General features: G+C 71.3%; 47 protein-coding genes. 30 read left to right on the top strand and 17 right to left on the bottom strand.

Annotation, left to right across the window (positions count from 1 at the left end; translation table 11 throughout):
• The first annotated feature begins 290 nt into the window (after nt 1-290).
• From rpsB to E1286_RS16175, 5 genes are all read left to right on the top strand, one after another.
• Complete coding sequence (gene rpsB / locus E1286_RS16195; RefSeq protein ID WP_132613288.1) at nt 291-1250, top strand: 30S ribosomal protein S2; 960 nt, start codon at nt 291-293, stop codon at nt 1248-1250.
• Nucleotides 1251-2569: 1319 nt separating this feature from the next.
• Nucleotides 2570-3403 carry a translation elongation factor Ts gene (gene tsf, locus E1286_RS16190; RefSeq protein ID WP_132613286.1) on the top strand — a complete coding sequence of 278 codons (834 nt, stop codon included), beginning with the start codon at nt 2570-2572 and terminating at the stop codon, nt 3401-3403.
• A gap of 146 nt (nt 3404-3549) precedes the next feature.
• Nucleotides 3550-4248: a UMP kinase gene (gene pyrH, locus E1286_RS16185; protein ID WP_223190007.1), complete on the top strand. Its 699-nt coding sequence runs from the start codon at nt 3550-3552 to the stop codon at nt 4246-4248.
• Nucleotides 4249-4291: 43 nt separating this feature from the next.
• Nucleotides 4292-4849 (top strand): ribosome recycling factor, encoded by a 558-nt coding sequence (frr, locus tag E1286_RS16180; protein WP_132613282.1) that lies wholly within the window; start codon nt 4292-4294, stop codon nt 4847-4849.
• A gap of 103 nt (nt 4850-4952) precedes the next feature.
• Nucleotides 4953-5792 carry a phosphatidate cytidylyltransferase gene (locus E1286_RS16175; protein WP_246074898.1) on the top strand — a complete coding sequence of 280 codons (840 nt, stop codon included), beginning with the start codon at nt 4953-4955 and terminating at the stop codon, nt 5790-5792.
• 8 nt (nt 5793-5800) lie between these two features.
• On the opposite strand, the gene E1286_RS16170 is transcribed toward E1286_RS16175, so the two are convergent.
• On the bottom strand, nt 5801-6817 hold the full coding sequence (locus E1286_RS16170; RefSeq protein WP_132613280.1) for a suppressor of fused domain protein: 1017 nt from the start codon (nt 6815-6817) through the stop codon (nt 5801-5803).
• Between the two features lie 119 nt (nt 6818-6936).
• Between E1286_RS16170 and rlmN the strand changes: the two genes are divergently transcribed.
• From rlmN to E1286_RS16150, 4 genes are all read left to right on the top strand, one after another.
• Nucleotides 6937-8037, top strand: coding sequence for a dual-specificity RNA methyltransferase RlmN (gene rlmN / locus E1286_RS16165; RefSeq protein ID WP_132613278.1), 1101 nt, complete (start codon nt 6937-6939; stop codon nt 8035-8037).
• 133 nt (nt 8038-8170) lie between these two features.
• The gene (locus E1286_RS16160) at nt 8171-8539 is read left to right on the top strand and encodes an MFS transporter (protein WP_132613276.1); all 369 of its coding nucleotides are present in this window, start codon (nt 8171-8173) and stop codon (nt 8537-8539) included.
• Between the two features lie 61 nt (nt 8540-8600).
• On the top strand, nt 8601-9071 hold the full coding sequence (locus E1286_RS16155) for an MFS transporter (RefSeq protein WP_132613274.1): 471 nt from the start codon (nt 8601-8603) through the stop codon (nt 9069-9071).
• Nucleotides 9071-9436, top strand: coding sequence for a MerR family DNA-binding transcriptional regulator (locus tag E1286_RS16150; protein WP_132613272.1), 366 nt, complete (start codon nt 9071-9073; stop codon nt 9434-9436). The genes E1286_RS16155 and E1286_RS16150 overlap by 1 nt, the downstream gene beginning before the upstream one ends.
• 21 nt (nt 9437-9457) lie before the next feature.
• On the opposite strand, the gene E1286_RS16145 is transcribed toward E1286_RS16150, so the two are convergent.
• Nucleotides 9458-10126 (bottom strand): hypothetical protein, encoded by a 669-nt coding sequence (locus E1286_RS16145; RefSeq protein WP_132613270.1) that lies wholly within the window; start codon nt 10124-10126, stop codon nt 9458-9460.
• Nucleotides 10123-10899, bottom strand: coding sequence for an ABC transporter ATP-binding protein (locus tag E1286_RS16140; protein WP_132613268.1), 777 nt, complete (start codon nt 10897-10899; stop codon nt 10123-10125). The genes E1286_RS16145 and E1286_RS16140 overlap by 4 nt, the downstream gene beginning before the upstream one ends.
• Before the next feature lie 90 nt (nt 10900-10989).
• On the opposite strand from E1286_RS16140, the gene E1286_RS16135 reads away from it, so the two are divergent.
• Complete coding sequence (locus tag E1286_RS16135) at nt 10990-11595, top strand: DivIVA domain-containing protein (RefSeq protein ID WP_132613266.1); 606 nt, start codon at nt 10990-10992, stop codon at nt 11593-11595.
• Here E1286_RS16135 and E1286_RS16130 read toward each other — a convergent pair.
• The 6 genes from E1286_RS16130 to iolC are packed head-to-tail and all read right to left on the bottom strand — an operon-like array spanning nt 11573 to nt 17873.
• Nucleotides 11573-12241 carry an HAD family hydrolase gene (locus E1286_RS16130; RefSeq protein WP_223190005.1) on the bottom strand — a complete coding sequence of 223 codons (669 nt, stop codon included), beginning with the start codon at nt 12239-12241 and terminating at the stop codon, nt 11573-11575. The two genes, E1286_RS16135 and E1286_RS16130, sit on opposite strands and share 23 nt — an antisense overlap.
• Before the next feature lie 57 nt (nt 12242-12298).
• Nucleotides 12299-13282, bottom strand: a complete 984-nt coding sequence (locus tag E1286_RS16125) for an AI-2E family transporter (RefSeq protein WP_132613262.1) — start codon at nt 13280-13282, stop codon at nt 12299-12301.
• A gap of 52 nt (nt 13283-13334) precedes the next feature.
• A complete protein-coding gene (iolD, locus tag E1286_RS16120; protein WP_132613260.1) occupies nt 13335-15197 on the bottom strand; it encodes a 3D-(3,5/4)-trihydroxycyclohexane-1,2-dione acylhydrolase (decyclizing) in 1863 nt (620 codons plus the stop codon).
• Nucleotides 15194-16033, bottom strand: a complete 840-nt coding sequence (gene iolB, locus E1286_RS16115; protein ID WP_132613258.1) for a 5-deoxy-glucuronate isomerase — start codon at nt 16031-16033, stop codon at nt 15194-15196. The genes iolD and iolB overlap by 4 nt, the downstream gene beginning before the upstream one ends.
• Nucleotides 16030-16914 (bottom strand): Cgl0159 family (beta/alpha)8-fold protein, encoded by an 885-nt coding sequence (locus tag E1286_RS16110; RefSeq protein ID WP_132613296.1) that lies wholly within the window; start codon nt 16912-16914, stop codon nt 16030-16032. Before E1286_RS16110 ends, iolB begins: the two co-directional genes overlap by 4 nt.
• A 17-nt stretch (nt 16915-16931) precedes the next feature.
• Nucleotides 16932-17873, bottom strand: a complete 942-nt coding sequence (gene iolC, locus E1286_RS16105; RefSeq protein ID WP_132613256.1) for a 5-dehydro-2-deoxygluconokinase — start codon at nt 17871-17873, stop codon at nt 16932-16934.
• Nucleotides 17874-18125: 252 nt separating this feature from the next.
• On the opposite strand from iolC, the gene E1286_RS16100 reads away from it, so the two are divergent.
• From E1286_RS16100 to E1286_RS16060, 9 genes are read left to right on the top strand one after another with little or no spacing between them, the layout of a single operon-like run.
• The gene (locus tag E1286_RS16100) at nt 18126-19517 is read left to right on the top strand and encodes an extracellular solute-binding protein (protein WP_223190003.1); all 1392 of its coding nucleotides are present in this window, start codon (nt 18126-18128) and stop codon (nt 19515-19517) included.
• Nucleotides 19489-20421 carry a carbohydrate ABC transporter permease gene (locus E1286_RS16095; RefSeq protein WP_132613294.1) on the top strand — a complete coding sequence of 311 codons (933 nt, stop codon included), beginning with the start codon at nt 19489-19491 and terminating at the stop codon, nt 20419-20421. The genes E1286_RS16100 and E1286_RS16095 overlap by 29 nt, the downstream gene beginning before the upstream one ends.
• Complete coding sequence (locus E1286_RS16090; protein WP_132613254.1) at nt 20418-21236, top strand: carbohydrate ABC transporter permease; 819 nt, start codon at nt 20418-20420, stop codon at nt 21234-21236. Before E1286_RS16095 ends, E1286_RS16090 begins: the two co-directional genes overlap by 4 nt.
• Complete coding sequence (locus tag E1286_RS16085) at nt 21236-22300, top strand: ABC transporter ATP-binding protein (protein WP_132613252.1); 1065 nt, start codon at nt 21236-21238, stop codon at nt 22298-22300. Before E1286_RS16090 ends, E1286_RS16085 begins: the two co-directional genes overlap by 1 nt.
• On the top strand, nt 22297-23475 hold the full coding sequence (locus tag E1286_RS16080) for a CehA/McbA family metallohydrolase (protein ID WP_132613250.1): 1179 nt from the start codon (nt 22297-22299) through the stop codon (nt 23473-23475). Before E1286_RS16085 ends, E1286_RS16080 begins: the two co-directional genes overlap by 4 nt.
• Nucleotides 23466-24353, top strand: coding sequence for a TIM barrel protein (locus E1286_RS16075; protein ID WP_132613248.1), 888 nt, complete (start codon nt 23466-23468; stop codon nt 24351-24353). The genes E1286_RS16080 and E1286_RS16075 overlap by 10 nt, the downstream gene beginning before the upstream one ends.
• Nucleotides 24350-25429, top strand: coding sequence for a Gfo/Idh/MocA family protein (locus tag E1286_RS16070; RefSeq protein WP_132613246.1), 1080 nt, complete (start codon nt 24350-24352; stop codon nt 25427-25429). Before E1286_RS16075 ends, E1286_RS16070 begins: the two co-directional genes overlap by 4 nt.
• The gene (locus E1286_RS16065) at nt 25426-28143 is read left to right on the top strand and encodes a glycoside hydrolase family 38 N-terminal domain-containing protein (RefSeq protein ID WP_132613244.1); all 2718 of its coding nucleotides are present in this window, start codon (nt 25426-25428) and stop codon (nt 28141-28143) included. The genes E1286_RS16070 and E1286_RS16065 overlap by 4 nt, the downstream gene beginning before the upstream one ends.
• A 35-nt stretch (nt 28144-28178) precedes the next feature.
• A complete protein-coding gene (locus E1286_RS16060; RefSeq protein WP_132613242.1) occupies nt 28179-29087 on the top strand; it encodes an RpnC/YadD family protein in 909 nt (302 codons plus the stop codon).
• On the opposite strand, the gene E1286_RS16055 is transcribed toward E1286_RS16060, so the two are convergent.
• The gene (locus E1286_RS16055; RefSeq protein ID WP_132613240.1) at nt 29067-30527 is read right to left on the bottom strand and encodes a PucR family transcriptional regulator; all 1461 of its coding nucleotides are present in this window, start codon (nt 30525-30527) and stop codon (nt 29067-29069) included. The genes E1286_RS16060 and E1286_RS16055 overlap by 21 nt on opposite strands.
• Nucleotides 30528-30578: 51 nt before the next feature.
• On the opposite strand from E1286_RS16055, the gene speB reads away from it, so the two are divergent.
• The 3 genes from speB to E1286_RS16040 are packed head-to-tail and all read left to right on the top strand — an operon-like array spanning nt 30579 to nt 33705.
• Nucleotides 30579-31535: an agmatinase gene (gene speB / locus E1286_RS16050; protein WP_246074897.1), complete on the top strand. Its 957-nt coding sequence runs from the start codon at nt 30579-30581 to the stop codon at nt 31533-31535.
• Nucleotides 31532-33061: a purine-cytosine permease family protein gene (locus E1286_RS16045; protein WP_132613238.1), complete on the top strand. Its 1530-nt coding sequence runs from the start codon at nt 31532-31534 to the stop codon at nt 33059-33061. Before speB ends, E1286_RS16045 begins: the two co-directional genes overlap by 4 nt.
• Nucleotides 33061-33705, top strand: a complete 645-nt coding sequence (locus E1286_RS16040) for a cyclase family protein (protein ID WP_132613236.1) — start codon at nt 33061-33063, stop codon at nt 33703-33705. The genes E1286_RS16045 and E1286_RS16040 overlap by 1 nt, the downstream gene beginning before the upstream one ends.
• Here E1286_RS16040 and E1286_RS16035 read toward each other — a convergent pair.
• Entirely contained in the window at nt 33702-34193 is a 492-nt protein-coding gene (locus tag E1286_RS16035) for an Lrp/AsnC family transcriptional regulator (RefSeq protein WP_132613234.1), read from the bottom strand. The genes E1286_RS16040 and E1286_RS16035 overlap by 4 nt on opposite strands.
• Before the next feature lie 256 nt (nt 34194-34449).
• Between E1286_RS16035 and E1286_RS16030 the strand changes: the two genes are divergently transcribed.
• From E1286_RS16030 to E1286_RS15995, 8 genes are all read left to right on the top strand, one after another.
• The gene (locus E1286_RS16030; protein ID WP_132613232.1) at nt 34450-35883 is read left to right on the top strand and encodes a gamma-aminobutyraldehyde dehydrogenase; all 1434 of its coding nucleotides are present in this window, start codon (nt 34450-34452) and stop codon (nt 35881-35883) included.
• A 17-nt stretch (nt 35884-35900) separates the two neighbouring features.
• The gene (locus E1286_RS16025; RefSeq protein ID WP_132613230.1) at nt 35901-36977 is read left to right on the top strand and encodes an ABC transporter ATP-binding protein; all 1077 of its coding nucleotides are present in this window, start codon (nt 35901-35903) and stop codon (nt 36975-36977) included.
• A gap of 30 nt (nt 36978-37007) precedes the next feature.
• Complete coding sequence (locus E1286_RS16020; protein WP_132613228.1) at nt 37008-38201, top strand: polyamine ABC transporter substrate-binding protein; 1194 nt, start codon at nt 37008-37010, stop codon at nt 38199-38201.
• 2 nt (nt 38202-38203) lie between these two features.
• Nucleotides 38204-39055 carry an ABC transporter permease gene (locus tag E1286_RS16015; protein WP_111182287.1) on the top strand — a complete coding sequence of 284 codons (852 nt, stop codon included), beginning with the start codon at nt 38204-38206 and terminating at the stop codon, nt 39053-39055.
• The gene (locus tag E1286_RS16010) at nt 39052-39840 is read left to right on the top strand and encodes an ABC transporter permease (RefSeq protein ID WP_132613226.1); all 789 of its coding nucleotides are present in this window, start codon (nt 39052-39054) and stop codon (nt 39838-39840) included. The genes E1286_RS16015 and E1286_RS16010 overlap by 4 nt, the downstream gene beginning before the upstream one ends.
• 39 nt (nt 39841-39879) lie before the next feature.
• A complete protein-coding gene (locus E1286_RS16005) occupies nt 39880-41274 on the top strand; it encodes an NAD(P)/FAD-dependent oxidoreductase (protein WP_132613224.1) in 1395 nt (464 codons plus the stop codon).
• 25 nt (nt 41275-41299) lie between these two features.
• Nucleotides 41300-42172: an alpha/beta hydrolase gene (locus E1286_RS16000; RefSeq protein WP_223189999.1), complete on the top strand. Its 873-nt coding sequence runs from the start codon at nt 41300-41302 to the stop codon at nt 42170-42172.
• 111 nt (nt 42173-42283) lie between these two features.
• The gene (locus E1286_RS15995) at nt 42284-43183 is read left to right on the top strand and encodes a serine hydrolase (protein ID WP_246074899.1); all 900 of its coding nucleotides are present in this window, start codon (nt 42284-42286) and stop codon (nt 43181-43183) included.
• Between the two features lie 123 nt (nt 43184-43306).
• On the opposite strand, the gene E1286_RS15990 is transcribed toward E1286_RS15995, so the two are convergent.
• The 6 genes from E1286_RS15990 to E1286_RS15965 form a co-directional block, all read right to left on the bottom strand.
• Nucleotides 43307-44818, bottom strand: a complete 1512-nt coding sequence (locus E1286_RS15990) for a DHA2 family efflux MFS transporter permease subunit (RefSeq protein ID WP_132613218.1) — start codon at nt 44816-44818, stop codon at nt 43307-43309.
• A gap of 35 nt (nt 44819-44853) precedes the next feature.
• Nucleotides 44854-47673 (bottom strand): AfsR/SARP family transcriptional regulator, encoded by a 2820-nt coding sequence (locus tag E1286_RS15985; protein ID WP_132613216.1) that lies wholly within the window; start codon nt 47671-47673, stop codon nt 44854-44856.
• 7 nt (nt 47674-47680) lie between these two features.
• On the bottom strand, nt 47681-48421 hold the full coding sequence (locus tag E1286_RS15980) for an isocitrate lyase/PEP mutase family protein (protein ID WP_132613214.1): 741 nt from the start codon (nt 48419-48421) through the stop codon (nt 47681-47683).
• On the bottom strand, nt 48418-49236 hold the full coding sequence (locus E1286_RS15975; protein WP_132613212.1) for a cytochrome P450: 819 nt from the start codon (nt 49234-49236) through the stop codon (nt 48418-48420). Before E1286_RS15975 ends, E1286_RS15980 begins: the two co-directional genes overlap by 4 nt.
• Before the next feature lie 45 nt (nt 49237-49281).
• Entirely contained in the window at nt 49282-49950 is a 669-nt protein-coding gene (locus E1286_RS15970; protein ID WP_132613210.1) for a DUF998 domain-containing protein, read from the bottom strand.
• The coding region (locus E1286_RS15965) for a glycosyltransferase (RefSeq protein ID WP_132613208.1) at nt 49947-51083 on the bottom strand (1137 nt) is incomplete at its 5' end. The genes E1286_RS15970 and E1286_RS15965, both read right to left, overlap by 4 nt.

The following is a 51083-nucleotide window of genomic DNA, read 5'->3' as shown; positions in this document are numbered from 1 at the left end:
GGGTGATGGGAGGAGGCGGTTGATGCGGTGGGATGGGAAAGGATGCGGGAGAAGGGCGGGATGTCCGTTTGACCGCAGACGGTCAGCCTGGGGTGGTGTGGGAGGTAGACTTTCCGATGGCCTGTGACACAGGCCGACTTCGCATGCCCCATTGCGGACCGCGCCATCGGTCCGGGCCTAGTGCCCGGCTGGAGCGGGTTCGGGGCATCAGGGCGGCAGACGACGCGCTGCCGCGGCACAACCGAGAACCGCGCCCCTCCGCAGGGCGCCCAGACCTGGAGGACCAGAACATGGCCCCCGTCGTCACCATGCGACAGCTGCTCGAGAGCGGCGTTCACTTCGGTCACCAGACCCGGCGCTGGAACCCGAAGATGAAGCGCTTCATCTTCACCGAGCGCAACGGCATTTACATCATCGACCTGCAGAAGTCTCTGTCGTACATCGACCGCGCCTACGACTTCGTGAAGGAGACGGTCGCCCACGGCGGCACGATCCTCTTCATCGGCACCAAGAAGCAGGCGCAGGAGGCCATCTCCGAGCAGGCGGCCAGGGTCGGCATGCCGTACGTCAACCAGCGCTGGCTGGGTGGCATGCTCACCAACTTCTCGACCGTGCACAAGCGGCTGCAGCGCCTGAAGGAGCTCGAGGAGCTCGACTTCGACAACGTCGCGGCCTCGGGGCTCACCAAGAAGGAGCTCCTCATGCGGCGCCGCGAGAAGGACAAGCTCGAGCGCACGCTCGGCGGCATCCGTGACATGGGCCGCGTGCCCAGCGCGGTGTGGGTCGTCGACACCAAGAAGGAGCACATCGCGATCAGCGAGGCCAAGAAGCTTGGCATCCCTGTCGTCGCGATCCTCGACACCAACTGCGACCCTGACGAGGTCGACTACCCGATCCCGGGCAACGACGACGCCATCCGCGCCGTCGGCCTGCTGACCAGGGTCGTCGCCGACGGTGTCGCGGCCGGTCTGATGGCTCGCTCCGGCGCCGCCCGCGGTGACGAGAAGCCGGCCGCCGCCGAGCCGCTGGCCGAGTGGGAGCGCGAGCTCATCGAGCAGGGCACCGGCGAGCGCCCGGCCGAGGAGGCCGCAGCGGCTCCCGAGGCCGCCGCTCCCGAGGCTGAGGCTCCCGAGGCTGCCGCTCCGGAGGCTGCCGCTCCCGAAGCCGCCGCCGAGGAGGGTGCCACCGCTGAGGAGGCCACCCCGGCCGAGGCCCCCGCTGCCGAGGGCGAGAACGAGCAGCAGGCCTGACGCTTTCTCGGTTAGGCGCGGGCCTGGCCGTCTTACGGCCCGGCAAGGCGTTCTTGCCAAGCGAGCAGCAACGAAACGTGACAGCTGAATAAGGCGAAACCACCGGTGGCCGTAGGCCCTGGAGGGGTTGGTCAGGCAAGGTGCGTACGGGTTCGGCAATGGCTGAGCCGGGACGCGGCACGCCGGGCGGGCGACTTCGGGGCTGAGGCCGTAAGCCAGGTCAGGGCGGATACCGCGGCGAGTTCGTCGTGGTGACGTCCTGGCGGGCGGGCACGACTGGACATGGGCCACGATGCTGAGGGTCTGGCTGTCAGGCCAGGTCGCCTGAAGCGTCGGGCCTGGGTGACAGGTGCTGCGGGACCTTGGCGAATGGCTGAGGTGCCGCAGGGCTTGGATCTGGGCCTGCGGACGTCCCGATGGTCGACGTGAGACGCGGATGGTCGAGGAAGGACTCCTGGCGTGGTAGCCGGGGGCTGGATTCGGTCGCTCGTGCGGAGCGTGCCGTACTGAGGTAGGGCGAGGTGGCCGTTGAGGCGTACTGAGCCATGCTGGGCTGAGACGGTCGCCGTCCCGATGAGGACGGTCGCCGACGAGGCGCGGTGCGGAGATCGAACCGGTACCGGTCTGCGGGCGGGTGGCTCTGCGGCGCGGCGATTGCCGAGCTCACGGGCCGTCCGACCGGCGGCGGTAGGACCCGGTGCTCTGGGATGAGGCTGAGCCGGGCACTGTGCCCGGACGAGGCCGAGGCCGGAGACGCCGCCTGTGCGGATGCTGCGCTCGGGTGAAGCCGGGACGGAGCCGCGTGCGGTGCCCAGGGAGGTCGGATGGCTGAGCCGGGCGGTGCTCGTGCAGGGTCGGGCGGCTGAGCCTCGGAGCGTGGTGCCGGGGCGGGGTCGGACGGCTCTGGCTCGAGTGGCATGCTCGCTCGGGAAGGCCGGTTGACCGAGCTGCGGTGTGATGTCTGGTGAAGCCTGGTACGGCTGAACCGGGTGTCATGGCCGGGCGCGGTCGGTCCACGACTTCCGAGTGGCTGAGCCCGAGTGTCACGCGGCTTCGGGCGGTTTCTGCGGCTGGGACGGTGAGGGCTGAGGTTGGCTGGAGCGAGGGCGTGAGCTGAACGTGAGGCTGGGCAGTATGCCCAGCGAGGCAAGCGAAGCAGCAAAGTCGGGCCGACCCGGGCCGGTGGAAGACCCGGGCCCCGAGCGAGACAAGGCGCCTGTACGGCACGCGCCCGCCGTACGAACCCCGGGTGGTGGCCGGATTCCGGCGCCCACCCGATCCACGATGACGACGACGAAATCCCACAAGGAAAAAGAGCAATGGCTTCCGTGAACATGGCCGACGTCAAGCGGCTTCGCGAGATCACCGCTGCCGGCATGATGGACTGCAAGAAGGCGCTGGAGGAGTCCGAAGGCGACTTCGACCGGGCCATCGAGATCCTGCGCCTCAAGGGTGCCAAGGACGTGGGCAAGCGCGAGGCACGCACCGCCTCCAACGGCCTCGTCGCGCTGAAGCAGGACGGCGACTCTTCCGCCGCGCTGCTCGAGCTCAACTGCGAGACCGACTTCGTGGCCAAGGGCGAGCGCTTCCAGGAGCTCGCGGGCCAGGTCGTGGCGCACGTCCTCGAGACCAAGCCGGCCGACGTGGCGACGCTGCTCGAGTCCTCCTTCGACGGCAAGACCGTCAAGGAGCACCTCGACGTCGCCAACGCCGCGCTGGGTGAGAAGATCGAGATCCGGCGGTTCGTGGTGCTGGAGGGCGGCTACATCGGCGCCTACATGCACAAGACCGACCCCGCGCTGCCGCCCGCGGTCGGCGTGCTGGTCCAGCTCGACAAGCCGAACGCCGAGGTCGCCAAGGACATCGCGCAGCACGCCGCCGCGATGGCCCCGCAGTACCTCAAGCCGGAGTCCGTGCCCACCGAGGTCGTCGAGAAGGAGCGCAAGCTCTTCGAGGAGATGACCCGCGAGGAGGGCAAGCCGGAGGCCGCCATCGGCAAGATCGTCGAGGGTCGCGTGAACGGCTGGTACAAGGACTTCACGCTGCTGCAGCAGGCCTTCGTCAAGGACAACAAGAAGAGCGTGGGCAAGTACGCCTCGGAGAACGGTGTCGAGGTCCTCGCTTTTGTCCGCTTCAAGGTTGGTCAGGCTTAGGCTTAGGCAAGCTGCCAGCTCTAACGATCCACCGAATGAAGGAGGCCGCCGCCGTGCAGGACCACCGGGAGTCAGCCCACGAATCCACGCGGACGGCGGCTTCCTCATCGCAACACCAGCACATCCCGCTCAGGTGGAAGCGGGTCATGTTGAAGCTGTCAGGAGAGGCGTTCGCCGGTAGCGAGCCGCTGGGCATCGATCCGGGAGTCGTCGATCATCTGGCCGACTCGATCGCCGAGGCGGTCAAGGAGGGCGTGCAGGTCGCGGTCGTGGTCGGCGGCGGCAACATGTTCCGCGGCGCCACCCTGTCGCAAGGGGGCATCGACCGCGCCAGGGCCGACTACATGGGCATGCTGGGCACGGTCATCAACTGCCTGGCCCTGCAGGACTTCCTCGAACGGCGGGGCGTGGAGACGCGCGTGCAGACCGCCATCACGATGCAGCAGGTGGCCGAGCCGTTCCTGCCGCGCCGCGCGATCCGGCACCTGGAGAAGGGCCGTGTGGTCATCTTCGGCGCGGGGCTCGGCTCGCCGTTCTTCTCCACCGACACCGCGGCCTCCCAGCGCGCCCTGGAGATCGGCGCCGAAGCGCTGCTCAAGGGCACCCAGGTCGACGGCATCTACGACTCCGATCCACGGAAGAATCCCGACGCGGTCAGGTTCGACCATCTCGACTACGGCGAGGTACTGCTGCGTGACCTCGCGGTCATGGACGCCACCGCGATCAGCCTGTGCAAGGACAACGATCTGCCGATCGTGGTCTTCGACCTCATGGGCGAGGGCAACATCCTGCGAGCGGTACGCGGTGAGAAAATCGGCACGCTGGTGAGTCCCGCAGGCAAATGACGGAGCGAGCCCGATACCGCCAGCTAGAAGACAGGGAGCCGCTGTGATCGACGAAACCCTCCTCGAAGCCGAGGAAAAGATGGACAAGGCCGTATCGGTCGCGAAGGAGGACTTCGCGAGCATCCGTACGGGCCGGGTCACCCCCTCGATGTTCAACAAGATCAATGCTGAGTACTACGGCACGCCGACGCCGATTCAGCAGCTGGCGTCGTTCCACGTGCCCGAGGCGCGCATGGTCCTCATCCAGCCCTACGACAAGAGCTCCATGGGTGCGATCGAGAAGGCCATCCGCGACTCCGACCTCGGCGTCAACCCGACCGACGACGGCCAGGTGATCCGCGTGTCGTTCCCGGAGCTGTCCGAGGAGCGCCGCAAGGAGTACATCAAGGTCGCCAGGACCAAGGGCGAGCACGCCAAGGTGTCCATTCGCAACATCCGCCGCTCCGCCAAGGAGACCCTCGACAAGATGGTCAAGGACGGCGAGGCGGGCGAGGACGAGGTCAGGCGGGCCGAGAAGGAGCTCGACGACCTCACCCAGAAGCACGTCGCCAAGATCGATGAGCTGCTCAAGCACAAGGAAGCCGAGCTGCTCGAGGTCTGAGCGGCGCCGCAACGGAGGGCCGCGTCCGACGGCCTCAGGCAGCGGGTCAGCATCTACGGCCCTCGCCCCCCGCGGCGGGGGCCGTGGCACATGGAGAATCGCAGTGGAAGAACGTACGGCTGGCACCAGTTCGAACGGCGGCAGCCGTACCGGAAGGAACCTGCCGGCCGCGATCGCGGTCGGTCTGGTGCTGGGCGCGCTGGTCCTCGGCACGCTCTACACCGTCAAAGAGCTGTTCCTCCTGGTGCTCGTGGGAGCAGTGGGCGTAGGGGTCCTGGAGCTGGTCAAGGCCTTCGACACCCGGGACATCAAGGTGCCGGCCGTGCCGGTGCTGGCGGCGCTGGTGGTGATGCAGGCGGCCGCGTACTGGCTCGGTCCCGTCTGGTTACTCGCGACGTTCGCCGCGTTCGCGTTGGTGCTGCTGGTCTGGCGAATGTTCAGCGCCGGCACGGACGGATACGTGCGCGACGCCTCGGCGTCGGTGTTCATCCTGTTCTATCCCGCGATGCTCAGCACGTTCGCGGCGTTGCTGCTCAAGGCTCCCGACGGCGACCACCGGGTGCTCGTGTTCATCGCGGTCACCGTGGCCAGCGACATCGGCGGCTATGTCGCGGGTGTGCTGTTCGGGCGGCACCCGATGAGCGTGATCAGCCCCCGCAAGACGTGGGAGGGGTTCACCGGGTCGGTCGTCGGCTCCACGGTGGTCGGCGCGTGGCTGGTGACGTGGCTGCTGGGCGGTGAGATCTGGCAGGGTGCGCTGATCGGCGCGCTGGCGGCGGCGCTGGCGACGGTCGGCGACCTGGTGGAGTCGATGATCAAGCGCGACCTCGGCATCAAGGACCTCGGCACGATCCTCCCCGGACACGGCGGCCTGATGGACCGGCTCGACTCGCTGGTGACGACGTTGGTGCCCGTCTGGGTGCTGATGACGCTGTTCTTGTGAAATCAGTGTCACTGGGCCTCCAGGGCCTGGGTGGTGACGGGGGACAGCCAGAGCCACCGTACGAGCTCCCCACCGAACGCGAATCCTGACATGTCGGGCATGTGGGGTGGGTTGGCCTGCATGAGGACCCCCGAATACTGCGGGCCCAGCGGGAACGTGGACGGCTCGTGATACCACTTCGCGGTGTGCCCGTTGCCGAGCCACGTGACCGAGTGCCATGGATACTGCGCCAGCCACACCAGCAGCAGCGCCGCGTCGCGCGGGTCGTCCCGGGTGGCCACGGCCAGCTCGATCCTGGCGTACGCGCCGGGTTTGTCGATCCACTGCTCCACCGTCGGCATGCGCTGGCAGCTCATCCCCACCGTGGACAGCACGGTGAACCCGCGCTCGCCGTGCGGCGGGCGTTCGGTGATCCCCACGGTCGGCAGGCGGTCGCCGCTGGCGTCCCAGTAGCGGCCGGCCGGGCCCAGCACCCCGTCGAGATGCCCCATCACGAACTGCTGGAACGACGGCCACGACCCCTCGCCGTGCCGCCAGCGCCAGTAGGATGCGGCGTTCTCGATACGGGGTTGTAACCCTTCCAGCGCCTCCGACAACGCCCAGGCGAACGGCGTCTCACCCACCGCGTCCCGCGCGTAGCCGGGCATGCCCCTGCGCATGTCGGCCCAGCCCGGAATGACGGCCAGCAGGTCGTCGTCCTCGTAGAGGGCCACGCCGTCGCCCTCCTCGAACCACAGCGGGCTGAGCTGCCCGAGCGGCCGGCGGCCCTCGGGGTGCAGGGTGTTGGGCCGGGGCATCAGTGGGGGCCGGCCGGCGTTGATCCGCCGCAGATCGACCACGGGCGGTGCCGGACGGTGGTTGGCCAGCCAGACCGCGCCGTGCACCGTGCCGTCGGGAGAGCACAGGTAAGCTACCGAGGAGTCCTCGTCCCGCTCGACCACGAGCGTCCGGCTGCCGTACGGACTGCCGGAGGCGAGGACGACCTCGGTGCCACCCTCGCCGGATGCCGACCGGAAAATCGCCATACGAGATGACTGTAGATCGGCGGGAGACCCGGACGCGAGCCGTAACGTGACCAGGAATTCCACCTCCGATCCGAACGTTCACTACCCTGGTCGACAACCCCTCACGCAAAGGCAGCAACGTGTCCCAGCCTCCAGGTCAGCTCACCTTCGTCGCGCCCCGGCGAGCCAAGCCCGCACGGCACCTGGCCGACCTGTCGATGGCCGACCGGCGGGCGGCGGTGGCCGAGCTGGGCGAGAAGGCGTTCCGTGCCGACCAGCTCTCGCGCCACTACTTCGAGCGGCTCACCACCGACGTGTCCGCGATGACCGACCTGCCCGCGGGCTCCCGCGAGAAGCTCGCGGCGCTGCTGCCGAGCCTGCTCACGCCGGTCCGCGAGCTGACCACCGACGGCGGCACCACCCGTAAGACGTTGTGGCGGCTGTTCGACGGGGCGCTGGTCGAGTCGGTGCTCATGCGCTACCCCGACCGGGTGACGATGTGCGTGTCGTCGCAGGCCGGCTGCGGCATGAACTGCCCGTTCTGCGCCACCGGCCAGGCCGGGCTGACCCGCAACATGTCGACCGCGGAGATCGTCGAGCAGGTCGTCGCGGGGGCGCGTGCGCTGGCGGCCGGTGAGGTGCCGGGCGGGCCGGGCCGGGTGAGCAACGTCGTGTTCATGGGCATGGGCGAGCCGCTGGCCAACTACAAGCAGGTGATCGGCGCCGTCCGCCGCCTGGTGGAGCCCGCGCCCCACGGGCTCGGCATCTCGGCGCGCGGCGTCACGGTCTCCACGGTCGGGCTGGTGCCCGCGATCGGCAAGCTCGCCGACGAAGGGCTGCCGGTGACGCTGGCGCTGTCGCTGCACGCCCCCGACGACGAGCTGCGCGACACGCTCGTGCCGATCAACACGCGCTGGAAGGTGGCCGAGGTCCTCGACGCCGCCTGGGCGTACGCGGCCAGGACGAAGCGCCGGGTCTCCATCGAGTACGCGCTGATCAAGGACGTCAACGACCACGAGTGGCGGGCCGACCTGCTCGGCAAGCTGGTCAAGAACAAGCTCGTGCACGTCAACCTCATCCCGCTCAACCCGACGCCCGGCTCGAAGTGGACAGCGTCGCGGCCGGAGGACGAGCGGGCGTTCGTGCGGCGGCTGGAGTTCCACGGGGTTCCGGTGACGGTGCGCGACACGCGCGGTCGCGAGATCGACGGCGCCTGCGGCCAGCTCGCCGCCGCCGAGTGATCCACGGGGCGCCGGCCTCGCCGTGTCATGGAAGCCCTCGGGTTTGACCTTGACGCTAACGTCAAGCTCCTAGCGTCGCGGCAGGAAGACCCGACCGGCTCCTGCGGGCACGGAGGCGAGGGGCGGTTCGCCCCTGCCGCTGTGGCTGCTGAGCCTCTTCCTCCTGGCGTTCTCCTTCGGCACCGACGACCTGATCATCGCGGGCGTCCTCCCGGACATCTCCCGGGATCTGGATGTCTCGGTCGCGATGAGCGGCCGGCTGGTCACCGTCTTCGCGCTGACGTTCGCGCTGGGGGCGCCGGTCGCCGCCTTCCTGACCGCCCGGCTGCCCCGGCGGCAGGTGCTCATCGGGGCGGCTGCCGTGTTCGTCCTCGCCAACGTCCTGGCCGCCCTGTCCCCTTCGTACGGTCTGCTGCTGGCGGCCCGGATCCTTTCGGGGCTGGCCGCCGCGACCGCCTCACCCGCGGCCTTCGCCGTCGCGGCAGCGGCGCGGGCGGGATGATGTCCTACGTCTACATCACAGAGATCGTCGGCCGGATCGGCGGCATCCGGGGGGCTCCGCCGTGGCCCCGCTGATCACCGTTGTGGGGCTGGCCGGGATCGTCGGCGCGTTCGTCGGCGGCCGGCTGGTGGACGCGGTGGGCGCACCCCGCGCGCTGATGGTGTTCCTGTGCGGTGTACTCGCCGCGCCTGTCCTCATGGTCATCCTGGGCGTCTCAGGAGGGCCGTACCCCATCGCCGTCGTCGCGCTGGTTCTGGTGCTGTACGGCCTGGCGACCTGGGGCATCGCGCCGGCCACCCAGGCATGGTTGCTCGAACGAGGAGACGGCCCCGGTGCGGCGAACGAGCTGATCGCCCTGAACAACAGCGCCATGTTCCTCGGCTTCTCACTCGCCGGCGGGATCGGCGGTCTGGTGCTGGAGACGAGCGGCGCGCCGGCCGTGCCCGCGGCCGCGGCGGGATGCGTGCTGGTCTCCCTGGTGTTGTTCTGGGCGGCGTTCACATCCGACCGGCGGAGAAGAGTGCGCGGGTGATGCGGATCGGCGAGCCGGCACACCGTGCGGGGGTGTCCCCGCGTGCTCTGCGCTACTACGAGGAGCAGGGCCTGATCACGGCGGAGCGCGACCACAACGGCTACCGGGTCTACGACGGTGACGCCGTCCTCCTCGTGCGCGACATCGCCCGCCTCCTGCACGCGGGGCTGAGCTCGGAGGACGTGCTGCGGTTCGTCGACTGCCTGGGCCAGGGGGAGCCGGATCCGCCGAGGGACTGCGTGGCCCTGCTCCGGACCTTCTCCGAGCGCCTCGGTGCGCTCGACGAACGCATCGCCGCCCTGACCGGCGCGCGCGAACGCCTCGCAGCCGAGACCGACCGTCTGGCCAAGCTGCTGGAGGGCTGACCGTCCACGGGACGGGACGCCCTACGCTCGGCGGCGCAGGTGTACGTACGCGGCCAGGCCGGCGGTGCACCAGGCCAGTGAGATCGCGGCGAGTTCGGGGAGCCTCTCGACGAGGTCTCCGGCGTTGGCGGCCTTCATCCAGGCGAGCAGGGGCACCGTCAGCCAATAGAGGGACGACGCGCTGACCAGCAGCATCGCCATGAACCCGAGCAGCAGGGCCATGATCGAGACGGCCGGTGACGGCAGGACGGCGCGGCTGGTGAGCGCGCCCAGCGCGGTACCGGCCAGGGCGGCGAGCACGTACAGGAGCGCCGCGGCCGCCAGCGCCGCCGGGGGAGGCGACACGGAGACGCCCAGCAGCAGCGCCCAGGCGAGGACGAGTGCGGCGAGCACCGCACACGCTGCGAACGCCGCCAGCAGGCCCGCGGCGACCTCCCTGCCCCGTCCGCCGACCTGGATCGCGGAGAGCTCGCGCTGCCGGTCCGGCTCGGTGTCCAACAGGCTTCTGGCCGCCCAGGCGAGGATCGGGACGATCAGTACGGCTCCGTCGGCCAGCACGGCGGTCTCCACGCCCCTCGGGGCCCGGCTGCCGTAGACGATCGCCAGCATGGCGAGAGCGAGCAGGAGCGCCTGGTAGACGCGGTGGGATCGGACGTAGGCGGCCAGGCGGAACGCGGCCAGGGCGATCAATGGCTCTCCTCGATCTCGCGGGCCAGGTACCCCTCGTCCCGCATCCTGGCCAGGAAACGCGGCAGGTCGCAGGCGGGAAGCGTGACGGCCACGGTGACCTGCCCGGCCGCCTCGGGGGTGCCGGGCCGCTGGGGCGTTCCGGCGGTGATGGCGGGCGTGGCCGGCAGGGTGAGGGGTGAGGGGGATTCGTGGAGGTGGCCGTTCTGGAGGGTCCAGTGGCGTAGGGCGGGGAGGTCGCGCAGGCCGGACTGGTGGTCGGCGGCGATGACGATGGCGCCGCGTTCCGCCAGTTCGGCGGCGATCGCGGGCAGCGCCTCGCGGGTGTCGGCGTCGAGGCCGGCGAACGGCTCGTCCAGGATGAGCAGCCCCGGCCCGGCCATCAGCGCCTGCACCAGCCCCACCTTGTGCGCGCTGCCCTTCGACAGGTCGCGCAGGGCGGTGTGGAGAAGGGGACCGAGGCCGAGACGTTCGGCCCAGGGCTCCCACCGGGCATCGCCGCGTACGCGGGACATGTGCCGCAGATAGGTCGTGACCGTGAACGGCTGGGCGGTGGGGAAGCGGTCGGGGGCGAAGCCGACGACCGCCGGCCGGTCGGCGATCACCCCCGAGGACGGCCGGGCGAGCCCCGCGAGGAGGCGGAGCAGCGTGGACTTGCCCGCCCCGTTCGCCCCGGTCAGCTCGACCACGTCGCCGGCGGACAGCCGGGCGTCGGCGTGGGAAATGACGAGGCGGTCACGTTTTCGGTAACGAAAAGAGACTCTGGTCAGCTGCATGATCCCGTCACGCTATATGTCGGAGCGCATGGGGGTGATAAAAGGTCCGACAATAGAGAGGCCCCCAGCACAGCTCAAGAGGAGTGAGGCTTGAACCGCTTTCCGCGCGTCATGGGCATGCGTTCAGGCTATGACCCCGTTGAAGTCGACGCCCTGATCGGGCGGATCGAATCGACCCTGGGCCGAGGCTCGCACGTCCTGCAGCCGGTCACCGCCGACGAGGTACGCAGGGCGACGTTCCGCGCCAAGCGCGGCGGCTACCAGGAGACCGCGGTCGACTTCGCCCTGGAGGCGTTCGTCGTCGCCCTGGAGACGCAGGCCAGGCGGCCGGTACGGCTGGCCATGGCCGAGCCCACCGGCGAGCTGCTCCGCGAGGAGTGGTTCGAGACGCAGGCCGCCCGCGTCGAACGGGTCGCCTTCCGCCCCGGCCGCATGGGCACCGGCTACAACGAGGACGAGGTCGACGCCTTCCTGGACCGGATCGTGGCCACGCTGCGCGGCACGACAGCGTACCCGGTGACGGCGCAGCAGGTGCGGGAGGCGAAGTTCTCGACCGTGTTGTTCCGCCCCGGTTACCTGATCGCGGACGTCGACTCGTTCCTGGCCGGCATCGTCGACGTGCTGCAGCAGCGGCTCGACGACCAGAACGCGCCCCCCACGAGCAGCGCGTGGTTCAGGCGGGAGCCCCAGGGCTGAGGGCCGCCTCGACGGCGGTGAGCAGGCCGCGCAGGTCGGGCAGAACGCCCTGGACGACCTGCGCGTCGGCCGGCCGTTCGCCGAGGCGGTTGATCCACACGCGGGGCAGCCCCAGCCGGTGCGCGGGCACCATGTCGTGGAAGTAGCTCTGCGCCACGTGCACCCAGGCCGCCGGCTCGTACGTGCTGCGGAACAGCTCGAAGTGCGCGTCCGCCGGTTTGTACGCCCCCGCGTCCTCGGCCGTCACCACCGCGTCGAACGGCACGGGCAGCCGCCGCCGCGTCCCGGCGACGAGGTCGCGGTCGCAGTTGGTCAGCAGCGCGAGCCGCCACCCGGCCTCGCGCAGCGCCGACAGCTCGGCGCCGACCTCGGGGAACACCGGCCAGTACGGCAACGTCGCGGCCAGCACGCCGGCGTCGTCGGGGTGCAGGCGCACCTGCTCCTCGGCGCACGCCCTGCGCAGGGCCTCGGCCAGGACGTCGCGGTAGCGCATGCCCGGCGACTCGGCCTCCACGGCGGGCTCGTGCCGGTTGTACGCCTCCAGCAGCCGCGCCCCCTGCCCGGGGGAGACCAGCTCGGCGCTGGTGCGGATGCCGTGCCGCCAGTCGACCAGAGTGCCGTAACAGTCGAATGTAACCCATCGCATACCACCCATGATGACGGCTGTGAAGATCAACGTGCGGCCGGCGACCTCCCCGGTGGATCACGCGTGGCGACGGCTGTGCACGAGGGCGACGATGACGGAGGTCACCGGGGCCGCCAGGAACGCGCCGGTGATCCCGGCGACCACGCTGCCCAGCGTGATCGCCACCAGGATGACCGCGCCGGGCAGGTCGAGTGCCTTGCCGTAGATCTGCGGCGCCAGCACGTGCCCCTCGATCTGCTGCACCGCGACGGTCACCGCGACCACGATGAGCGCCACCAGCCACCCCTTGGCCACAAGCGCGACCACCGCGGCCAGCAGCCCGGCCAGCAGCGCCCCCACCACCGGCAGGAACGCCCCCACGAACGTCAGCACGGCCAGCGGCAGCGCGATCGGCACGCCGAGGATCCACAGCGCGATCCCGATGAAGAACCCGTCGACCAGGCCGACGAGCGCCACCCCGCGGATGTAGCGCCCGATCACGGTGAAGATCAGGTGGCCGGTCTCGGCCAGGCGGGTCCTGGCCCGGACGGGGGCCAGGTCGAGCAGCCAGTGGAAGAGCCGGTCGCCGCCGTGCACGAAGTACACCGACAGGATGAGCGCGAGGATCGCGCCGACCACGACCTCGCCGACCGTCCTGACGCCGGCCAGCGCGCCGGTGGTGATCTCCCCGCCCTGCGCGGAGAAGTAGTCCCTGGCCTGCTCCAGGAGGCGCCGGTCGTCGATCCCGAGCCGTTCCGTGAGGTCGTGCAGGTCGTCGAGCACCTGGCCGAGGCTCGCCCGCAGCTCGGTGACACTGTCGACGGTGGGCGGCACGAGCAGCGCGATCAGCCCGCCGGCCAGCAGCAGGCCGCCGACGAAGACCATCGTGGTGGCCGTCGCGCTGTTCAGGCCGCGCCGCCTGAGCCAGCGCGCCGGGGGCAGCAGCAGCGCCGTGAGGAAGACGCCGATGATGATCGACATGGCGACCGTACGGATGTGGTAGAGGCAGAACAGGACCACCGCGGTCACCGCGAACCACCCGAGCAGCCGCCACGGCCCCATCCCCGACCCCCCTATAACGCCTGGTCAGGGGCGTTCCCCAGGGGGGCCGTGCTCACACGGGCGGCGTCAGGTGAGGGTGCTGGGCGCGCTTGTTCGCGGTGTACTCCTCCAGGGCCGCCCCCGTGGCGCTCGTGGTCGCGACCTGTGCCACCGGCACGTCCCACCACGCCTCGGACGACGGCACGTCGTCGGCCAGGCGGTCGGTGCGGACGTAGACCACCGTGGTCTCGGCGGCCGAGCGGGCCGCGTCGAGCGCCTTGCGCAGGTCGGCGACGGACTCGGGCCGCAGCACCGTGGCGCCCAGGCTGGCCGCGTTGGCCGCCAGGTCCACCGGCAGCGGGCCGCCGTCGAAACCGCCGCCGCCGCGGTAGGCGTACGCGGTGCCGAGACGTTCGGCGCCGACGCTCTCCGACAGGCGGCCGATGGAGGCGAACCCGGAGTTGTCCACCAGGACCACGACCAGCTTGACGCCCTCGGAGACGGCCGTGACGAGCTCCTGGGCCATCATCAGGTAGGAGCCGTCGCCCACCAGCACGAACACCTCGCGCTCCGGGGCGGCCATTTTCACGCCCAGCCCGCCGGCGACCTCGTAGCCCATGCAGGAGTAGCCGTACTCGACGTGGTAGCAGCCGGGGCCGCTGGGGCGCCAGAGCTTGTGCAGGTCGCCGGGCATCGACCCGGCCGCGCACACCACCACGCCGTCGTCGCCGGCCGCGGCGTTCACCGCGCCGATCACCGCCGCCTGCGAGATCGGGGAGCCCTCCAGCCCGTACGCCGCGTCGACCGCCGCGTCCCAGGCCCGGACGAGCCCGGCGGTCCGCTCGCGGTAGGCGGCGGGGGTGCCCCAGCCCTCGCACGCCTCGGCCAGCTCGGCCAGGCCCTCGCGGGCGTCGGCGACCAGCTGCAGGCCGGACAGCTTGGCCGCGTCGAAGCCGGTGACGTTGAGGTTCACGAAACGGGCGTCGGGCGCGAAGATCGTGCGCGAGGCGGTGGTGAAGTCGCTGTAGCGGGTGCCGACGCCGATGACCACGTCGGCCTCGCGGGCCAGCGCGTTGGCGGCGGTGGTGCCCGTGGCGCCGACGGCGCCGACAGCGAGCGGGTGCCCGTGGGGGAGCGCGCCCTTGCCCGCGTGCGTCTCGGCGACCGGGACGCCGTACCGCTCGGCGAAGGCGCGCAGCTCCTCGGCGGCCTCGCTGTAGATCACGCCGCCCCCGGCCACGATCAGCGGGCGGGCGGACGACGTGATCAGCTCGGCGGCGCGGGCGAGCGCCGACCGTTCCGGGCGCGGACGCGGGATGTGCCAGACGCGGCGGGCGAACAGCTCGTCGGGCCAGTCGTACGCCTCGGCCTGCACGTCCTGCGGCAGCGCCAGCGTCACCGCGCCGGTCTCGGCCGGGTCGGTGAGCACCCGCATGGCCGCGAGCAGCGCCGGCGGCAGCTGCTCGGGACGGTTGATGCGGTCCCAGAACCGGGAGACGGGCCGCAGGCAGTCGTTGACCGAGACGTCGTAGGAGCGCGGGTCCTCCAGCTCCTGCAGCACCGGGCTCGCCACGCGGGTGGCGAAGATGTCGCCCGGCAGCAGCAACACGGGCAGCCGGTTGATGGTGGCCGCCGCCGCGCCCGTGACCATGTTGGTGGCGCCGGGACCGATCGAGCTGGTGCAGGCCAGCGTCGCCAGCCGGTTGCTCGCCCGGGCGTAGCCGGCCGCGGTGTGCACCATCGCCTGCTCGTTGCGGCTCAGGTGGTACGGCAGGTCGCCGGCGGCGGTGGCCAGCGCCTGCCCGACGCCGGCGACGTTGCCGTGGCCGAAGATGCCGGTGCAGCCGGCGAAGAACCTGCGCTCCACCCCGTCGCGCTCGCTCCACTGCGCGGCCAGGAAGCGCACGACGGCCTGGGCGACGGTCAGCCGGGTCATGAGATCCTCCCGAACGGCAGTCTGGGGTCGATGAGCTGGTCATCCCACGTGGCGCGGATCCAGGCGTGGCGCGGGTCGTCGCAGAACGCCATCGACCGCTCCGCCGCGGGGCCCGCCAGGACGTTCAGGTAGTACAGGTCGTAGCCGGGGGCCGCCATGGAAGGGCCGTGGTAGCCGTACGGCACGAGCACGACGTCACCGGAGGAGACCTCGGCGAGGGTGTCGATCCTGCCCCGCTCGGAGGAGTAGACGCGCTGGTAGCCGACGCCCTGGTCGGCGACCTCGAAGTAGTAGATCTCCTCCAGCACCGCCTCGCCCGGGTTCGGGGTGTCGTGCTTGTGCGGCGGATAGGACGACCAGTTGCCGCCGGGCGTGAGCACCTCGACGGCCACGAGCTTGTCGCAGTCGAAGACGCCGGGGGCGCAGAAGTTGTTGACCTGGCGGCTGGCCTGGCCCGCGCCTCTGAGCTCGACCGGCACCTCGGCGGCGGCGACGTAGCGGGGCGGCAGAGCGCGGGAGGCGCGGGCCGAGGGCAGGGCGATGCGGCCCGCGCCCTCCAGCGTCACCCGCGTGCCGATCGGCACGTACACGAAGTCGGACGGCCCGTCGAACACCGACGGCCGCCCGGCCAGCGGGAACGTCTCGCCCGGCAGGGTCACCGTGCACGAGCCCGCCAGCGGCAGGACGAGCGTCTCCTCCTCGCCCGTGTCGAACGTCACCGGGGCGTCGGTCAGGTCCACGACCCGCAGCCCCGAGTACGTCCACCCGGCCACGGACGGGGTGATCTCCACCGACCAGGGGTCGGCGGCGGCCTTGCCGTACGGCAGGTAGGTCATCGTCGCGCCTTTCGCACCAGCGCCGCGGCTCCGTCCACGGCGGTCGCCACATCGTCGTCGGGAGGATAGAGCAGGGCGCGCCCGACGACGAGGCCGCGCACCCCGGGAAGGCCGAGCGCGCGGTGCCAGTCGGCGAAGGCGGCGTCGATGTCGGGCGGGTCGCCCCCGAGGAGCAGTGCGGGCAGCGTGGTCGCGGCCATCACCCGCTCCATCTCGGCCACCGCCGGGATCTTGAGCCAGGTGTAGGCCGAGGTCACGCCGAGCGCCTGGGCGATGCTGATCGCCCGGATCACGGCCTCGGGCGACAGATCGTTGCGCACGGCCCCCGTCTCCGTACGCGTCGACCAGAACGGCTCCACCATGGCGACCAGGCGCCGGCGGGCCAGGTCGGTGACCGCGTGGGCGCACGACTCCAGCGTGGCCACGCTCGCGTGGTCGGCCGGGTCGATGCGGCAGAGCATCTTGCCGCCGTCGAGCCGCATCGCGTCGATCGCGGCGGCGTCGAAGCCGGTGAAGCGGTCGTCCAGCTCGAACACCGAGCCCTGCAGGCCGCCGCGGTTCATGGAGCCGAAGGCCAGCTTGTCCTCCAGCGCGCCCAGCAGCAGCAGGTCCTCCAGGACGTCGGGAGCGGCCAGGATGCCGTCGACGCCGGGTCTGGCCAGCGCCACCTGGAGGCGGTCGAGCAGGTCGGCGCGGCTGGCCATGGCCAGCGGCCGGTCGCGGACGCCGAGGGAGCCGCGGGCCGGGTGGTCGGCGGCGATGATGAGCATCCGTTCGCCGTCGCCCGGCAGGTCGCGCCGCCGCCGGCGGGCCGCCGCCTCGGCGATCTGTCCGGGCATCGTGGCGCGGATGTGGGTGAGCCGCTGGTAACCCGCGCCCATGGACAGCGTGATGTCGCTCAAGAAGCCACCCCGTTCAGCAGGTCCTCCACCTCGGAGGTCGTCGGCATGGCGTCGGCGCAGGCCAGGCGGGCCGCCACGAAGGCCCCGGCGGCGTTGGCGAAGCGCAGCGTGCGCTCCAGCGGCCAGCCGCGCAGCAGCCCGAGGCACAGGGCGCCGCCGAACGCGTCGCCCGCCCCGATGCCGTTGACGACCTTCACCTCCATCGGCTCGACCCGCGCCCGCTCGTCGTCGGCGGTGCGCGCGAAGACGCCGTCCGGGCCCATCTTCACGATCGCGACGCGTACGCCGGCGTCGAGCATGGCCTGGGCGGCGGCCTCGGGGTCGCGGACGCCGACGGCCGTCTCGACCTCGTCGAGATTGCCGACCGCGACGGTCGCGTGCGGGAGCGCCCTGCGCGCCGCCTGCCTGGCCGCCTCGCGCGACTCCCACAGGGCCTCGCGGTAGTCGAGGTCGAACACCGTCCAGCCGCCGGTGCGGGCCTCCAGCGCGGCGTGGTGGGCGGCCGCGCTCGGCTCGCGGCTGAGCCCGGTCAGCGAGAACCAGAACAGGCCCGTCTCGGCGATCGCCCGGAGGTCGAGCATGGACGGGGTGATGCGCAGGTCCGGCGGGTGCTCGCCGCGGTAGAAGTAGATCGGGAAGTGGTCGGGCGGGAAGATCTCGCAGAAGGTCACGGGCGTGGCCGGGCCCTCGATGGTGCTCACGAAGACGTCGTCCACGCCGAAGCCGCGGATCGCCCGGCGTACGTACTCGCCGAACGGGTCCGCCCCCACGGCGGTGATCACGGCGGAGCGCAGCCCGTGGCGCGCCGCGGCGACGGCGACGTTGGTGGGGCTGCCACCGAGGAACTTCCCGAAGGTCTCGACGTCGGCCAGCCCGACGCCGGTCTGCAACGGATAGACGTCGACGCCGCAGCGACCGAACGTGATCAGGTCGTACAAAGCACCTCCTGGAACGGAGCCTACCTTCGACACTATGGCATATTGTCATGACATTCTGATGTCCGCTATGTTGCGCTGTGTGCCCCTCCCTCGGCTCGGTCCGCCCGGCGCACCCCGCCGGACGGTGAGGTTGATCCTCGAAGACGCAGCATGCGGGCACATTCCTGTATTTGGCCAGACCTTTACGTCATCTAGATGTCATGACATATTGGCCACTGGCCGCCTCCTTTCCAGACGCGTCGGAGGGTTTGCATGGCATTGCGGAAACGGTCGATGGGTGTGGTCGCGGTCATCACCGCGGCCGGTCTGGGGCTCGCCGCCTGCGGGCAGTCATCCGGCGGGGAAGGTGACGCCATCGAACTCACCATCACCCAGAACTCCATCCAGGGCGGGAAGAACGCGAAGACGGCCGAGCACATCGCCGACTGGGTGATTCCCCAGTTCGAGGCGGCGCAGAAGGCCAAGGGCAAGAACGTCACGGTCAAGTTCGTCCCCAGCGGCGTCGACGACGAACAGTACAAGACAAAGCTCTCGCTCGACCTCAAGTCGGGCAAGGGTGCGGACGTGATCGACATCGACGGCATCTGGGCCGGCGAGTTCGCCGAGGCCGGCTACATCAAGCCGCTGTCGGAGGTCGTCGGGCCCGAGGCCGACAGCTGGGACGGGTGGGCGCAGATCCCCGAGGCCGTGCAGCAGATGGCCGCCTTCAACGACAAGAAGTACGCGCTCCCGGTCGGCACCGACGGCCGCGTCCTGTACTTCAACAAGACGCTCTTCCAGCAGGCCGGCCTGCCCGCCGACTGGCAGCCCACCAGCTGGCAGGAGATCCTCGACGCCGGCGCCAAGCTGAAGTCGTCCGGCGTGCCCGTGCCGATCCAGATCAACGCCGGCACCGCGATGGGCGAGGCCACCTCGATGCAGGGCGTGCTGCCGCTGCTCGCGGGCGCGGGCGGAGAGGTGCAGCAGGACGGCAAGTGGACCGGCGCCTCCCAGCCGCTCAAGGACGCCCTCGGCCTCTACCAGAAGATCTACGGCGGCGGCCTCGGCGACCCCAGGCTCCAGCAGGAGGCCAAGGGCCGCGACAAGTCGTTCCAGCAGTTCGCCGAGGGCAAGATCGGCATCCTGATGGAGGGCGACTACTTCTGGCGCGGCGTGGTCAACCCCAAGGAGGGCGTCGCCCCCATGGACGACCGCGACCAGGCCGTCGGGTACGCCATGATCCCCGCGATCGAGCCCGGCAAGGGCCTGCGCGGCCAGGACTTCGTCAGCATGTCGGGCGGCGCCCTGCGCACCGTCAACCCCAACAGCAAGCACCCGAAGGAGGCCTTCGAGCTGCTGGCCTTCACGCTCTCGCCGGAGGCGCTGAAGGAGGAGACCAAGGACGGCAACGTGCGCATCACCCCGCGCACCGACGTCAACAAGGAGATCCTCGCCGGGGAGCCGCTGCTGACGTACATCTCGGAGAAGGTGCTGCCGGTGACGGCCTACCGGCCGCCGGTCGCCGTCTACCCGCAGGTGTCGGTGGCGCTGCAGGAGGCCACCGCCGCGGTCGTCGGCGGCACGGCCCCCGACCAGGCGGCGGCCGACTACCAGAAGAAGCTTGAGGGAATCGTCGGTGGCGCAGGCAATATCACCACCCCCTGAGGTCGTCAGGGAAGACGGGCCCGCCCGCGGCGACAGCACCGACGCGGCGGGCCTCGGACGGGTGCGGGCCGCGGTCTTCGTGGCCCCCGCCCTGCTGCTGATCGCGGTCTTCCTCGTCTTCCCCGCCCTGTGGGTGCTCTATCTCGGGCTCACCAACTACCGGCTCACCGGCGTCGCCGCCGCCGAGCCGCAGTTCGTCGGCCTGGACAACTTCATCGCAGCGGTCACCACCCCCGCGTTCTGGAACTCGACCTGGCTGACCGTCGAGTTCGTGCTCGGCTCGGCCGTCATCGGGCAGGCCGTGCTCGGCTTCACCATCGCCTGGCTGATGCGCGACCGGCGCGGCACGCTCAAGCGGGCGGTCGAGGGCCTGGTCATCCTGGCCTGGATCCTGCCGAGCGCGATCGTGGCGTTCCTGTGGGTGGCGCTGCTCGACCGCGACAGCGGCACGCTCAACGCGATGCTCGGCATCCCCGGCTTCGCGTGGCTCCTCGACCACCCGATGTTGTCGATCATCATCTTCAACGTCTGGCGCGGCACCGCCTTCTCGATGATGTTGTACGGCGCCGCGCTCGGCAACGTGCCGCCCTCCCACCTGGAGAGCGCCCGCCTGGCCGGGGCCTCCAGCTGGCAGCAGCTGCGCGACGTCGTCTTCCCGCACATCAGGGGCCACATCCTGACGAACCTGCTGCTGATCAGCCTGTGGACGTTCAACGACTTCGGCCCGTTCCTGCTCACCGCGGGCGGCCCCGACGGCAGGTCCGAGGTGCTGGCCGTGCACGTCTACAAGGTCGCGCTGCAGGCGGGTGAGCTGGGCCACGGAGCCGCCGTCTCCACGGTCATCCTGCTGATCAACCTGGTCGTGGCGGTGTTCTACCTGCGGCTGCTGCGGAGCAAGAAATGACGCGTTTCGTGTTGGGCCGGATCGGGTTCTACACCCTGGTCGCCGTGCTGCTGGCGTTCTTCACCATCCCGTTGTTGTGGCTGGTGACGGCGCCGTTCACCTCGGACCCGACGTACGAGGTGAAGGTGCCGGACTTCACGCTGGACAACTTCCGGGCGGTTCTGGAGCACCCGTACGCGCTGCCGTCGTTGTGGAACTCCGTCGTGCTGTCGGTCGGCTCCGCCGTGCTCGTCGTCGTCATGGCGGCGCTGGCCGCCTACGCCCTGAGCCGGGTGCGGCTGCCCGGGCGCGACGCGCTGCTGTACGCGCTGCTGCTGCTGTCGTCCATCATCACCGGGACCGCGGCGATGGTGCCGCTCTTCCAGCTCGCGGTCGAGCTGAACCTCATCGACTCCCAGCTCGGGCTGATCCTCATCCTGACCGGCGGCCTGCTGCCCGCGGCGATCTTCATGCTCAAGGACTTCATGGACTCCACGCCGAAGTCGTACGAGGAGTCGGCGCGGGTCTTCGGGGCCTCGCCGCTGCAGATCGTCCGGCACGTGGTCGTGCCGCTCGTGCGGCCTGGGCTGGCGACCATCGCGGTGTGGGCCGTGGCCAACGTGTGGGGGAACTTCCTCATGCCGTACCTGTTGCTGAGCGACGTGGAGAAGCAGCCGGCGGCGGTGATCACGTACACGCTGTACACCGAGGGCGGGCAGGCCAACCTCAGCATGCTCTCGACGTTCGGGCTGCTCTATTCGATCCCGGTCGTGCTCATGTATCTGTTCGTCAGCAAAAAGTATGGCTTCCGCTTCCATGGAGGGATCAAGCGCTGATGGCCGCCATCGAACTACGGGGGCTGACCAAGGTCTACCCCGGCGGGGTGAAAGCGCTCGACGCGCTCGACCTGGCCATCCCCGACGGCGAGTTCTTCGCCCTGCTGGGGCCGTCCGGCTGCGGGAAGACCACGCTGCTGCGCACGATCGCGGGGCTGGAGACCGCCACCGGCGGCGCCGTGGTCATCGGCGACCGGGACGTCACCGGCCTGCAGCCGGGCGCCAGGGACGTCGCGATGGTGTTCCAGGACTACGCACTCTTCCCGCACATGGACGTCACGGACAACATTGCCTATCCGCTGCGGATCAAGAAGGTCGCCAAGGCCGCCCGCCACGAGAAGGCCGCCGAGGTCGGCGCGCGGCTGGGCCTCGACCACCTCATGGACCGGCGGCCCGGCCAGCTCTCCGGCGGCCAGCAGCAGCGCGTCGCGCTGGCCCGGGTGATGGCCACGCAGGCGCAGGCGTACCTGTTCGACGAGCCGCTGTCCAACCTGGACGCGCGGCTGCGGCTGGAGGCGCGGACGTTCCTCAAGAAGCTCCAGCGCGAGCTGGGCGTCACCACCGTCTTCGTCACCCACGACCAGGCCGAGGCCCTCGCCATGGCCGACCGCATGGCCGTCATGGAGGCCGGGCACATCCGGCAGATCGGCACGCCCTCCGAGGTGTTCCAGCGGCCGGCCAACACGTTCGTCGCCTCCTTCATCGGTTCGACGCCGATGAACCTGCTCGACGGCGTCGCCCGCGGTGACACCCTGGAGGTGGCGGGCTGCAAGATCCGGGTCCCGGTCTCGGCAGAGGGGCGCGTCCCCGACGGGACCGCCATCGTGTACGGCGTTCGGCCCGAGTACATGACGTACTCGGCGGAGCCCGCTGACGGCGCGTTCGGCGGGAAGGTGGCCATCGTGGAGAATCTCGGCGCGTCCCACCTGGTGACCCTCGACGTCGGCGACGTGATCGTGCAGGCCGTCGTCCCCGAGGGCAGCGAGCCCGCGGTCGGCGACGACGGCTACGCCCTGCCCCGGCGCGACCGGGCCCTCGTCTACCGGGACGGAGAGCTGGTGTGAGAGGCCGCTGGACGCTGGACGACCGGCTGGAGCGGATGCTGCGGGAGGTGCCGTTCGAGGTGCCCGCGGGCACGGCGGCGGTCACCGTGCGGCTGTCGTACGACCGGTCGCAGGGTGTGATCGACCTCGGGTGCGGCTCGCCGCGCGGATTCCGCGGCTGGTCGGGCGGCGCGCGCGACGAGTACACGATCACGGAGGACTGGGCGACGCCCGGTTACCTGCCCGGCGCGCCCGAGACCGGCACCTGGCAGGTGTGGCTGCGGCTGCACCGCATCCCGCCGCAGGGCCTGGACTACACGCTCGACGTGACGTTCGAGACCGCCGTGCCGCCCCAGCCGGTCGCCGCGGAGCCGCCGCACGGCGAGCGCCCGCCCCGGCGCGACATCCCCGACGTCGACGGCCTGCGCTGGTACGCCGGCGACTTCCACGCCCACACCCTGCACAGCGACGGCACGCTCACCATCGCCGAGCTGGCCGAGCTGGCCCACGGGCGCGGGCTGGACTTCCTGGCGGTCACCGACCACAACACCGTCAGCCACCATCCCTGGCTGGGCAAGATCGACCGGGAGATCACCCTCGTCCCCGGCCAGGAGGTCACCACCGACCGCGGCCACGCGAACGTCTTCGGCGACGTCGGCTGGGTCGACTTCCGCCAGCCGGTCGACTCCTGGGTCGAGCACGCCGAACGCGCGGGCGGGATCATCTCGATCAACCACCCGCTGGGCGGTGACTGTGCCTGGCTGCAGCCGGTGACCCGCCGGCCCCGCGTCGCCGAGGTGTGGCACTCCGGCTGGTGGGACCGCCGCTGGGGCGCCCCGCTGGCCTGGGCCGACGCCTGGCGCGACGACGTGATCGCCATCGGCGGCAGCGACTTCCACCGCGAGGGCTCCGACGGGCTGCCCGGCGCGCCCACGACGTGGGTGCTGGCCGAGGACGCGGGCGGGGTGCTGGACGGCGTACGCGCCGGGCGCACCGCCGTCTCGGCGGGCCCCGACGCGCCGCTGTTGCTGCGGCTGGGCGACGAACTGCTCGCCCTCGACGCCGACGGTCTGGTCCTGGTACGCCCCGACGGCGCCCGGCAGGTCGTCCGCGGCGAACGGGTGCTGCTGAGCGCCATCGAAGGACCGCACCGGTTGGAAACCTACGAGAACGAGGTGATCGCCCTATGCGCGTGAGGAAAGTCGCCAACGCGCCCGTGAGTTTCGGCGTGTTCGAGCTGAGCGACGCTCCGCCTCCGCTGACCGCCGACGAGATGGTGCGCGCCCTGACCGAGGCCGGCTACGAGGGCATCGACCTGGGCCCCGTCGGCTACCTGGGCACCCCCGACGACCTGGCCGAACGCCTGGGCGGTCTGTGGCTGGCCGGCGGCTGGGCCGACCTGCGCTACAGCGACGCCGAGGAGTTCCGTCGCGGGCTGCCCGCCCTCGACGCCACGCTCGACGTCTTCGCCGCCGCGCCGGTCGGGCCGCTCCCGCCGCGCCCCACGCTCGGCGAGTCGGGCGTGCCGGAGCGCTTCGCCCGCCCCGGCGGGAACGCTCCCGGCCTGCCCGCCTCCGAGTGGCCCGGGTACGCCGCCCGGGTCCAGGAGGCCGTCGACCGGTGCCGCGCGCGCGGGTTCGAGCCCGTCTTCCACCACCACCTGGGCACGTACGTCGAGACGCCCGACGAGGTCGAGCGCCTGCTGGAGCTGACCGACGTGCAGCTCTGCCTCGACACCGGACACCTGCTGCTGGCCGGGGGAGACCCGGTGACCGCGCTGCGCGCCTGGGCCGGGCGGATCGGGCACGTGCACGTCAAGGACGGCGACACGAAGATCCTCGCCCAGGCCCTGGCCGAGGGCGTGGACCTGCGCGAGCTGATGGGCCGGGGCGGCTTCGCCCCGCTGGGCGAGGGCGAGCTGGACCTGCCCGCCGTGGTCCGGGCGCTCGACGAGATCGACTACTCGGGCTGGGTCATCGTCGAGCAGGACACTCTGCCGGGGCGGCGCACCGTCGCCCAGAACATCGCCGACCAGGCCGCCAACCGCCGGATGCTGAAGGATCTGGGACTTTGAGAATCGCGCTTGTCGGGTGCGGGGCCGTCACGCAGGCGGTCTACGTGCCCTTGTTGTCGCGGCGGCGCGACCTGTTCGAGGTCGTCGCCGTCTGTGACCTGTCGCGCACCCTCGCCGACGCCGTCGGCGACCGGCTGGGGGCGGCGCGGCGCCACACCTCGGTGGGGGAGATGCTCGACGAGGGCGGTTTCGAGGCCGTCGTCGTGCTGGCCTCCGGCTCCCACGGCGAGACCGTGCGCCGGGCCCTCGTCGGCGGTTACGCCGTACTGTGCGAGAAACCGCTCGCCCTGACCCGGGCGGAGGTGGCGGAGCTGCCCGAGGGGCGGCTGATGGTCGGTTACATGAAGCAGTACGACCCCGCGGTGCGGCGGGCCGAGGAGTTGCTGGCCGAGCTGGGTGGGCCCGGGGTCATCCGGTCGGTCGAGGTGACCGTGCTGCATCCGAGCGGGGAGTCGCAGCTGGCGTTCGCGAACCTGACGCAGGCGCGCGACGTGGACGCCGGGCTGCTGGCCTCGCTGCGCGCGGCCGAGGGGGAGCTGGTGTCGCGGGCGCTGGGGGAGTCGGCGCCGGAGCCGGTCAGGAATTTGTACGGCGTGGCGCTCGGCTCGATTTGCCACGATTTGTCGCTCATGAGGCGCTTTACCGGATCTCCGCAGGAAATTTCGTACGTTGAAACTTGGGGGGACGCGCCCGGGTCCGTCGAGATCTCCGGGCCGCTGCCCGTCCGCGGCCGGTTCTCCATCCGCTGGCACTACCTGGAGGACTACCCGGCCTACCGCGAGACCGTGGCCATCCACCACGACAAGGGCACGCTGGAGCTGGTCTTCCCGGCCCCGTACCTGATGAACGCCCCCACCGTCCTCACCGTGGTCTCCGGGAGCGAGAGCCGCACGGAGTACCGCGACGTTACCGAGGCGTTCGAGGTGCAGCTGGCCGCCTTCCATGCTTACGTGAACGAGAGCAAGCCGCCGCTCACGGAGGCGACCGGCGCGCTGGAGGACATCGTGACGGCCCAGCGCATCGCCGCCCGTTTTGCCGTTCAGCACGATCTGCCCATCGGAGGGGAGTCCGCGTGAGCTCGGAGATCGTCGTCGTCCCGCACACGCACTGGGACCGCGAGTGGTACGAGCCGTTCCAGCGTTTCCGGCTGCGCCTGGTGGCCCTGCTGGACGAGGTGCTCGACACCATGGAACGCGAGCCCGCCTACCACTTCACCCTCGACGGCCAGCTCGCCTGCGTGGACGACTACCTGGAGGTGCGTCCCGAGAACCGCGACCGCATCGCCGCGCTCGTCGAATCGGGGCGCCTCGCGGTCGGGCCGTGGCAGATCCTGCTGGACGAGTTCCTCTGCTCCGGCGAGAACATCGTCCGTAACCTGGAGCTCGGCATGTCCCGCGCGGACAAGCTGGGCGGGGCCATGCCGGTCGGCTACCTGCCCGACATGTTCGGCCACGCCGCTCAGATGCCGCAGATCCTGCGCAAGGCCGGTCTGCTGCACGCCTGCGTCTACCGCGGGGTGCCGTCCTCGGTCGTCACCGACGCCTTCGCCTGGGTGGCGCCCGACGGGACGGCGCTGCGCACCCAGTACCTCCCGGCGGGCGGCTACGGCAACGGCGCCCACCTGTTCTCCGACTCCGAGGGCCTGGAGGGGCGGGCCACCACGTTCGTCGAGACCATGCGTCGTTGGCACGGGCCCGAGGGGTCGCTGCTCGCGATGTACGGCACCGACCACTCCGCCCCCGTGCGCGGGTTGCCGGAGATGGTGGCGGCGATCGGCGCGCGCATGGACACCTTGTCCGGATATATCGGCACCTATTCCGGGGACGCGGACGGCCTGCCGCGCGTCGAGGGCGAGCTGCGCTCCCACGCCCGCGCCAACATCCTGCCCGGCGTCATCTCGATCCGCCCGCATGTGAAGCAAGCCATGGGCCGCGCCGAGCGGATGGTCGAGCGCTACGCCGAGCCGCTGGCCGCTCTCTGGGGCGGCGACTGGCCGGGCCGCTTCCTCGACATGGCGTGGTGGCGGCTGGTGGACGCCAGCGGGCACGACTCCGTGACCGGCTGCGGCGTCGACGACACCGCCCAGCAGGTCGCCGCCCGCATCGCCGAGGCCGAGCAGCTCGGGCAGGCCGTGCGGGACATGGTGACCGCGCGGCTGGCGCAGCGCGTGCCGTCCGACGGCGTGCTCGTCGTCAACCCGACGCCCGCGGCCCGCCGCGGGATCGTGATCGTGGACGTCGCCGGCGCCGACCCCCTCGTGGACCCCGCCGGCCGGCCGATCCCCGTGCAGCCCCTGGAGCACGCCGCCACGCTGCTGCTGGACGAGGAGATGGACCCGGCCACGGCGCTCACCTTCGTCCACGGCACCGAGCTGTACGGCCAGCACATCACGTCCTGGTCGGTAGAGGACGGCACGCTGACGTTCACGGTGGCGCGCGAGACGCCGATCGTGTTCGACGTGGACGACCTGCGCGGCGCGCTCGACGGCGTGACGCGCGTCCGCATCCTCGCCGAGCCCCGCCGTACGGTGGCCGCCCTGGTGGAGGCGCCGCCCCTCGGCCACACCGGCCTCCGCCCGGCCCCCCACCCGCAGGCGTACGGCGGCGCCGCCGACGGCGAACACCACGCGTCCTGCTGGCGCGCCTCCGACGAGCCCGCCCCGGTGCGCGGCGACGCGGAGGTGCTGGACAACGGCCTGCTCCGGGTCGCCATCGCCCCCGACGGCACGCTCACCCTGGTGGCCCGCGACGGCACGACCGTCACGGGAGCGGGCCGCATCGTCGACGGCGGCGACGTGGGCGACACCTACAACTACGCGCCCCCGCTGGACGACCTGGTCGTCTCCGAGCCCGAGTCCGTCGAGACCGAGCTGATCTGCTCGGGGCCGCTGGTGGCCGCGGTGGACGTGCGGCGCACGTACCGGTGGCCGGCCGGCGGCGACGGGATCGAGGGCGCGCCCGAGCTGCCCGCCGCCTCGCGGTCCGACCGTTCGGAGGAGACCGTCGTCGTCACCCGGGTGGAGCTGCGCGCCGGTGAGCCGTTCGCACGGCTGCACGTCGAGTTCGACAACCGCAGCGCCGACCACCGGGTGCGCTTCCACGTGCCGTTGCCCACGCAGGCGTCGGAGTCGTACGCGGAGGGGCAGTTCGCGGTCGTCCGGCGCGGCTCGACCTCGGAGGGCGGCTGCGGTGAGACCCCGCTGCCCACCTTCCCGGCCTCCTCGTGGGTGGCCGCCGGTGGTGTGGCCGCGCTGCTGGAGCACGTCACCGAGTACGAGCTGACCGGCGGGGAGCTGGCGCTCACGCTGCTCCGCTCGGTCGGCTACCTCTCGCGCAACCGCAACGCCCTGCGGCCCGAGCCCGCCGGACCCCAGCTGCCGACCCCGGCAGCGCAGTCCCGCGGGGTTCGCTCGGTGCGCCTGGCGCTCATGCCGTACGCGGAGTCGTGGCAGGAGGTGGTCCCGCACGCGGAGGCGTTCCGCCACGACCTGCTCGTGGTCCCGGGCACGGGGAGGCGTTCCCTGCCTCTGCCCGAGCCCGCCGCCGGCCTGTCGGTGACGGGCGACGGCGTGGTGATGACGTCCCTGCGCGACCGCGACGGCTGGTCGGAGCTCCGCGTGGTCGCCCTCACCCCGTCCGCCACCGAGGCCGTCATCGCGGGTGACCTGCTCGAAGCCCGTCACGCCGACCTGCGCGGCCGCCCCGGCGACGCCGTACCCGTCGCGGACGGCACGGTCCGGCTGCCTCTGGGCCCGTGGGAGATCGCCACCGTGCAGTTTCGTCAACGCTGAGTAATCAATCGAAAGCATGTAGTAATATTCGCTGCATGATCACGTCCCAGCACGAGGGTCTGAACAAGATCGTCACCTTGGATCTCGGGCACACGAGAGACATGCTGGTGTCCCTGTTCGACCTGCCGATTCCGCAGTCGGGCGAGGCGCGTCTCGCCTCGCCCGACCTGTCGGAGGTGGACCCGGGCGTGTGCCGGGCCGACGGCGCCATCCTGTACGGGAAGGCGGAGGAGAAATTCGGCGTCATCGTCGAGACGCAACGCCGCCCCGATGACGACAAGCTCTATGCGTGGCTGGAATACATCGCCAATTTCCGGGTGCGCGAGAAGTGTCCGGCCTGCCTGGTCGTCATCTGTCCCAACGCCCGTGTAGCCCGCTGGGCCGAGCAGGCCATCGAAACCGGCCACCCGGGGCTGACGCTCACGCCCTTGGTCATCCACGAGGGAAACACCCCCGTCATCACCGATGCGGCCGAGGCCGTGGACAACATCGGCCTGGCCGTCATCTCGACCATCACCAAGAGCGAGAGCCCTCAGTTCCACGCCATTGTCGACGCGGTGGAACGGGCGCTGAACGCCATAGATCGAGACATCGCCTGGAGGTACGCTCGATACATCAATCTGTCACTGGAAGGCGACGCACAGCGAGAATGGGACAGGCGAATGGCCATGAAGACTTACCCATACCAGGGCGAATACGCCGAGGGGCTGCTTGCCACAGGCAGGGCCGAAGGCAGGGCCGAAGGTGAGGCCGAAGGTGAGGTGAGGGGGGAGGCGAAGTCCGTGCTGAAGCTCTTGGAGGGGCGTGGGGTCCCTGTCTCGGAGGAGGCGCGGGAGCGGGTGATGGGGTGTCAGGATCCGTCCGTGCTGGATGCCTGGCTGCTGCGGGCGATCCAGGTCGAGTCGGCTGATGAGCTCTTCGGGCTACGGGGTGAGCAGGCCTAGTTGGCGGGCGGCGCGGATGGCGAGCCAGACTTCGGCGAAGGCGGCGGTCGAGGAGAGGTCGCGGCCGGTGAGGGCGGCGAAGCGGCGCAGGCGGTAGGCCAGGGTGTTGGGGTGGATGTGGAGCGCGGCCGCCGCCTCCTCTGACTGGCGGTTGCGTTCCATCCAGGTGCGTACGGACATGAGCAGGCGTGAGTCGTGGGCCTCGTCGTACGCGAGGGCGGCGCCCAGTACGTGGTCCACCAGGGCGGCGAGGGTCGCGGGGTCGTCGGGGAGCCAGCGGCCCGTGGTGTCCTCGCCGTAGTGGACGAGAGGGCGGCCCGACTCGGCGGCGTGCGAGACGGCCCAGACGGCCTCGCGCTGGGCCATGAGCAACGGTTCGCCCTGCGGGAACGGGCGGCTCGCCCCCGCGGCCACCCCGGGGACGGCGGCCACGGCAGTCGCCAGGCTCGCGGGGCCGAGCACGTAGTGGTCGTCGCCGCGGCGGAGCATGAGGTGGGGGACGTCGTCCAGGGCGCGGCGCAGGACGTCGTCGCGGACGCCGCGCACCACGAGCAGTACGGCGTCGGAGTCCATCGGCAGGCCGAGGCGGGCCAGCCGGCGGCGGGCGGCCGGTGGGTCGAGGATGTCCTGGAGCAGCTCGGCCAGGGTTTCGGCGCCTTCGCGGCGCAGCGTCTCGCGCGCGTGCCGGGCCATGGCCACCTGCAGCGCCGCCACCGTGGCGATGTGCTGGACGACGGCCAGCCCGGCGGGCCGGGCGCCTTCGCGCTCGAACGCCACCAGGTAACCCGCCGGCCCGCCGGGCGCCGACACGGGCAGGACGAACCCGCCGGGGATCGTCGGCGGGGCGTCGGGCTGGTCGGGCAGGACGTCACGCGGCGGCACCGGGACACCCGGCAGGAGCGGGCGCCCGCCCCTGGTGGACAGGTAGACGTCGTAGCCGGACAGGCGTTCCAGGCGTTTGAACAGCGTGGGCGTGTCGAGGTCTTCGGAGGCCAGCCAGTGCAGCGCCCCGAACACCTGCAGCTGTGCGCCCAGCCGGTGGCTGGCGTCCTCCTGCAGCGCGGCGGCGACCTCCTGTGAGATCGCGATGAACGGCACCGCCAGCGGCACCTCCAGCACCGGCATGCCCCGCTCCTCGGCCGCCGCGAAGAACGCCGGGTGCAGCGGCGGCACGTGCAGCTGGGCCGACAGGGCCAGCGCCGACACCCCGGCGTCGTCGAGCCGCTCCAGGTAGGCGCGTTGCCTGGCCGCCGTACGCGGGACGCCGAGGCCGGTCGTCATGATGACCTCGGCGCCGAGCAGCCAGGGCGTCGGGTCGTCCAGCTCGCTCACGTGCGCCCATGAGACCGAGCGCGACAGCCCGGACTCGCCCGCCAGCAGGCGCAGCTGCAGCGCGGGAGAGCGCAGGAGATCTTCGACGGTCAGCTTGTGGTCAGCCACAACACACACCGTATTACTTCGTGACTACTACAATTGCCGCAGGTCAGAGGCATGGCGAACACTGTGCGCATGCACCAAGGCCCTGTCGATTCCTCCAAGGTTCCCCGTTTCGCCGGACCGGCCACGTTCGCCCGGTTGCCCCGCCTCGACCAGGTCGAACGCGCCCACGTGGCGGTCGTGGGCGTGCCGTTCGACACCGGAGTGTCCTACCGGCCGGGCGCCCGGTTCGGCCCCGCCGCGGTGCGGGAGGCGTCCCGGCTGCTGCGGCCCTACCATCCGGGCCTCGACCTGTCGCCGTTCGAGCGGGTGCAGGTGGCCGACGCCGGCGACATCGCGGTCAACCCGTTCCACATCGAGGAGGCCATCGAGACCGTCGAGGCCGGGGCCGACGCGATCGACGCGCGCCTGGTCACCATCGGAGGCGACCACACGATCGCCCTGCCGCTGCTGCGGTCGGCGGCCAAGAAGTACGGGCCCGTCGCGCTCGTGCACTTCGACGCCCACCTCGACACCTGGGACACCTACTTCGGCGCCGAGTACACGCACGGCACGCCGTTCCGCCGGGCCGCCGAGGAGGGCCTGCTCGACACCGAGGCGCTCAGCCACGTCGGCACCCGCGGCTCCCTGTACGGCAAGAAGGACCTGGAGGACGACCGGCGGATCGGGTTCGGCATCGTGACCGCGGCCGACGTGCTGCGGCGCGGCCTGGACGAGGTCATCGACCAGCTGCGCCAGCGGGTCGGCAACCGTCCGGTGTACATCTCGGTCGACATCGACGTGCTCGACCCGGCGCACGCCCCCGGCACCGGCACCCCGGAGGCCGGCGGGCTCTCCAGCAGGGAGCTGCTGGAGATCCTGCGCGGCCTGGCCGGCTGCCGCCTGATCGGAGCGGACGTGGTGGAGGTCGCCCCGGCTTACGACCACGCCGAGATCACCTCCATCGCCGCCTCCCACGTGGCGTACGACCTCGTCAGCCTGCTCGCGATCCAGGAGGAAGAGGCGACATGAGCGGGACCATCACCGAGATCGAGACGTTCGGCGTCGAGCGCATCCCCGACGCCGAGCGCACCGCGCGCCCCTTCGACCTGTTCCGGGTGGCGTTCGGCGGCGCCAACACGTTCGCCACCTGCGTCCTGGGGGCCTTCCCCATCCTGTTCGGGTTGTCGTTCTGGCACGGCCTGGCCGCGACCGTGCTGGGTCTGGTGGTGGGGTCGCTGATCCTGGCGCCGCTGTCGCTGTTCGGCCCGCTGAACGGCACCAACAACGCCGTCTCCTCCTCGGCGCACCTGGGCGTGCACGGGCGCATTGTCGGCTCGTTCCTGTCGCTGCTGACGGCGATCGCGTTCTTCTCGATCTCGGTGTGGTCGTCGGGCGACGCGCTGGTGGGCGGCGCCCACCGGTTCGTCGGCCTGCCGGACACCGACCTGTCGTACGCCGTCGCGTACGGGATCTTCGCGGTTCTCGTGCTCGTCGTGTGCGTGTACGGCTTCCGGTTCATGCTGTTCGTCAACAAGATCGCGGTCGCGGCGGCGTCGCTGCTGTTCGTCCTCGGGGTGTTCGCCTTCGCCGGCGACTTCGACCCGTCGTATCCGGGCACGCTCGCGGCCGGCGACGCGCTGTTCTGGCCGTCGTTCATCGGCGCGGCCCTGATCGTGCTGTCGAACCCGGTGTCGTTCGGCGCGTTCCTGGGCGACTGGTCCCGTTACATCCCGGCGGACACGCCGCGCCGGCGGGTGATGGCCGCGGCGTTCCTGTCGCAGATCGCCACGTTCCTGCCGTTCTTCTTCGGTCTGAGCACCGCGTCGATCATCGCGGCGAAGGCCGCCGAGTACGTCGACCCGGCCGCGCCCAACTACGTCGGCGGCCTGCTGGCGATCTCGCCCGGCTGGTACTTCGTGCCCGTCTGCCTCATCGCGCTGATCGGCGGCATGTCCACCGGCACGACCTCCCTCTACGGCACCGGCCTCGACTTCTCCAGCGTCTTCCCCCGGTTCTCGCGGGTGCGGGCCACGGTGTTCATCGGCACGCTGTCGATCGTGTTCATCTTCGTCGGCCGCTTCGCCGCCAACCTCACCCAGAGCATCTCCACCTTTGCCACACTGATCATCACGTGTACGGCGCCCTGGATGGTGATCATGATGCTCGGCTACGTGACGCGCCGCGGCTGGTACGACCCCGAGGCGTTGCAGGTGTTCAACCGCCGCCAGCGCGGCGGCCGCTACTGGTTCGCCCATGGCTGGAACTGGCGGGGACTTTCCGCCTGGCTGGTCTCGGCCGCGCTGGCGCTGACGTTCGTCAACCTGCCGGGGCAGTTCGTCGGCCCGCTGGGTGAGCTGGCGAGCGGCATCGACATCTCGCTCCCGGTCGGCCTGGGCGCCGCCGCCGTGCTCTACCTGGTGCTGCTCGCCGTCTTCCCTGAGCCGCGCGAGGTCTACGGCCCCGAAGGGCCGCGCCTGGTACGCGCGGCCGACACCCCGGTGCTGCCGATCGTGGACGCGACCACAACGACCACCGCGGCCGAGCCGGCGACCTGATGGAGCTCGTCGACCTGTCGGTCCCGATCGAGACCGGGATGCCCGTCTACCCGGGCGACCCGCAGGTCTCGGTCGGGCCCGCGCTGACGGTGGCGGACGACGGCGTCAACGTGCTCCGCCTGCACCTGGGCTCCCAGTCGGGCACCCACGTGGACGCGCCGTACCACGTGGACGACGCGCTGCCCGCGCTGGACGAGCTGCCGCTGGAGCGCTTCTGGGGCCCGGCCGTCGTGGTGGACGCTCTGGGCCTGCCGCCGCGCTCGCCGATCGGGCCGGAGCCCTTCGCGCGGGTCGTCCGGGCGGGGGCGATCGTGCTGGTCGCCACCGGCTGGTCGGCCTGCTGGGGGAGCGAGCGCTACACGGCGCACCCGTACCTGACGGAGGAGGCGGCGCGGCTGCTGGTGGAGGCGGGGGTGCGGACGGTCGGGATCGACGCGCTGAGCGTGGATCCCACGCCCGCCGACGACTTCCCCGCCCACCGGGTGTTGTGCGGCGCCCACGCCGTCATCGCCGAGAACCTGACCGGCCTCGACCGCCTCCTCGACGCCCAGGCCCGCGGCCTGCCGATCGAGGTGTCGTTGTTGCCGCTGCGCCTGCCGGGGGCCGACGGCGCGCCCGTGCGGGCCGTCGCGAGAGTGGGCTAGCGGGTGCCCCAGGAGTACGTCTGCTTGCGCAGCTTCAGGTACACGAACGACTCCGTGGCCCGTACGGACGGAATGGCGCGGATCTTGCTGAGGATCTCCAGCAGGTGGGTGTCGCCCTCGCAGACCACTTCCACGATCACGTCGAAGGAGCCCGCCGTGAGCACCACGTAGTCGATCTCCTCGATGGCCGCCAGCTCGTCGGCCACCGCCTCCAGGTCGCCCTCGCAGTTGACGCCGATCATGGCCTGGCGCGGGAAGCCGAGCGTGAGGGGGTCGGTGACGGCGACGATCTGCATGACGCCGGCGTCCTGCAGCCGCTGCACCCGCTGGCGCACCGCGGCCTCCGACAGCCCGACGGCCTTCCCGATCGCCGCGTACGGCATGCGCCCGTCGATCTGGAGCTGTTCGATGATCTGCTTGGACAGGTCGTCGAGAACCACCGGACCGGAGGCTGGGCCGTTGCGTCGTACACGGGGCGGCGTCGTCATCCCGGTCCTTCCCTGACCGTCCGGCGTTACGGCGGCGTACCGGTGAGGTTGCCGTCCTGGTGCGACATGTTGTCAGTTCTTGGCGTACTGTCAAGCGAATTCGTAGCAATTTGATATCTTCACCACGAAATCCCTTGTCGAGATGCATTCGCTCTGTAAGAGTCGCGGCATCTCGGCCCGCCTCGCGAGTGATCGAGCTCGCCGAGGTCATCCCTGGACATCGCACCATGGTCATACGACCGACAAAGGAGGGCGAATGACCACCCGTCTGCAGAACTACATCAACGGCGAGTTCGTTGACGCGAAGAGCGGGAAATTCTCTGACATCGTCGATCCGTGCACGGGCGAGCCGTACATCCAGGCTCCCGTCTCGGGCCCCGAGGACGTCGACGCCGCCTTCGCCGCCGCGGCCGCCGCGTTCGAGTCGTGGGGCCGGACCACTCCTGGTGAGCGGGCCAACCTGCTGCTCAAGGTCGCCGACGCGATCGACGCGCGGGCCGACGAGATCAACGAGGCCGAGTGCCTCAACACCGGCAAGCCCCGCGCCCGCATGGCCGAGGACGAGACCCCGATCGCCGCCGACCACTTCCGGTTCTTCGCCGGCGCCGCGCGCACGCTGGAGGGCCCGACGGCCGGCGAGTTCATGGCCGACCACACCAGCGTCATCCGGCACGAGCCGATCGGCGTCGTGGGCCAGGTCACGCCGTGGAACTACCCGATGATGATGGCGGTCTGGAAGATCGCCCCGGCGCTCGCGGCCGGCAACACGATCGTGCTCAAGCCCTCCGACACCACCCCGGTCTCCACCCTCAAGATGGCCGAGATCCTCGGCGAGGTGCTGCCCGCGGGCGTCTTCAACGTCGTCACCGGCGACCGCGAGACCGGCGCCCTGGTCGTGAGCCACCCGACGGCCGCGATGGTGGCCATCACCGGCTCGGTCGGCGCGGGCATGTCGGTGGCCAGGAGCGCCGCCGACGACCTCAAGCGGGTGCACCTGGAGCTCGGCGGCAAGGCGCCGGTCGTGGTGTTCGACGACGTGAAGGACCTGCGCAGGGCCGCCGCCGACATCGCCGTCGCCGGTCTCTACAACGCCGGCCAGGACTGCACGGCCGCCTGCCGGGTGCTGGTCCAGGAGAGCGCGCACGACGCGTTCGTGGCCGCCCTCACCGAGGCCGCCGCGGGCACCGTCACCGGCGGCCTGGACAACGAGGACGCCCTCTACGGCCCGCTCAACAACGAGAACCAGCTGGCCCGCGTCCAGGGCTTCATCGAGCGGGCGCCCGCGCACGCCAAGGTGCTCACCGGCGGTCACCGCGTCGGCGACAAGGGCTACTTCTTCGCCCCGACCGTCGTCGACGGGCTGCGCCAGGACGACGAGATGGTGCAGAACGAGGTCTTCGGCCCCGTGATCACCGTCCAGACGTTCACCGACGAGGCCGACGCGATCGCCAAGGCCAACGACGTGCGCTACGGCCTGGCCGGCTCGGTGTGGACCTCCGACCACGGCCGCGCCATGCGCGTGTCGAACCGGCTCGACTTCGGGGTGGTCTGGGTCAACACGCACATCCCGTTCGTCTCGGAGATGCCGCACGGCGGCTTCAAGCACTCCGGGTACGGCAAGGACCTGTCGGTGTTCGGTCTGCATGACTACACCAGGGTCAAGCACGTCATGCACTACATCGGCGAATAGCAAGGACGAATCCTGGAATGACCGGGCTGAGTGCGATTGAGCTTGAGGACGTCGTCAAGGAGTATCTCTCGCATGGCGAGGTCGTCCAGGCGGTCAAGGGTGTGACGCTGGACATCGCCGAGGGGGAGTTCTTCTCCCTCCTCGGCCCGTCCGGTTGCGGCAAGACCACGACGATGCGCATGGTCGCCGGCTTCGAGCAGCCCACGAAGGGGCTGGTCAAGCTGCACGGCCAGGACGTCACGAACGTCCCGCCGAACAGACGTGACGTCAACATGGTCTTCCAGTCCTACGCGCTCTTCCCGCACATGAGCGTCTGGGACAACGTGGCCTTCGGGCTCAAGCAGAAGAGGACCCCGGCCGACGAGATCAGGCGGCGGGTCGGCGAGATGCTGGAGATCGTCGATCTCACCGGCAGGGAGAGGCGCCGGCCGCGCGAGATGTCGGGCGGCCAGCAGCAGCGCGTGGCGCTGGCCAGGGCCCTGGTCAACCGGCCGCGCGCGCTGCTGCTGGACGAGCCGCTCGGCGCGCTCGACCTGAAGCTGCGCCAGGCCATGCAGATCGAGCTCAAGCGCATCCAGCGCGAGGTCGGCATCACGTTCGTGTACGTCACGCACGACCAGGGCGAGGCGCTGACCATGAGCGACCGGATCGCCGTCATGAACGACGGGCTGGTCGAGCAGCTGGCCGACCCGCGTGAGATCTACGAGCGCCCCGCCACGGCGTTCGTGGCCGGGTTCATCGGCACCTCCAACCTGCTCACGGGCGCCGCGGCCGGCGGCGTCCTGAAGGTCGGTGGCGGCCGGGTGCTCGTGCCGGGCCACGACGGCGACGTGACGGTCACCGTACGGCCGGAGAAGATCACCATCGGCACGGAGGAGCCCGCTCCGGAGCTGAGCGGCGTGCGCGGCACCGTGGCCGAGGTCGTCTACCTGGGCACCTACAACAGCTACGCCGTGAATCTCGCCGACGGGGCCGACGGGACGGTCATCACGGTGTTCGAGCAGAACGCGCACGACGCGACGGCCACGGCGGAGCGGGGCGACTCCGTCTGGCTTTCCTGGCAGGCGCAGCATTCGTACGTGATTGGAAGTTGAGAGCACTCCATGAACCCCTTCATGCGTGGAATGACGCAGCCCCGCACCCGTCGTGACGTCTTCAGGCTCGCCGGCGCCTCCGCCGCCGGGCTCGCCCTGGCCGCCTGCGGCGTGCAGGGGCAGAAGGCGGCGCCGCCGAAGGCCGACGCCGTGGCCGACTTCTGGGCCAAGCAGAAGAAGAACGGCAAGGTCGTCTTCGCCAACTGGCCCGAGTACATGCCCGAGGACAAGGGGCCGCTGGAGAAGTTCAAGGCCGACACCGGCATCGCGTACGAGTACAAGGAGGTCATCCAGGAGAACGCGGAGTTCTTCGGCAAGGCCGACCCCGTGCTGCGCGCCGGGCAGTCACTGGGCTACGACATCGTCGTCATGACGAACGGCATCCAGCTCCAGCACATGATCGACCTCGGCTACGCGGTGGCGCTCGACCACTCCAAGCTGCCGAACTTCCAGGCCAACGCCGGGCAGAAGTACAAGGAACGGGCCTACGACCCCGGAAACAAGTACACGGTGCCCTACACCTCCGGGGTGACCGGGATCGCGTACAACACCGATTACGTCAAAGACGACATCACCAGTATCGAGGCGTTGTTCGATCAGAAGTACAAAGGGCGGGTCGGCATGATGGCCGACGCTCAGGAGATCGCCAATTTCGGCATGATCGCTCTCGGTATCGACCCGGAGAAGTCGAGTGAGGCGGACTGGCAGAAGGCCGGGGAGAAGCTGAAGGCGCAACGCGATGCCGGAATTGTGCGGAAATATTATGATCAGTCGTATATCGACGCCGTGTCGAAGGGCGACATCTGGCTGAGCATGGCGTGGTCCGGCGACGTGTTCCAGCGGCAGCTCGCCGGCGAGCCCGTCAAGTTCGTGGTCCCGGCCGAGGGCGGCACGATCTGGACCGACAACATGCTCATCCCCAAGGGCGCCGCCAACCCGCTCGACGCGCTCATGCTGATGGACTACCTCTACCAGCCGGCCATCGCCGCCGAGCTGGACGAGTTCATCCAGTACGTCACCCCGGTCCCCGCCGTGCAGGACCTGCTGCGGGAGAAGGCGGAGCAGGCCAAGGGCGAGGAGAAGCAGACCCTCGACGACATGGTGAACAGCCCGCTCATGTTCCCCAGCGACGCCGACTACGCCAAGCTGCGCAGCTACACCCCGCTCACCACCCAGCAGGAGCAGGTGTTCAACCCGATCTTCCAGTCGATCACCCAGGCGTGACGATGAGGCGGCTGACCCCCTACCTGCTCGCGCTGCCGGGCTGGATGTGGCTGGCGATCTTCCTGGTCGTGCCCATGGCCGCGATGGCGTCGGTGTCGCTGCAGACCGGGAACGCGATCGACGGCTTCGCCATGACGTTCAGCTTCTCCAACTACGGCGACGCGCTGAGCACGTACAGCACCCAGCTGCTGCGCTCCCTGCTGTACGGCGGGCTCGCCACCGTGGCCATGCTGCTGATCGGCTACCCGGTCGCGTACTGGATCGCCTTCAGGGGCGGCCGGCGCAAGTCGATGTACCTGTTCCTGCTGCTGCTGCCGTTCTTCGTGTCGTTCGTGCTGCGGACGATCTCGTGGAACTTCCTGCTGGCCGACAACGGCATCCTGTTCGGCACGCTGAAGGACTGGGGGCTGCTGCCCGAGGGCTTCCACGTGCTCGCCACGACGTTCGCGGTGGTGGGCGGGCTGACGTACAACTTCCTGCCGTTCATGATCCTGCCGATCTACGTGGCGCTGGAGCGGGTGGACCCGCGGGTGGTGGAGGCGGCGCAGGACCTGTACGCGACCCGGGCGGCGGCTTTCCGGCGGGTGGTGCTGCCCCTGTCGCTGCCGGGGGTGTTCGCCGGGGTGCTGATGACGTTCGTGCCGGCCACGGCCGACCCGGTCAACGCGCAGATCCTCGGGGGCACGTCGAACACGATGATCGGCAACATCATCCAGACCGAGTACCTGACGAACCTCGACTATCCGACCGCCTCGGCGCTGTCGTTCACGCTGATGGCGATCCTGCTGGTCGGCATCTTCGTCTACGCCAAGGCGCTCGGTACGGAGAACGTGCTCGAGGCGGCGGCCCGATGAGGACCCGCGGACGGCTCGGCGACCGGCTGCTGCACGCCTACACCTGGCTCATCATCGCCTGGCTGTCGTCGCCGATCGCCGTGATGATCCTGTTCGGCTTCAACGACAAGCAGAGCAAGTCCAACACCACCTGGCAGGGCTTCACCCTGCGCTGGTACGCCGAGCTCTTCGACGTCTCCGACCTGACCGTGGCGCTGCGCAACTCGCTGGTGATCGCCCTGGTCAGCACCGTGATCACGGTCGTCATCGGCACCATGCTGGGCCTCGCGCTCGGCCGCCACCGCTTCCGCGGCAGCGGCGCGACGAATTTTCTGGTCTTCGCCGCGATCTCCACGCCCGAGCTGGTCATGGGCGCCTCGCTGCTGTCGCTGTTCGTCTCGGGCAACGTGCCGCGCGACGCGAACACGATCATCGTCGCCCACGTGCTGTTCTCGCTGTCGTTCGTGGTCGTCACGGTGCGGGCGCGGGTCGTCGGCCTGGACCCGTCGCTGGAGGAGGCCGCCAGGGACCTCGGCGCGTCGGCGTGGGGCACGTTCCGGCAGGTGACGCTGCCGTCGATCCTGCCGGGTGTGCTGGCGGGGGCCATGTTGTCGTTCGCGCTGTCGATCGACGACTACGTGGTGACGAGCTTCGTCAACGGCTCAACCGTGACGTTCCCGCTGTGGATCGTCGGCGCCGTCAAGACGGGCATCCCGCCGCAGGTCAACGTCATGGGTACGTTGATCTTCGGCATCGGCGTGCTCATCGCGATCGCCAACGCGGTCGCGGCCCGCCGCCGCGCCTGAGCATTCTCGTCACCGAACTCTCGTAGGGAAGTGGGATCTGTGGATCCGCTGAAGGCGCTGGCTGACGCGGAGCGCAAGCCGTACTGGCTGGACAGCCCGGCCAGACCCGAGCCGCGGGAGCGGCTCACCGGACGGACCGCCGCCGACCTGGTCGTGGTCGGGGGCGGGTTCTCGGGGCTGTGGACGGCCCTGATGGCCAAGGAACGCGACCCCTCGCTGGACGTCGTCCTGCTCGAAGGACGCAGGATCGGCTGGGCCGCCACCGGCCGCAACGGCGGGTTCTGCATGGCGACCCTCACCCACGGCCTGGCCAACGGCCTGGAACGGTGGCCGGACGAGATCGACCGGCTGGAACGCATGGGCGTGGCGAATCTGGACGAGATCGAGCGCACGCTGGAGCGCTACGGGATCGACTGCTCGTTCGAGCGGACCGGCGAGCTGCACGTCGCCACCGAGCCCTGGCAGGTGGACGCGCTGGGCGAGCACCACGACGTGATCTCCGAGCTGGGGCTCGACTACCTGCCGCTGGACCGCGAACAGGTGCGGGCCGAGGTCGACTCGCCGACCTACCTCGGCGGGCTCTGGGAGCGCAGCGGCTGCGCCATGCTCGATCCGGCGGGGCTGGCGTGGGGGCTGCGGGAGGCGTGCCTGCGCCTCGGCGTACGCGTCCACGAGCGCAGCCCGGTCCGCTCGCTGCACGACGACGGCACGCTGCTCACGCTGGGGACGCCGCACGGCTCGGTGGCCGCCCGCCGCGTGGCGCTGGGCACCGGGGTCTTCCCGCCGCTGCTGCGCCGGCTCAAGCACTACGTCGTCCCCGTGTACGACTACGCGCTGATGACCGAGCCGCTGACCGCCGACCGGCTCGCCTCCGTGGGCTGGCGCAACCGGCAGGGCGTGGGCGACTCGGGCAACCAGTTCCACTACTACCGGCTGACCGACGACAACCGCATCCTGTGGGGCGGCTACGACGCCGTCTACTACAACGGCGGCCTGGTCAAACCGGAGTACGACCAGCGCGACGAGACGTTCGTCAGGCTGGCGGAGCACTTCTACGACACCTTCCCGCAGCTCGACGGCGTGCGTTTCACCCACCGCTGGGGCGGCGTGATCGACACCTGCAGCCGCTTCAGCGCCTTCTACGGCCGGGCGCACGGCGGCCGGCTCGCCTACGCCCTCGGCTACACCGGCATGGGCGTCGGCGCCACCCGCTTCGGCGCGAACGTCATGCTCGACCTGCTGGCCGGCGAGCGCACCGAACGCACCGAGCTGCGCATGGTGAAGGAGAAGCCGATCCCGTTCCCGCCCGAGCCGGTGCGCTCCGGGGTGATCCAGTTCACCCGCTGGTCGATCGCCCAGGCCGACCAGCACCAGGGCAGGCGCAACCTGTGGCTGCGCGCGCTCGACCGGATGGGGCTGGGCTTCGACACGTAGTTCGGCTGGGCTCAGACTGGTGGGCATGAGAATCGAGTTCACCGCCGACGGTCTCACCCTCGCCGGGGATCTGCGGGTGCCCGAGGGTGTGGGGCCGTGGCCGGGGCTGGTCTTCACGGGGCCGTTCACCGGCGTCCGCGACCAGGTCACCGGTCTGTACGCCGCCCGGCTGGCCGAGCGCGGCTACGTCACGCTCTCCTTCGACCACCGCTCCTGGGGCGAGTCGGAGGGCGAGCCGCGCCGGCACGAGGATCCGCAGGGCAAGCTGCACGACCTGCGGGCCGCGGTGTCGTTCCTGCGCGGGCGGCCCGAGGTCGACGCCGAGCGGATCGGGGCGGTCGGCATCTGCCTCGGTGGCGGGTACGCGCTGAAGTTCGCCGCCTTCGATCCGCGGGTGAAGGCGTTCGCGGGGATCGCTGGGGCGTACAACAACCCGTACGCGATGCGGTCGGGCACGGACTACCAGGCGGCGCTGGCGTCGTACACGGAGGTGCTGGAGCGGCAGGACCACGGCGGGCCGGTCGAGTACATGCCGGTCGTCGCGGAGCAGGGCGAGGCCGCGATGCCGGGGGACGAGCCGTACGCGTACTACGGGACGGATCGGGGCGCCTCGCCGCTCTGGGAGAACGAGGTGACCCGGGTCAGCGTGCGGGAGCTGCTGACGATGGACAACATGATGGGCGCCGACTTCCTGTCGCCGAAGCCGGCGCTGATCGTCCACGGGGTGATCGACCGGTTCTGCTCGCCTGAGGGGGCCGAGGAGGCGTTCAGACGGCTCGACCAGCCGAAGAAGATCGTCTGGGTGGACGCCAAACAGCACATCGACCTCTACGACCGCGAGCCGTACGTCACGGAGGCCGTGGACGCGACCGCCGACTTCCTGGGCGAGCACTTGTGACGGCAAGGGGACGCTGAAGGTATGTCCAGGAAAGCTCCGAGTGTGATGCGCCCGGGGTGATGGCCGGGAATGTTCCGTACGACCACCGATGGGAGGTGGCACGTGCGGACGATGTGGACGGCCTGGCTGGGCCTGGCGCTCGTGGCGGGGTGCGGGGCGGAGCCCGTTCCGGTGAAGCCCGCCGCGGTGCGGGCGCCGGTGAAGGCAGCACGCTGTTTCCTGAAATATCCGGATGTACGGGCGGGGCATGCCGCGCGCGCCCGGCTCGAACGCGACATCGCCCACTACGTCGGCGACCGTCCCGGCCGGATCGTCTACGCCGCGGTGGACCTGGTCAGCGGGGTCTCGCTGGGCCAGGGCCGGCACGACGGCGACCTGATCACCGCGAGCGGCGCCAAGGTGGACATCCTCGCGGCGCTGCTCCAGCGCCGCGACGGCCGGCTCGACGAGCACGAACGCGACCTGGCCTCCCGCATGATCACGGAGAGTGACAACAGCGCGGCCGACGCGCTCTGGTCGAGGGTCGGTGGCGGCGCGGCCATGGGCGACTTCTATCGCAGGATCGGGCTGAAGGAGACCACGCCCGGGCCGAGCAGCTACTGGGGCGGCACCAAGACCAGCCCCGCCGACCGCATCCGGCTGATGAAGGTGCTGGTCAAGGGCGGCAAGGGGCTGTCGTCCGCCGACCGGGCGCTGCTGCTCGGGCTGATGGAGCAGGTGCGCCGGGAGCAGGCGTGGGGCGTCAGCGCGGCCGCCCGGCCGGGTGACCGGGTGGCGCTGAAGAACGGGTGGACGCCGCGGCCGTTCGTCCAGAAGACGTGGGCGGTGACCAGCTACGGCCGCGTCGTCGGCCCGGGGCGGGATCTGCTGCTGTCGGTCCAGACCGACCGCCAGCCAGGGGAGGGGACGGGCATCCAGACCATCGAGGGCATCGCCCGCCTGATCGGCTCCCGCCTCGACTCCCTCACCCCGACCATCTCTCGCCCCTGCCCCACCAAACCCACCTTCTGACGGGGGTCCCTGGAAGGGCCGGTGCCCGCGTGACGGGCCCCGGACGGGGGAGACGTCGCCAAGAAGTGTCCTGGAAGCGGTGAGACGCCGCACCCAGCTGCGGTGCGGCGTCTCGGGGTGGCGTCAGGAGTGGGCGCGGGTGAGGACCTCCTCGGGGATGACCTTGGGGACGCCGCGCAGGCCCGCCAGGGCGATCAGCGCCACCACCGCCAGGACGCCGGCCGTGACGAACGAGGTCAGGTGCACGCCTTCCAGGAAGGCCAGCTGGGCCGCGTGGACGAGCTCGGCGGCCTGGCCGGCGGGCAGGGTCGAGGCCGTGCTGACCGCCCCGGCGAGAGACTCCCGCGCCGCCTCGGCCGGCACCCCGGCGGGCAGCTCCAGGTTCGCCCGGTACGCGCTGGTCAGCACCGTGCCGAGGATCGCGATGCCGAGCGCCGCGCCCAGCTCGAACGCCGTCTCCGACACCGCGGCCGCCGCCCCGGCCCGCTCGGGGGGCGCGGTGGCCAGCACGTTGTCGTTGTTGACCGTGAAGGCGAATCCGATGCCGATGCCGCCGATCACCATGGCGGGCACCAGCGTGATGTAGGTCACCTCGGTGCCGAGCGTCGTGTACCACAGGAACGCGCCCGCGTTCATGGCCAGCCCCAGGGCGACCACGCCGTTCCTGCCGAGCGGCTGGATCAGCTTGGCGGCCAGCACGCCGCCCACCGCGCCGGCCAGACCACCGGGCAGCTGGGCGAGTCCCGCCTGCAGCGGCGACCAGCCGAGCACGAGCTGCAGGTACCAGGCGAACATCAGCATCATGGCCGACATCGCGAAGATCGCCAGCAGGTTCGTCAGGATGGACGCGCTGAACGCCCGCCGCCGGAAGAGCCGTACGTCGATCAGCGGCTCGGCCAGCCGCGTCTGCCGCCACACGAACGTCGCGAGCAGCGCGATCCCGGCCACGCCCGCGGCCACCACGTCGGCGTGCTCCAGGCCCTTGTGCGCCATCTCCTTGATCGCGTAGACGACTGCCACGATGCCGGCGAACGACAGCACCACGCTGAGCAGGTCGATCCGTCCCGCGTTCGGGTTGCTCGACTCCGGCAGCACCAGGAAGCCGCCGACGACCACGAGAGCCATGATCGGCACGTTGATCAGGAAGACCGACCCCCACCAGAAGTGGTCGAGCATCAGGCCGCCGACCACCGGGCCGACCGCGAAGCCCGCCGCGCTCATGCCGCTCCAGATGCCCACGGCCGCCGTCCGCTCACCGGGGTCGGTGAAGACGTTGCGGACGATCGACAGCGTCGAGGGCATGATCGTGGCGGCGGCCACGCCCAGCAGCGCCCGCGCGGCGATCAGCAGCTCGGCGCTCGGCGCGTACGCGGTGATCACGGACGCCGCCCCGAACGCCGCCGCGCCGATCAGCAGCAGGCGCTTGCGGCCGATGCGGTCGCCGACGTTGCCCATGGTGATGAGCAGGCCGGCCAGCGCGAAGCCGTACATGTCGCCGATCCACAGCAGCTGGGTGGAGCTGGCGCCGAGGTCGCCCACCAGGCTCGGCAGGGCCAGGTGCAGCACCGTGAGGTCCAGCGAGAGCAGGAGCGTGGCCACGCAGGCGATCGCGAGGCAGGACCATTTGTTCGTCATGCGGCTCACTGTCGCCGTGACGGCTGACGGAGGGCCTACCGCTCGCTGACCGACCCGCTGACCGCCGCCAGACCGGCCGCGATGCGGGCGCGGGTGTCCACGGTGCTGTACCACTCCTCGGGACACACCTCGCGGGCCCGGGTCAGGCAGACGCGCGCCTCGTCGAGGTCGCCTCGGAACAGCGCCACCTCGCCCATGCCGAGCTCGGCCCAGGCCAGCATCTCCATCGAGCCGTTGCGCCGCGACAGGCCCGCCGCGAGCGCGTAGTCGGCCCGCGCGGCCTCCACGTCGCCGAGGTGGAACAGGAGGTCGGCCCTGCGGCACAGGTTCTCGGCGATGTCGGTCCTGGAGCCCAGCTCCCGCGCCAGCGTCAACGCCTCGTCGATCAGCGCGTACGCGCCGCGGTAGTCGCCCTGCTCCTGCCGCAGCGCGCCGAGCCCCGACAGCACCAGCACCGCGCCCCACCGCTCACCGATGGCCCGGAAGTGGTCCAGGCTGCGCCCGAAGTACTCCAGCGCCTCGTCCATGCGGCCCAGCGTCTGCAGCACGAACGCCGCTCCGGTGTAGGACAGCGCCCGCTGCCACGGGCCAAGGCTCGGCGCGACGTTCATGATCTCGTCGATGGCCTGCTCGAAGTCGGGGGGCGGGCCGGTCATCAGCGACAGCAGCATCATGAGGAATTCCATCCGGGAGGGCACGTAGCTCCAGCCCAGCACGTCGCGCAGCTCCACCACCCGCGCGCGCAGCGCCTCGTCGTCGGCTCCCACCCAGGCCGCCACGAGCACGCACAGGGCGTACTCCTCCTCCATGCCGGGCAGCTGCCTGGGGCCGAGCCGGTCGAGCAGGGCGGCGGCCAGGTTGGCGCTCGTGACGCGGTGACCGCGCATCCACCAGTAGCAGGCGCTGCAGGCCACCAGCCGCAGCCCCAGCTCCGGCTGCCCCGACTCGGCGGCCCAGCGGGTGGCCGCGACCACGTCGTCGCCCTCCTCGTCGAGCAGTGCCAGCCACTCCAGCTGGTCGGCGGTGCGCAGCCGGCTGTCGGCGATCTGCACCAGGTCGAGGTAGTAGTCGGCGTGCGCCTGCCGGACGGCGACCTGCTTGCCCGACTCGGCCAGTCGTTCGGCGCAGAAGGCCCGGATCGTCTCCAGCATCCGGAAACGGCCGGCCACGAACTCGACCAGCGACTTCTCCACCAGCGAGAACAGCACGTCCTCGGGCAGCCCGCACACCTGCTCGGCGGCCCCTGGCCGGGCGCCGCCGGCGAACACGGTCAGCCGCATGGCGGCCTGCTGCTCGCTCTCGTCCAGCAGGTCCCAGCTCCAGGCGACGACCGCGCGCAACGTCTGGTGGCGCGGCAGCGCCGTACGGCTGCCGCGGGTGAGCAGCCGGAACCGGTCGTCCAGCCGCGCCGCCACGTCGGCGAGCGACAGCGTGCGCAGCCGGGCCGCGGCCAGCTCGATGGCCAGCGGCAGCCCGTCGAGCGCCCGGCAGATGCGGACGACCTGCGCCGCGTTGCCGGCGTCCACGGCGAAGCCGGGCCGGACGGCGGCGGCGCGGTCGGCGAACAGCCGCACGGCCGCGTAGTCGAGCGGGTCGTCCGTGTCCACCGGCGGCAGCCGCAGCGGCGCCACGGGCAGGATCGACTCGCCGGTGATGCCGAGCGCCTCGCGCCCGGTCGCCAGCACGCGCAGACCGGGGCAGGCGGCCAGCAGGTGGTCGCTCAGGTCGGCGGCGGCCTCGACGAGGTGCTCGCAGTTGTCCAGGACGAGCAGCAGCCTGCGGTCGGCGAGCGCGGTGACGAGCCTGGTCAGCGGGTCGACGGCCGGGCGTTCGGCGTGCAGCAGCGCGTCGCGGATGTCGAGCGCGGCCAGCACCGCCCGCGGCACGCCGGAGGCGTCGGAGACCGGAGCGAGCGGCACGAAGCACACGTCGCCGGGCTCCTGATCGGCCGCCTCGTTCGCGAGGCGGGTCTTGCCCGCGCCGCCGGGGCCGATCAGGGTCACGAGCCGGTTGTCGCGGAGCCGGGCGCGTACCTGGTCGAGCTCCTCGGTGCGGCCCACGAAGCTGGTGAGCTGGGCGCGCAGACCCTGCCTGACCGGGCCTGCCGCGCTCGGCGCGGGCGCCCCCAGCGCGGGGTCGGCGCGTAGGACCGCCAGGTGGGCGGCGGCCAGCTCGGGGCCCGGCTCGACGCCCAGCTCCTCGTCCAGCAGCTTCCTGGCCTGGTCGTAGACGGTCAGCGCCTCGGCCTGGCGGCCGCTGCCGTACAGGGCGCGCATGAGCTGGGCGGTCAGCCGCTCGCGCAGCCGGTGGACGGCGGTGAGCTGGCGCAGCTCGGCCACCAGGTCGCGGTGCCGGCCGAGATCCAGGTCCGCCTGCACACGGTCTTCGGTGGCGGCCAGCCGCAGCTCCTCCAGCGCCGCCGCGGCGGCCTCGGCGTGCGGGGCGTCGGCCAGCGGCGTGCCGCGCCACAGGTCGAGCGCCTCGCGCAGCAGCGCGGCGGCCCGCTCCGGGTCGCCGCCGGTCAGCGCCTGCCGGCCGGCCCGGGCCAGCAGCTCGAACCGGCGGGCGTCGACGTCCTGCGGGTCGGCGACCAGGCGGTAACCGGCCGGGTGGAACTCCACCAGGTCCCTGCCCAGCGCCCGGCGCAGCCGCGACACCTGCGACTGCAGCGCGTTGGCCACGCCGTCGGGGGGATCGGCGCCGTACATGCCGTCGATGAGTTGCTCGGCGCCGACGACGCGGCCCGCGTGCAGGGCGAGCAGCGTCAGCAGGGCGCGTACCCGGGGGCCGCCGAGCGCGATCGGCTCGCCGTCCTCGCCCAGCGCGGCGGTGGGGCCGAGGATCTGAAAGCGCATGCCTCGATTATCGCGGCAAGCTCGCCGCGATCTGTGTATATGTCGGGATGGATGGTGGTTGCTCGCCTCGGAGTGCCAGCGCGGTGGCCGCGGCCTCCCTGAGCGCGGCCCGGTAGAGCAGCGACCCGGTGCTCACCCGGGCCACCCCCGCCTGCGCGAGCTGCGCGAGCGTGGGACCGCCCGTCTGGTGGAGCACGTTGAGCGGCAGCGGCGTGCTCGCCGCCACCTCCGCGATCTCGTCCAGATCGGTCAGGGCCGGGACGAAGATCCCGTCGGCGTGGCCGTACGCGCGCACCCGTTCCCGCGTGTCACCGGTCCGCAGCCAGCACGTGTCGGTACGGGCGTTCACGAACACGCCGTGCCCCATGGCGGCCTCGATGATGCGCTGCTGCAGGCCGATCGGGCGCAGGGTGCCGTCGGGGCGGCCGTCCTCCAGGTTCACGCCCGCGACGCCCAGCGCGGCCAGGCAGGCGACCAGGTCGGACACCTCGGCCGGGTCGTCGCTGAATCCGCCCTCGATGTCCACCGTGATCAGGACCCCCAGCGACCCGATGGATTCGGCCAGCTCGATCGTCTCGGCCCTGGTCGCACCGGCCGCGTCCGGCTTGCCGTGCACGGCGGCCACGCCGAGGCTGGTCGTGCCGATCGCCGGGAAGCCCTGCGCGGCCAGGTACGCGGCCGAGCCGTAGTCCCAGGCGTTGGGCAGCAGCAGCGGGTCGCCGGGGCGGTGCAGATCGCGGAAGCTCATCGCAGCAGTCCCTCCAGGACACCGGCAGCCAGGGCGAGCGCGTGGTGCGGGGCGGGGCAGGGGCGAACGCCCGAGCCGAAGGTCAGGTACGGTGCCCGGCCGCGCGCGAGGTCGAAGCGTTCCGGGTCGGGGAACACCTCGGGGTCGCGGTTGACGGCCACCAGGTCGATCGTCACCTCGTCGCCGGTGCGGGTGTCGAGCCTGCGGGTGGCCTTGAGCGGCGGGTCGTGCCGCAGCGTCTCGTGCAGCAGCGCCTCGACGTCGCCGTCCCAGCTGGGGGCGTCGCCGGCCAGGCCGTTCGCGGCGGCGCCGGCGAGGACGTTTGCGATCAGGCCGTCCGCGGTGGCGCGGGTGCGGGTGAGGGCGTTCTCGATCAGGGCTTCCGTGGCGGTGTGGGCCTGCAGCAGCAGCGTGATCACCGGGAGGTCCGCCTGCCCGAGCAGCTCGGCGACGGCGGCGTCGGCCTGCGGGCTCTCCTCGCCCGACAGGTACCCGGCCGCGGCGGCGGGCACGGCGGCGGTGTCCTCGACACCGAGCGCGGCTCCCAGCACGGCCACGGGGACACCCCGCCAGTTCCCGTCCCGTTCCCTGGCCATGGCCCTGGCCGCCTGGCGCAGCCCGGCCGGGTCGACCTCGTCCAGCAGGGCGACGAGCAGGCGCCGCCGTTCGGCGTGCTCCTGGCCGGTGCTGAACCGCGACACCCGGGCGCGCAACCAGGCCAGCGTCCCCTCGGCGCCGTCGGCGCGTACGGGCGGCGGAACGTATCGGGCGTCGGCCAGTACGGCCACCGCTTCGGCATGACGTGTGACAGGCATGCGCCCACGCTAGGGCGGAGTCCTTTCGCCGCCGGTCGAAGCATGTCAGGCGGCCAGCTGCTGCGGTTCCGCTTCTTCGCTCGTCTCCACCGCGGACGTGGTCGCGGCGGCGGGCCGCAGTCCGGCGGCGGCGAGGGCCATCGCCAGGATCAGCGCCATGTCCGCCACCACCACGGCCCGCTCCAGCAGCCCGTAGTAGGCGCCCCCGTTCACGAACGAGGAGGTGAACGAGGCCGGGTGGGCCACCAGGTACACCGCCAGCGTCATCCCCGCGGCCACGCTCAGCGCGCGCACCGCGTTCCAGCCGGGCGCGCCGGCCCGCCCACGGGCCAGCATCCAGCCCGCGACCGGCAGCGAGGTGAACACCACGGCCGCCGCCCAGCGGTGGATCTCGCCGGACACCGTGTCGAGCTGCGACCCGCTCGGGTCGGTCGGGAAGATGGCGCTCATGACCAGACCCGCGGCCCCGGCCAGCAGCAGCACCCGTGTGGCCGCCGTACGCGCCGGATCCGTCACGGCCAGCCCGTACGCCAGCCACAGGCACGCCCCCGCGAGCGCCAGCATCCCGGCGATCACGGGCGCGAGTCCGCCCGGGACCAGCGCGTAGTGGCTGAGCAGCACCTGCGCGGGCAGCGTGGTCTCCGCGTACGCCAGCGCCCCCGCCGACGTCACCGTGGCCGCCACGCTGAGCCGGGCGCATCCCCGAGGCGTCATCGGGCCACCTCGTCGTAGATCTCCTCGAAGCGGGCGAGCGACGCCTGGTGGTCGTGGGTGAGCGCGAGCTCCCTGCTGGCCTTGCCGAAGCGGGCGCGCAGGCCGTCGTCGGCGAGGATGGCGGTCAGGTGGCGGGCCAGCGAGACCACGTCGCCCGGCTGGAACAGGTAGCCGTTGTCGTCGACCAGGTGGGGCAGCGCCATGGCGTCGGCGGCGACGACGGGCAGGCCGCTGGCCATCGCCTCCAGGGTCGCGATGCTCTGCAGCTCGGCGACGCCCGGCATGGCGAAGACGTCGGCGGCGGCGAACGCCTGCGGCATGCTCTCGTCCGGGACGAACCCGAGGAAGAACACCCGGTCGCCGACGCCGATGCGCCGGGCCAGCCGTTCGAGCTCGGTGCGCTGGTTGCCCTTGCCGACGAGCGCCACCTGCGCGTCGGTCTCGTTCAGCACCAGCGGCAGGGCGCGGACCAGCTCGTCGATGCGCTTCTCCTCGTCCAGGCGGCCGACGAACAGCATGGTGGGCCGGTCGGGCAGCCCGAAGAGCCTGCGCGCCCACGCCTTCGGCTCGGTGTGCGGGTGGAAGCGGGCCAGGTCGATGCCGCAGGAGATCGGCTCGACCTCACGGGTGAAACCCTGCTCGGCGAGGAGCCGGGCGGCCAGCGGTGTGGGCGTGGTGACGCGGTCGGTGCGGTTGAAGACACGGCCGAAGTCGCGCCAGGCCAGCCGGCCGGCCTGCTTGCGCAGCCGTTCGGGGATGTGGCCGAACTGGAAGAGGTTGTCGGGCATGAAGTGGTTGGTCGCCACGACCGGCACACCGGCGCGGCGGGCGGCGGCGATGGCGGAGCGGCCGACGACGAAGTGGCCCTGGGTGTGCAGCACGTCGGGGCGGATGCTCGCCACCAGCCGGTCCAGGCGGGTCGGCACGGTGATTCGCATGGTGGGGTGGACGAGCAGCGGCGCCGAGCGCAGGCGGTGCACGATGACGCCGTCCACCACGTCGGCGCTGGCGGGGCCGACGTCGGACTGGCACACCACGTGCACCTCGTTGCCGCGCGCGGCCAGGCCGGTGGCCAGGCGGTGGGTGAAGTACGCGGCGCCGTTCACGTCGGGCGGGTAGGTGTCGGACGAGAT

The sequence above is a fragment of the Nonomuraea terrae genome, from assembly GCF_004348995.1.
GTDB classification, from domain to species: domain Bacteria; phylum Actinomycetota; class Actinomycetes; order Streptosporangiales; family Streptosporangiaceae; genus Nonomuraea; species Nonomuraea terrae.
This window is presented reverse-complemented; position numbering and strand designations above follow the sequence as displayed.

Coding starts and splice junctions, on each gene's coding strand:
- E1286_RS16075 (WP_132613248.1), top strand. CDS start 23,466: ATGCGCGTGAGGAAAGTCGCCAACGCGCCCGTGAGTTTCGGCGTGTTC.
- E1286_RS16110 (WP_132613296.1), bottom strand. CDS start 16,914: ATGGGCGCGGGTTACCAGCGGCTCACCCACATCCGCGCCACGATGCCC.
- speB (WP_246074897.1), top strand. CDS start 30,579: ATGGCGAACACTGTGCGCATGCACCAAGGCCCTGTCGATTCCTCCAAG.
- iolD (WP_132613260.1), bottom strand. CDS start 15,197: ATGACCCGGCTGACCGTCGCCCAGGCCGTCGTGCGCTTCCTGGCCGCG.
- pyrH (WP_223190007.1), top strand. CDS start 3,550: ATGTTGAAGCTGTCAGGAGAGGCGTTCGCCGGTAGCGAGCCGCTGGGC.
- E1286_RS15970 (WP_132613210.1), bottom strand. CDS start 49,950: ATGACGCCTCGGGGATGCGCCCGGCTCAGCGTGGCGGCCACGGTGACG.
- E1286_RS15990 (WP_132613218.1), bottom strand. CDS start 44,818: ATGACGAACAAATGGTCCTGCCTCGCGATCGCCTGCGTGGCCACGCTC.
- E1286_RS16100 (WP_223190003.1), top strand. CDS start 18,126: ATGGCATTGCGGAAACGGTCGATGGGTGTGGTCGCGGTCATCACCGCG.
- E1286_RS16040 (WP_132613236.1), top strand. CDS start 33,061: ATGGAGCTCGTCGACCTGTCGGTCCCGATCGAGACCGGGATGCCCGTC.
- E1286_RS16140 (WP_132613268.1), bottom strand. CDS start 10,899: ATGCAGCTGACCAGAGTCTCTTTTCGTTACCGAAAACGTGACCGCCTC.
- E1286_RS16090 (WP_132613254.1), top strand. CDS start 20,418: ATGACGCGTTTCGTGTTGGGCCGGATCGGGTTCTACACCCTGGTCGCC.
- E1286_RS15975 (WP_132613212.1), bottom strand. CDS start 49,236: ATGCCTGTCACACGTCATGCCGAAGCGGTGGCCGTACTGGCCGACGCC.
- E1286_RS16045 (WP_132613238.1), top strand. CDS start 31,532: ATGAGCGGGACCATCACCGAGATCGAGACGTTCGGCGTCGAGCGCATC.
- E1286_RS15985 (WP_132613216.1), bottom strand. CDS start 47,673: ATGCGCTTTCAGATCCTCGGCCCCACCGCCGCGCTGGGCGAGGACGGC.
- rpsB (WP_132613288.1), top strand. CDS start 291: ATGGCCCCCGTCGTCACCATGCGACAGCTGCTCGAGAGCGGCGTTCAC.
- E1286_RS16030 (WP_132613232.1), top strand. CDS start 34,450: ATGACCACCCGTCTGCAGAACTACATCAACGGCGAGTTCGTTGACGCG.
- E1286_RS16130 (WP_223190005.1), bottom strand. CDS start 12,241: ATGCGATGGGTTACATTCGACTGTTACGGCACTCTGGTCGACTGGCGG.
- E1286_RS16025 (WP_132613230.1), top strand. CDS start 35,901: ATGACCGGGCTGAGTGCGATTGAGCTTGAGGACGTCGTCAAGGAGTAT.
- E1286_RS16035 (WP_132613234.1), bottom strand. CDS start 34,193: ATGACGACGCCGCCCCGTGTACGACGCAACGGCCCAGCCTCCGGTCCG.
- E1286_RS16020 (WP_132613228.1), top strand. CDS start 37,008: ATGACGCAGCCCCGCACCCGTCGTGACGTCTTCAGGCTCGCCGGCGCC.
- E1286_RS16085 (WP_132613252.1), top strand. CDS start 21,236: ATGGCCGCCATCGAACTACGGGGGCTGACCAAGGTCTACCCCGGCGGG.
- E1286_RS16060 (WP_132613242.1), top strand. CDS start 28,179: ATGATCACGTCCCAGCACGAGGGTCTGAACAAGATCGTCACCTTGGAT.
- E1286_RS15980 (WP_132613214.1), bottom strand. CDS start 48,421: ATGAGCTTCCGCGATCTGCACCGCCCCGGCGACCCGCTGCTGCTGCCC.
- tsf (WP_132613286.1), top strand. CDS start 2,570: ATGGCTTCCGTGAACATGGCCGACGTCAAGCGGCTTCGCGAGATCACC.
- E1286_RS16125 (WP_132613262.1), bottom strand. CDS start 13,282: ATGGGGCCGTGGCGGCTGCTCGGGTGGTTCGCGGTGACCGCGGTGGTC.
- iolB (WP_132613258.1), bottom strand. CDS start 16,033: ATGACCTACCTGCCGTACGGCAAGGCCGCCGCCGACCCCTGGTCGGTG.
- E1286_RS16015 (WP_111182287.1), top strand. CDS start 38,204: ATGAGGCGGCTGACCCCCTACCTGCTCGCGCTGCCGGGCTGGATGTGG.
- E1286_RS16150 (WP_132613272.1), top strand. CDS start 9,071: ATGCGGATCGGCGAGCCGGCACACCGTGCGGGGGTGTCCCCGCGTGCT.
- E1286_RS16010 (WP_132613226.1), top strand. CDS start 39,052: ATGAGGACCCGCGGACGGCTCGGCGACCGGCTGCTGCACGCCTACACC.
- E1286_RS15995 (WP_246074899.1), top strand. CDS start 42,284: ATGTGGACGGCCTGGCTGGGCCTGGCGCTCGTGGCGGGGTGCGGGGCG.
- E1286_RS16000 (WP_223189999.1), top strand. CDS start 41,300: ATGAGAATCGAGTTCACCGCCGACGGTCTCACCCTCGCCGGGGATCTG.
- E1286_RS16170 (WP_132613280.1), bottom strand. CDS start 6,817: ATGGCGATTTTCCGGTCGGCATCCGGCGAGGGTGGCACCGAGGTCGTC.